The sequence below is a fragment of the Ancylobacter sp. TW_SC_1 genome (genome assembly GCF_056836805.1).
Genome location: NZ_CM166365.1, coordinates 1,250,001 through 1,307,671 on the forward strand (window position 1 = coordinate 1,250,001; position 57,671 = coordinate 1,307,671).

Genomic DNA, 57,671 nt, shown 5'->3' on the forward strand with positions numbered 1-57,671 from the left:
TCGGGCAATCGACTGGCTGAGCGGGGGCTGCGCCATGCCGAGCCGCTGGGCGGCGCGACCCATGTGCAGTTCGTCGGCAACGGCGAGGAAATGGCGCAGGTGACGAAGTTCCATATCGTGACGATATCAAAGATCATCAGAGGCATCATGGATTCGGGCGTTTCCTCCACGCATTTTGCTCCGCACGAAGGCCGATGGAGGCATTATGAGCCACCTACCTTTCCTCGCATTCGCGGGCGCCATGCTGGTTGCAACCGGCGCGGCGTTCGCCGCGGAAACCGACGTCGTCAGGACGGATCGCTTGATCGGGCTTCCGTCCGGGGAGCATCTCTTCGTCCGGGAAGTGCGCGCCCCGGGCCCGCCGGCCGGAATCAATTCGGCCGTTCTTCTTGTTCACGGCGCGCGCGTTCCCGGCGTTGCTTCCTTTGATCTGCTGGTTCCGGGCGGTTCTCTTGCCGCCGATCTCGCGGCGGCGGGGCATCTCGTCTATCTCCTCGATCTACGCGGCTATGGGGCGTCGAGCCGGCCGGGCGCGATGGAGCGGAGCCCATCCGATGCGGCTCCCTTGATGCGAACCGAGGATGCCGTGGCCGATATCGCGGCCGTGGTGAACGCGATCCTCGCCTGGAGCGGCGACACGCAGGTCAGCATCATCGGCTGGGCAACCGGTGGCCATTGGGCGGGGGCATATGCGGCGAAGCACCCGCAGGCGGTCGGGCGGCTTGTCCTTTACAACACCCTCTATGGCGGCGCGCGCGAGCACGGAACGCTCGGCCACGGCTCCCCGCTCGAGGACCCGCGCGCGCCGGGAAGCTTCAACGCCGCCGCTTTCGGCGCCTACAGGCTGAACACGGGCGCGAGCCTCTTCCCGGCATGGGACAACTCCATTCCCGTCGCCGACAAGGCATCATGGCGGGACCCGCGTGTTGCGCAGGCCTACGCCGAGGCGGCACTGGCCTCCGATGCGACGGCGACGGCTCGCCAGCCACCAAGCTTCCGGGCGCCGAGCGGCGCGATGGCCGACAGCTTCGAGCTGGCGATCGGCAAACGGCAGTGGTCGGCAGCGGCACTCGCCATGCCGGTGCTGGTCGTCCGCTCCGGCCGGGATTTCTGGAGCCGTCCGCAGGACGCCCAGGCCATTGCCGAGGAGGCGCCGCACGCCGAACTCGCGACGATCCCCGAGGCCACGCATTTCGTGCATCTCGACCGCGACCATGCCGGCCGGGCGGCGTTTCTCACCACCGCGACGCGCTTTCTCGGATCATCGGCAATCCCGCCGCAGGGAGAATGAGCGCGATCGGCTCCGCGGCTCTCGGCGGTTTTCCCTGATCCGATGGTCGATGGCCGGCCGAGCCGAACCCAGCTCCCGGAACGCCGCCGAGTCCAATCGAGGGGCGCGCCGGCGGCAGCGCGATCGCCAGGTGGGCGGCCTTGCCCTCCAGCCGGTTCTGTAAACCGCGTTGGAGCGGGCCTCTTGATGACCGTGCAAAGGGGGCTCTGACTCATTTTTGATGGAGTTAAGGGCCTCGCTGGCAATGGTTCACATGGAGAACCAATGCCATGGGTCGGCATGGGCGGCTTTCAAAACTGGTGCCGCGCGGTTCTGTCGTTGATGAGGTGATCGACGAGGATGTCGGCATCCAGGTCTGCATCCGGGCAGCCAGCGCGACAAGTTGTTGTCCGGGACGCGGGGTTACCCCGACGCCCGTTCACAGCCGCTATTGCCGGCAACGGGCGGAGGCACGTCTCCTCATCCCAGCACAAGGTCTCACCACCAGATACGCGTCGGAGCTCTTATTCCACGCCGATTCATGGACGATCTCGTCAATGCGGATCTTCGGGCGAGAAAAGGCCGCCCGCTCAGGCGGCGGATATGTCGTTGCGGCTGCGCGAGGCGGCGTGCTTAATATGCTTTTCTTCTAGGATCGCGGGCTTCGGGACATGTTGAACAAGACGCCAGAAGGGCAGGCGGATGAGCGGGCTATAGCGTCTGGCGATGGCACTAAGATCTATGTGGACTTGACCACCACCTACCACCTGACAGGAAATCCCACCGGCATCGCGCGGGTGGAACAACGAGCGTTCCAGGCTCTCTTGGACCAATACAAAGAGCGTATAGTTCCTGTAACATGGGTGTCTAGCAAAGGTAAATATCTGAAGCTGCGACCGAATGATACGATATATCATCCGACAATTCGTGACGTTACCTCATTGTATGATGCCGGAGAGATTGAGGGACTTTCAGAAGCAACAATTCAACCTGGTAGCAATATTGTTGTTTTCGGTGGGGCGTGGATACGCAACAAGAGATACATAAATGATCTCGTCAGGCTCAAAAAGTCGACGGACTTGCGTCTAACTATACTTGTACACGACCTAATTCAGATGAAATTTTCCTACCTCTACCCTCCGGGGGCGGGTGATGAGTTTACCGCCAACGCCAGGCGAATAGTGGCGTTAGCCGACAATTTTCTCTGCTACTCGAAATCATCCAGGAATGATCTTGAGGCGCTGATGCGTGCTGAGGCGGTTATTCCGAAGCCCATATCCCTGTTCAAGATCGGTGACATGACCGATGGCATCAAAAGCCCTTCGAGTTTGGTGGATGGAAGCGCAATCACACAAAGCTTCAACGGAAAAAAGTTCTTTCTCTTTGTGAGTTCCATTGATCCGCGCAAGAATCACATCCTGCTCCTGAACGTTTGGCGCCGCCTCATTGAAATGCGCGGAAGTAGTGCTCCGCACCTTGTGCTTGTCGGCCGGCCGATTTGGAAGGCCGAGGACGTGCTCGCAATCGGCGAGGGCGACAAGACGCTATCCTCACACGTCCACTTCCTAACGGACGTTTGCGATGCTGACTTGCACTGGTTCTATAGCAACTGCGTTCTAACCCTCTATCCATCGATTTATGAGGGTTGGGGACTGCCGGTGTCGGAAAGCCTCGCATATGGGAAGCTGTGCATAACAGCGAATACATCAGCGACGGCCGAAATCGCTCCTAATCTTACGGACCTGCTGCACCCTCACGACTTCAAGGCATGGCTGGACCGTGTGTGCCACTACCTAGATGACCCTGAGGAGCTTGCCCGACGCGAACGCCGTATCAGGAGAAGCTACAAGCGTCATCCATGGGACCAATCCGTCCGCCAGATTGTCAGCGCGATCGACCCTCTGCCTCGTGTCGTCCGCGGGCACGACGTCCCCATTGTCGAGGCAGACCCGCCCAAGAAAGCGCCAGAGCCTAAGCCGCTGTCGGAAAATCTCCAGATTGCGCTAGCCCAAACACAGCCTCCGTCCCGGCTTCCACGTACCCGGCGGCTGTTTCGAATTTTGCGCTTCCTTCGTCTGGACAGGGTAATCATCAAAATTCACCGACAGCTCACATGGCAAACAAATGATAGTATCCGACGCGTGATCGAAGAGATCCACCGGATGCAACAGAAGTAGAACGTAAACGAGTTATGAATATCGCGACCGCCTCGCGCCGGCCCGCAATGGTGCGGCGAGTGGTGGTTGTGTGTCGACATCTACGTCCATGGTGGTGCGTCGCGAGCGGCGGCAATGGGAATGGCGACTATGCGAAATATGCTGGCGGCACCATGATCTGCTGGCGGACTATCTCAGGCGTTTCGCTCGCCGCGGCGTCGTCATCCGGCCCAACGAAGATACGAGATCGACGCTGCTTTTGTTCAGGTCCTTTCGCCCGAGCACAAGGATCCGGGCCTTTGTGAGAGACTGCAGATGGGCAATCGTCCCAGCGACGTAGGGGATGGAGTGACGCGCCCACAAATTGGAGATGACGACAGCAAGGCGGATTGGCCGTCGTTGCAGGCAGATCAATCCGCCACAGCCGACCTCGCCGCCCGGCTGGCGGTGCCGTTTGGCCCAGGAGCCGCCGCGCACGCGGCCTGTTTCACAATCATGGAAAGCGCGGCCCCGAATTTCAGAAGCGACCGGGGGGCACGGATGTTTGTGAATAAGCATGAATGGCGCGCGCCATGCGACCAGCTCCTTGGCGACATGGCGATGACAGGGGCCGCGTAAAGGTTCACCCCGCGCTTGACTCTTTCATGAAAATGAAAAACTCTGTCCCTGTTTCATATTAATGGGGCGGTGATGGCCGAGTGCTGCACTTCTGAACGGGTCCGGCCGACTGGCTCGGCCTTCCGGCTGGCGTTGATGCTCCCGGGAGCTGCCGTCGCGCTGGGGCTGATCCTTTTCGCTCTGGGTCTGCTCTGCATCCTCGCCTTCCGCTTCAATGACGGGTCACTGTTCGGCGCCGGCTTCACCTTCGGGAATTTCTGGATTCTCGCCACCGAGCCGCTCTACGGAATTGTCATCCTGCGCTCGCTGGCGATAGCCGGCCTGGTAACCGCCGCCACCGTCGTTACGGCCTATCCCGTGGCGTTCTACTTGTCGTTCCATTCCCGTTCGCGGGCGCTGATCCTGTTCCTGGTGACGCTACCGTTCTGGACGAGCTATCTGCTGCGGGTCTTCGCGTGGAAGATCGTGCTGGCCTATAATGGCGTGCTCAATTCCGGCCTTATCGCGGCCGGCATCTGGAGCGAGCCGTCGACCGCGCTGCTCAATACGCCCGCGGCGGTTGTGCTCACGCTGGCGCATGCCTATGCGCCCTTTGCCATCCTGCCGATCCTGGTGTCGCTCGACGCCATTCCGCGTTCGCTGATCGAGGCGGCGGCGGATCTGGGCGCCAAACCGTTCACCGTGTTCCGGCGGGTCATCCTACCGAACTCGATGCCGGGCGTGCTGGCCGGCGCCGTCGTCGTCTTCGTGCCGACCGTCGGCGACTATGTAACCCCGGCGCTGGTCGGTGGCCCCAGCAGCACCATGATCGGCAGCCTGATCCAGGCCCAGTTCGGCAAGGCGCAGGATTGGCCATTCGGCGCCGCCATCGCCCTTGTCGTCATGCTGGTGATCCTCGCCGTGATCCTCGTCGTCCGCCGGGTCGACCGCCGTTTCGGGAGCCGCGCGTGAGCCAGGACACCCTACTTTCCGGACCCGGTCGGCCGCGCTGGCTCGGCATCTATATCGTCGGCTATCTCATCTTCCTCTATCTGCCGATCGTGCTGATTCCGCTGTTCTCGTTCAACGATTCCGTGCAGGCGGCGTTTCCGCTGAAGGGCTTCACACTCGACTGGTATCGCGGCCTTGCCGGCAACGAGGCGCTGCGGGCCGCGCTTTTCACCAGCATCGGCGTCGGCGTGAGCGCGGCATTGCTGGCCACGCTGTGCGGCATGACCATCGCCTATGCGGAACTGACCGTGGGGTCACGGCTGTCCCGGGTGATCGCGGGACTCGCGCGGATGCCGATCCTCATCCCGGGCGTGGTGATTGGCATTGCTTTGCTTATCGCGGTCAATCTGATGGGCTTGGGGCCGTCGCGGCTGGCGATCGTGCTGGGTCATGTCCTGGTTGCGCTGCCCACCACCGTCATCATCATCCGCGGCAGCCTTGCCGCCGTGCCGCGCAGCATTCCCGAAGTGGCGCAGGATCTGGGGGCGAGCGACGCCGTCGTGTTCCGCCGCATCATGCTGCCGCTGGCGCTGCCGGCGGCCGTCTCCGCCTTCATGCTGGCCTTCCTGACCAGCTTCGACGAATTCATCGTCGCCTTTTTCCTGGCGGGCACACAACCGACCCTGCCGCTCTACATCTGGAGCCAGCTCCGTTTTCCGAAATCCCTGCCGACGGTCATGGCGCTCGGCACTGCGATCCTCGTGACCTCGATCGTCATTGCCGGCGCCGCCGAACTGCTGCGTCGGCGCGGCCTACGACGCCTGCCAAACTGAACCCTTCCAGAAGGACGCCACAGAGCGTCGACCAAAGGAGAACCGACATGTCCCAGACACCGCCGAGAACGATCCTCTCGAGCCTCCTTGCCGCCACCCTTGCCTGCGCGACGGCACTGTCGCCGCTCGCTGCCACGGCGGGCGACAAGCTGACCTACTTCACCTGGTCCGGCTACGAGCTGCCCGAATTCGACGCCGCCTTCCTCAAGGCTCACGCCGACGGCGTCGACACCTCGACCTTCGGCGACGACGACGATGCCTTCACCAAGGTCAAGGCCGGCTTCCGGCCGGATCTGGCGCATCCCTGCTACGACAAGGTCGCGCGCTGGAGCAGGGAAGGGCTCATCGAGCCGATCGAAATCGCCAAGATCAAGAACTGGGACAAGATCTTCCCGGTGTTCCGCGACCTGCCGGACCTCCAGGCCGGACCGGGAAAAGTGTGGATGGTGCCGTGGGACTGGGGCAACACCTCGATCCTCTACCGCACCGATCTGGTGAAGGATCCGCAGACCAGCTGGAACCTGTTGTGGGACAAGGCCTATAGCGGGCGCCTTGCCACTATTGACGCGGTACACGACACCCCGCTCGTCGCCGCCCTGCTGGCCGGTGTGAGCCCCTTCGACATGACGCCGGCCGAGATGGACAAGGTGGCGGAGAAGCTGCGCGAGCAGCGTCCCCTGCTGTCGAACTACACCACCGACATGACCTCGGTGGAGCAGGCGCTGGCCAGCGGGCAGCTCGTTGCCGCGATGACGTGGAATGCCTCGGCGGTGGCGCTGCGCAAGCAGAATGTGCCGGTGACGTTCATGAAGCCGAAGGAAGGCATGCTCACCTGGGCCTGCGGCTTCGTGATGCTCAAGGGGACGCCGCACGCGGACCTCGCCTACGACTTCATCAACAGCCGGCTGGAGGCCGGCTCCGGTCAGAAGCTGATCGAGGACTATGGCTACGGGGCGTCCACCACGAGCGCCTTCGACGCCGTGCCGAAGGAAACGCTGGAGAGCCTGGAGCTTCCCGCCGACCCGAATGTCGCGCTGAAGACCACGATCTTCACCGGACCGATGAAACAGGCCGATGACCTCGCCAAGATGTTCGAGAAGGTGAAGGCTGGCGGCTGATGTCGCCTTATCGCCCCCGGCGGCAGTCGCTGCCGGGGGCGAACATCACGGACAGGGACCGACGGATGAGTGACGCTGCAGATGTGACCGACAAGGCCGGCCGGGATGCCGGCGAAGCCGATATCCGCGTGGGGCGGCGCGTGCGCGCGCTGCGGCTTGCCCGTAATCTCTCGCTCGCCGAACTGGCCGCCAGGGCCGGTATTTCCATCGGTGCGCTCAGCCAGATCGAACGCGGCATGACCTCCCTGCGGGTGCGGGTGATCTGGCCGCTGGCCGCGGCACTCGACGTCGAGCCTTCGGCGTTGATCGTCGCCGACGACGAGGCCGAGAACGATCTCTACTGCGTGCGTTCCGGCAAACGGCGCCCGCTCCCCGTTCAGTCGGAGGGGATCACCAAGGATTTGCTGTCACCTCCCGGCGCCGTGTTGACCGGGATGATGGTGATCGTCGAACCCGGTGGGGGAACGGATGCCTATTCCCATTCCGGCCATGAGTTCGGATTCATTACCGAAGGCGAAATCGAGCTGACGGTGGATTCGACGCGCTATGTGCTGCGCGCCGGCGACAGCTTCGCCTTCAAGAGCACGCTGTTGCACGCCTTCAGGAATACGAAAGACGAGCGGTGCGGCATCGTCTGGGTCAATAGTCAAAGGGCAAAGGAGCCGCGCGATGGCGAATGACGCACTGCTGCGGCTGGAACGGGTCAGCAAGCGCTTTGTCGGCGGCGCCGTCGGGATCGACGACATCAGCCTGGACATCGCCGAGGGCGAGTTCCTCAGCCTGCTGGGCCCGTCCGGCTGCGGCAAGACGACCACGCTGCGCGTCATCGCCGGCTTCGAGAGCCCGACCGCCGGCCGGCTGCTGATCGACGGCCGCGACATTACCGCGCTTCGCCCCTTCGCCCGGCCGGTCAACACCGTGTTTCAGGACTACGCGCTGTTTCCGCATATGAACGTGTCCGAGAACGTCGACTTCGGCCTGTCGCTGCGCGCCATGGCGGGCGCCGAGCGGAAGCGGCGGGTGGGCGATGCGCTCGCCCGGGTCGGCCTGTCGGACAAGGCCGGGCAGCGTGTGCAGGCGCTGTCGGGCGGGCAGAAGCAGCGCGTCGCCCTGGCGCGCGCACTGGTCTGCGAGCCGCGGCTGCTGCTTCTCGACGAACCGCTGTCCGCACTCGACGCCAATCTGCGCGAACAGATGCAGCTCGAACTGAAACGGTTGCAGCGCGATCTCGGAACCACCTTCGTGATGGTTACCCATGACCAGACCGAGGCCCTGTCGATCTCCGATCGCATCGTGGTGATGAATCGCGGCCGCATCGAGCAGGTCGCATCGCCGGCCATGCTCTACGACCGTCCTTCCACCCGCTTCGTCGCCGGCTTCATCGGCGCGATGAACCTGCTGCCGGCACGGATCGCGGGAGAGGACGCCGCCGCTACGACCGTCGCCGCCGGGGGGATGACCTTTCAGGTGGCTTCCGGCGCAGGCATGCCCGCGCCGGCGGCTGCGGAAATCGTCGTCGGCATCCGGCCGGAGGATGTGGTGCTCGCGGCCGAACAGGGGCCCGCCGGCTCCGCGACCGGCGTCGTCGAGGGCACCTCTTTCCACGGGCGCAGCCTGCGCGTCCATCTGCGCCTCGCCGGCGGCTCGGACCTCATGGCCGACGTCGCCCGCGGCACGCTGCCGCCATCGGTCGGCCAGGGCGACCGCCTGTCCGTCTCGGTACGCACCGGAGCGGCGTGCGCCTTGCTGCCGGCCGCCGATTGACCATGCGCCGCTCGCCGTGCACCGAGGGACACCGCTCCATGGACCATCTCCGGCGTGTCGTCATCGAGGGGAGGCGGGCGGATGCGCTCGAGTCCCGCCTGCTCGCGTCGGCCGTGGTCTTCCATCGCGCCGTCCTGCGCCACCGCGCCCTTGCGCAGCTTCAGCCGGAGATGTCCTGAGATGAGCCCGGATGCCCCGAACGCGGCCAATCGTGCCGGCCGTCCCGAGGATGCCGCCACCGTCTATGCCCTCACCGCCGGGGCCGAACCTCCGGCCCCGGCGCTGCGGGGCGACTGGCGGGGCGATGTCGCGGTGGTGGGCGGGGGCATCACCGGGCTGTCGACGGCCTATCACCTTGCCAGAGCGGGCGTGAGCGTTGCGCTGGTGGACGCCAACAGCTTCGGCTGGGGCGCCTCCGGTCGCAACGGTGGACAGGTCAATCCGGGGCTGAAGCACGAGCCGGCCGACATCGAGAAGGCGTTCGGGCCGGAATTCGGTGCCCGCATGATCGCCTTTTCCGGTTCCGCCCCGGACAAGGTGTTCCGGCTGGTGAGCGAGGCCGGCATCGCCTGCGAGGCGCGGCGGACAGGCACCATCCGCGCGGCGTTCAGCTCGGGTTCGGTGGCGTTTCTCGAACGGGCGAGTGCCGATCTCCAGCGGCGCGGCGCGCCGGTGGAATGGCTGGACCGCGAGGCCGTCGCCCGCGCCACGGGCACCGATCGCTACGTTGCCGCCGCCCTCGACCGACGCGGGGGCTCGCTTAATCCCCTCGCATACAGCCGCGGGCTCGCTGACGCCGCCACGGCCGCGGGTGCGCGGTTGTTCGCGCACACGCCGGTGAGCGGACTGACGCGCGACGCCGACGGGTGGACGCTGACCGGCACGCATGGCCGGCTGCGCGCGGGGCGGGTGATCCTCGCCAGCAATGGCTATACGGACGATCTGTTCCCGGGGTTGAGGCGCTCGGTCGTGCCGGTCTATGGCGGCATCATTGCCTCCGCTCCGTTGCCGGCGGCGATGGCGGAGCGGATCCTGCCTGGTCGGCATGTGCTCTACGAGCACGAATCCATCACCGTCTATTACCGGCTCGACGCCGCCGGCCGGCTGCTGATGGGCGGGCGCAGCCGTTTGCGGCCGCTGCACGGTCCCGATCGCTTCCCCGATCTCAAGCGCTACACCCGGCGGCTGTGGCCTTTCCTCGGCGACATGGAATGGACGCATGGCTGGAACGGCCAGCTCGCCATCACCGTCGATCACTACCCCAATCTCACCAGCCCGGCCCCCGGCCTCATGGCCTGCATCGGCTATAATGGCCGGGGCGTCGCCATGGCGACGGCGATCGGCGGCGAGCTGTCCCGCTGGGCGACCGGCACGGACGCGCATGCGCTCGACATGCCGGTCCGACCCTTCAAGACCTTTCCGTTTCACCGCTTCTGGCCGATCGGCGCGGCCATCCGCATTGCCTATGGCCGCGCGCGCAACGCGCTGAGCATCTGACCCCTGTTTTCCTCGCGATGAGAGACGAGCCCTCATGAGCCCCAACACTCAAAAGTTCTACATCGACGGCGCCTTCGTCGACCCGGTCGAAACCCGGCCGCTCGGCGTGATCGACCCGGCGACCGAACAGGTATTCGCCACCATCTCGCTGGGCACCCAGGCCGATGTCGACCGCGCAGTGGCGGCGGCGCGGGCGGCGTTCGCCAGCTTCCAGTTCACCTCCAAGGAGGAGCGTCTCGCGCTTCTCGAGCGCCTGCTGGACGTCTATGAACGCCGCTACGAGGACGTCGCCCAGGCAATCAGCCGCGAGATGGGCTCGCCCATCGCCCGCGCCCGCGACTCGCAGGCCTATGCCGGCCTGGGACACCTCAAGGCCACCATCGAGGCCTTCCGGCGGTTCGAGTTCGACGAAACCCGCGGCACCACCCGCGTCACCCACGAACCGATCGGCGTCGTCGGGCTCATTACCCCGTGGAACTGGCCGCTCAACCAGATCATGTGCAAGGTGGCGCCCGCCATCGCCGCCGGCTGCACGATGGTGCTGAAGCCCTCCGAGATCGCCCCGATCTCCGGCATGGTCTTCGCCGAGATCGTCCACGAGGCCGGGCTCCCGAAGGGCGTGTTCAACCTCGTCAACGGCACCGGGCCGGACGTCGGTGCCGCGCTCGCCTCGCATCCCGACATCGACATGGTGTCGTTTACCGGCTCGACCCGCGCCGGCGTCGACGTCGCACGCAACGCCGCGGCGACCGTGAAGCGCGTGGCGCAGGAACTGGGCGGCAAGTCGGCCAACATCGTGCTGCCGGATGCCGATCTCGAAGCGGCGGTGTCGAAGGGCGTGGACGCCTGCTTCTCCAACACCGGCCAGTCCTGCGACGCGCCGACCCGCATGCTGGTGCCGGCCGAACGCCACGCGGAGGCGCTCGCCATCGCCCGCCGCGCGGCCGAGGCGGTCCGCGTCGGCTCGCCCACCGACACGGATACGCAGATCGGCCCGCTGGTCAGCGACGTGCAGTTCGCCAAGGTGCAGGCGCTGATCCAGGCCGGCATCGACGAGGGCGCAACTCTCGTGATCGGCGGCACCGGCAAGCCCGAGGGGCTGGAGACCGGCTATTATGTGAAGCCGACGGTGTTTGGCGACGTGAAGCCCGGCATGCGCATCGAGCGCGAGGAGATCTTCGGGCCGGTCTTGGCGATCATCCCCTATGAAACGGTCGAGCGGGCCATCGCCATCGCCAATGACACGCCCTACGGCCTCGCCGCCTATGTCCAGGGTGCCGACATGGCCGAGGCCCGCGGCGTCGCGGGACGGCTGCGCGCCGGCTCGGTCTATCTGAACTATCCCGACTGGGACCTGTTCGCGCCCTTCGGCGGCTACAAGCAGTCCGGCAACGGGCGCGAATATGCCGATTTCGGCCTGCGCGACTTCCTGGAGATCAAGGGGATCGTCGGCTACGGCGACTGATGGCAATTTCCACGATAGTCGGCAGCAGGCCATATCTCGGAGTGGAAACGTTAATCAGCCGACAGGGAGGCCGCCGCTTGTCGTCCGGTCAAGGCGTGACCTGACGGCAGCGGTGCGGGCGCCGCGCATGATTTTCGCGCGGCCGACCCATTGAAGTTCTGTTTGGTTTCACTTAACGTTTGTTAAGTCGTGCCGAACGAAGGACGAGATGGACCACTCGATGCGCCCCGTTCCCGATGAGACCGACACGCTTCGCCTGGTGGCGGAGCGGCTGCGGCGGGCCAATGGTCTGTCGCTGCGCCAGCTGGCGGAGGCGACGGGCACGTCGGCGAGTTTTCTCAGCCAGCTGGAGCGCGGGCTCACGGGGGCCAGCGCCTCGACGCTGATCCGCATCGCCAACTGCTTCGGCACCAGCATTTCCGAACTGTTCTCGACGCCGGAGATCACCCGCGATCCGGTTCTGCGCCGCGCACAACGCCCGGCGCTGCCGGTGGCGGACGGCCAGCGCAAGATGCTGCTGTCGCGCCGCCCGCTGACCCATTTCGAAACCTATGTCTCGGAATTCGATGTCGGCGGCTCGACCGGCCCCGAGCAATACACCCATGGCGACTCGCACGAGATGTTCATCGTGCTGAGGGGGTCCGTGCGGCTGGAGCTGGGCCCCGTTCACCATGAAATGCATGCGGGCGACAGCGTCGAATATGCGTCCTCGGTCCCGCACCGGGTCGCGAACATCGGAGAGGTGCCGGCCGAGGTGCTGTTCATCATCTCGCCGCCCACCTCGACGGCAACTTACCTCGATACCTACCGTTCGAAAGGAGGGTAGCGCAGGCAAGCTGCGGGACGGGCGCTGTCCCCCCGTGGCGAGCGGAATTCACAAGTCAAAAACATAAGCCCCAGAGGCATAATCCAGAGGAGAGAAAGATGAAGCGGAGCACATTCACCGGCATCGCCACGCTCGCTGCCGTCGGCATGGCGCTGGCCGGCGCGGCACGGGCCGAAAGCCCGGTCGCCGGCGCGGTCGCCGAAGGCTCGCTCAAGGACAAGACGCTGACCTTCGTGTCCTATGGCGGCGTCTATCAGGACGGCCAGATCAAGGCGCTGGAGGATTTCGTCAAGAAGTCCGGCGTCACTCTTCTGTCGGACGGGCCGACCGAGAACGCCAAGATTCAGGCGCAGGTTGAGTCGAAGAACGTCTCATGGGACGTGGTGGATACTGGCGACTACACGCCCTTCGTCCATTGTGGCACGCTGTTCCAGAAGCTGGATGTCAGCAAGATCGACACCTCCAAGATCCCGCCCGGCCAGGTGGGTCCGTGCAGCGTCCCGGCGATGAACTATGCCGTCATGTTCCTGTATAACAAGGACAAGTACGGCAACAATCCGCCCAAGAGCTGGGCTGATTTCTTCGATGTCGAGAAGTTTCCCGGCTCACGCGGCATTCCCGGCTATGCCGATGCCGAAGGCTACATGGTGGAGCTCGGCCTGCTCGCTGATGGTGTGCCGAAGGACAAGCTGTTTCCCGCCGACATCGACCGCGGCCTGAACAAGTGGCGCTCGATCCGCGCGAATCTGGTGCCGTGGACGACCGGCGCCGAAAGCCAGCAGATGATGGAGTCGGGCGAGGCCGACATGGTCATGGTCTGGTCGGGCCGCGGCAAGGCGGCGCTGGCGAACGGGGCGAAATACGCGCCGGTCTGGAAGGACTGGATTGTCGTCAAGGACCAGATCGCCATCCCGGTCGGCGTGAAGGACACGGATGCCGCCTACGCGCTGATCAATGCCTATCTGGGCAAGCACGCGCAGGAAGTGATGGCCGAGACGACCTCGTACTCCCCGATCAACATTGATGCCAAGCCCAAGGTTGACGAACTGACGGCCTCGTTCATGACCAACACGCCGGAAAAGCAGGCGATGGCCTACAACCAGAACGTCGACTACTGGGTCAAGAACTACGACGCGCTCAGCGCAAAATGGGCGGAGTTCATCGCCGGGAACTGATTTGGCGGTTGCAGCGGGCGGGGCGGCTTTGTCGCCCCGCTCCACCGCGCAGTGCGCCCGCAACGCTGCGCTCCGGGTCCGCGAGGGGGGGCTGAACCATGTCTGTGCTGACCGGCCGCGCCCGGCGCGGGGCGTTCCTGCTGACACTGCCGGCCATCGCGGTGCTGCTCCTGGTGATGGCGGTGCCGTTCGGCGTCATCGTGCTGCGCAGCTTTGCCGAGCCTGAGCCGGGGCTGGCGAATTATGTGTGGTTCTTTCAAACGCCGGTGAACCTCACCGTGCTGGCGCGCACCTTCACCATCGCCTTCTGGGTGACGGCGTGCTGTGTGCTGGTGGCCTATCCCTATGCCTTCGCCATGTCGGTGGCGGGGCCGCGCGTGCGGCTGGCGTTGGTGATGTGCGTGCTGGTGCCCTTCTGGGTGTCGGGGGTGGTGCGCACGCTGGCCTGGGTGATCCTGCTGCAGGATTCCGGCGTCATCAACCGCATCCTGCTCGCGCTAGGTTTCGAGAAGGTGCGGCTGATCCGCACCCAGCTCGGCGTCACCATCGGCATGACCCAGGTGCTGCTGCCCTTCATGATCATGCCGCTTTATGCGGTGATGCGCGGCATCGATCTGCGGCTGCTGCAGGCCGCGCGCAGCCTCGGGGCGCATCCGGTGAAGACCTTCTTCCAGATTTATCTGCCGCTGTCGCTGCCCGGCGTGTTCGCCGGGGCGACCATCGTGTTCATCCTGTCGCTCGGCTTCTACATCACGCCGCTACTGCTGGGCGGGCCGCAATCGACCATGCTCTCCACCCTGATCCAGCAGCAGGTACTGTCGCTGCTGAGCTGGGGACGCGGCGGCGCCATGGGCGTGGTGCTGCTGGTGGCGACCTTCGGCGTGCTGGCGCTGGCGGGCCCCTTCATGCGGCGCAAATACCAGATCAGCGGAGGCAGCCGATGACAGGCTTCCGTCCCGGCCGGCTGCTGCTGCAGCTCACCTGCCTGCTGATCGCCATCTGGCTGGTGGCGCCGACGCTGGTGGTGATCCCGATGTCCTTCGCGGACCGGAAGTCGCTGGCCTTCCCGCCGCGGGGCTTCTCCACCCAGTGGTACGAGAACTTCTTTTCCAATCCGCAGTGGTTTGGCAGCCTGATCGTCTCGGTGAAGATCGCGGCGATGGTGGCGGTCGTGGCCACCGTCATCGGCACCATGGCGGCCATCGGCATCGAGCGGCTGAAGACCCGGGCCGGCGGCGTCATCCGCGTGGTCCTGCTCACCCCGATGATCGTGCCCGGCGTGGTGCTGGCGGTGGGCATCTATGCCGTTTATCTCGACACGCGGCTGGTCGGCACATGGACCGGCTATGTGCTGGCGCACACGCTGCTCGCCATCCCCTTCGTGGTGATCGCGGTGGGGGCCAACCTCGCCGTGTTCGATGCGCGGCTGGAGACGGCGGCAGCGAGTCTGGGCGCCACGCGGCTCACCACCTTCTTCACCGTCACCCTGCCGCTCATCCTGCCGGGCATCCTGTCGGGAGCGCTGTTCGCCTTCGTCACCTCCTTCGACGAGGTGATCGTGTCCCTGTTCATCACGAGCCCGCAGCTCAAGACGCTGCCGGTGCAGATCTTCTCCTCCATGACCCGCGATGCCGACCCCACCGTGGCGGCGGTGGGGTCGCTCATCTTCCTGGCGACCACGCTGATCATCGGGCTGGGGCTCATCTTCGGACTGCGGAGGCGCGGGGCATGACCGCTGTGAGCAACGTGGCGGCCTGCAAAGGTGCGGCCATCGACATTGACGGCATCAGCAAATTCTATGGCAGCTTCACCGCGCTGGACGATGTGAGCCTGCGGGTGGAGCCGGGCGAGTTCATGTCGTTTCTCGGACCTTCCGGCTCGGGCAAGACCACGACGCTCAACCTGATTGCCGGCTTCACCGATCTCAGCCGCGGCGACATCCGGCTGGGCGAGCGCGCCATCGGCCATGTGCCGGCGCACAAGCGCAATATCGGCGTGGTATTTCAGCATTACGCGCTGTTCCCGCATATGAGCGTGGCGCAGAACGTCGCCTATCCGCTCAAGCAGCGCCGCGTCGGCAAGGCCGAGCAGGCCCGCGCGGTGGAGGAGGCGCTGCGCAAGGTGCAGCTGGAGCGTTTCGCCCATCGCTACCCTTCCGAGCTGTCGGGCGGCCAGCAGCAGCGAGTGGCCCTGGCGCGGGCGATGGTGTTCAACCCCTCGCTGCTGCTGATGGACGAGCCGCTCGGCGCTCTCGACAAGAAGCTGCGCGAGGTGCTGCAGCTCGAGATCAAGCGCATCCACCGCGAGCTCGGCTCCATCTTCGTCTATGTCACCCACGACCAGGAGGAGGCGCTGGTGCTCTCCGACCGGATCGCGGTGTTCAACAGGGGGCGGATTGAGCAGGTCGGCACCGGGCAGGAGCTCTACACCGCGCCGCAGACCCTGTTCGTCGGCCAGTTCATCGGCGAGAGCTCGGTGCTGCGCGGCCCGCACCGCTCGGCCGGCAGCGAGACGGCGCTGGCCGTCGCCGGCGCGACCCTCGCCGCACCGGGCGCGGCAAAGGGGGAGGGCGCGCAGGTCATCCTCTTGCGGCCCGAGGCCGTGATGGTGCAGGCGCCCGGCACCGGCCCGCAGGAGGGGCGCACCAACCTCCTCTCAGGCATGGTGCGCGAGATGCTCTATCTCGGCTCGGCGATGAAATACGAGGTGACGCTGGCCGATGGCAGCCACGTCACCGCCCGAACCCCCACGCAGGGCGCGCCCTTCGCTCTCGGCAGCACGGTCGAGCTGGCGTGGCGACCGCAGGACAGCGTGCTCTTGGCAGACGACGGATCGACCGCCGGTCATTGAAGGAACGATGGCGATGGACGTGAAGAAGAATGGCGACGTGTCCTTCTGGTATGCCGACATCGGCGGCGTACCCGGCTGTCGCCCGCCCTTGCCGGGCGACATCGAGGTCGATGTCTGCATCGTCGGCGCCGGCTTCACCGGCCTGTGGACGGCCTATTATCTGCAGGAGGCCGAGCCGGGCCTCTCCATTGCCGTGGTCGAGAAGGAGTTCGCCGGCTTCGGCGCCTCCGGCCGCAATGGCGGCTGGTGCTCGGGCGAATTCGGCTGGAGCCGGGAGAAATACCTGTCCTCCGGCACGCGCGAGGGCATCATTGAATGGGAGCGGCAATTGCGCACCACCGTCGCGGAGGTGCGCCGCGTCACCGAGAAGGAAGGCATCGACTGCGACTACCTGCTCACCGAGTGCCTGACCTTCGCCCAGAGCCCGGCGCAGATGGAGCGCCTGCGCGAGGCCTATGACGAAGCCATGGCCTGGGAGGTGCCCACCACCCGTCTGGAACTGATCGACGGGTCGGAAGCCGCCTCGCGTATCCGCGTCGACAAAGCGCAGGGCGCGCTGGTGCGGCACAATGTGGCGCGGGTGCAGCCGGCCAAGCTGGTGCGCGGCCTCGCCGAGGCGGTGGAGCGGCGCGGCGCTGTCATCTATGAACAGACCACCGTCACCGGCATCGAGAAGGGCCGCGTCACCACCAATCGCGGCACCGTGAAAGCCAGGCGCATCGTGCGCGCCACGGAAGGTTTCACCCACGGCATTCCCGGTAATGAGCGGGAGTGGATCCCGATGAACAGCGCCATCGTCGTGACCGAGCCGGTGCCGGAGGATCTGTGGCGCGAGATCGGCTGGGAGGGTAGCCAGCTCCTTGCCGATGCCTCCCACGCCTATTGCTATGCCCAGCGCACCCGCGAAGGGCGCATCGCCATGGGTGGGCGCGGCGTGCCCTATCGCTTCGGCTCCAAGACCGATGTGTTCGGCCAGACCCAGCCCGAGACCATCGAGAAGCTGAAGGGCATTCTCTACCGCATGCTGCCGCAGACCCGCGGGCTGAAGCTGGACCATGCCTGGTGCGGCGTGCTCGGCGTCCCGCGCGACTGGTGCGCGACGGCGGGGCTGGATCCGCAGACCGGCATTGGCTGGGCGGGCGGCTATGTCGGTCTCGGCGTCTCCACCTCGAATTTCTCCGGGCAGACGCTGGCCGATCTGGTGCTGGACAAGCACACCGAACGCACCGGCCTGCCCTGGGTGAACCGCAGGCCGCGCAAATGGGAAGTGGAGCCATTCCGCTGGCTGGGCGTGCACAGCATGTACTGGCTCTATCACAAGGCCGACCGCAACGAGGCCGCCACCGGCGGGCGTGTGACCTCGCGCCTTGCCACGCTGGCCAACGCGATCACCGGGCGCTGATTGCGCCGCGCGCCGCCATCACCCGCGCCAACGACCCGAGACGGCACCTCCGCTGCCGCCTTCCGCAGGAGACGACATGATCGACCTTTCCGTATTCGCCCAATTGTCCGGCATCGACCTTGGCGCAATGGCCGACAAGCCCACCACCCTGAACCCCGGACAGCAGGAGGTGACCTCCTCGCTCTGGGTCGCCCCCGACGGGACGCTGGACATCGGCATCTGGGAATGCACGCCGGGCCGTTTCACCGCCGATCGGACCGAGGCGGCGGAGTTCTGTTATTTCCTGCAGGGCAAGATCATCATGACCCATCTGGACGGTACCCGCCGCGATCTCGGGCCAGGCGATGCGATCATGTTGCCGCGCGGCTGGAAGGGCACGTGGGAGATCGTCGAGCGTACCCGCAAGATCTACGTCTTCCTATCGGACGCGGCGAAGAGCTGACCCTCATGTGCGGCATACCCGGGCGCTGAGCGACTTCGGGACATGATCGGCAGGCGCAAACGCTGGTTTGGCGCGGCTGATGCGCTCGACCGGATCGTCGGCCCCGGGCCGCGCGACCTGCCGGATGACCGATATGCAGCCGGTGCCGCCGCAGCGCCGGCTGCCGCGCCGATCTCCCGCGCGACCGCTTCCACTCCCATCCGTGGCGCCGCCGAGCTCCGTAGCACGCCTGCAGGAGTTGTCCGGTGACCGGCAAGAGAACATTCGCCGAAGCCGTCAGGGCCGAGGGCTATGAGGTGCTCCCCGAAATGGGGCCTGCGGGAGCTGGAAATTCCGGGTCCTGAGCCTGCCCCCGATGCTGGACCGGCCTGCTGGCCGTTTCCAGGAAACCGGAGGCAGGTCATCGCTTTGGTCTGATTTCAAAAGCTATCTACCAAAGTGCCGGAGCCTGATCTTACTCATGGCTACGTTGTTTCAACGACAAGCTCCGTGGCCGTCACGGCTCGCATCAGAGCCCGCAGCTCCGAATCTTGATGGCTACCGAAGGCCGTATCGAAACCGGCTTGGGCCGCGGCCCAGTATGCCCACGCCTTGTCCAGTCGCTCCCGACCAAGGTCCGTCAGGCGAAGCTCCTTGCTCCTGCGGTCCGCAGCCCCTTGCACGATCGCGATGAGACCATCGCGCTGCAGCGGGAGGACATTCCGGCCAAGGGTCGTCCGGTCCATGACCATGGCGTCGGCAAGACCATTGATGGTCAACGGGCCGTGAGCCTTCAACTTGGCGAGGACCGAGAACTGCGTGATGTGCAGCCCCGATGGAGCCAAGTGCTGGTCATAATACTGGCTGACGTGCCTTGCCGCTTGGCGGATGGCCAGGCAGGTGCAGAACTCGGGTGAGGTGGGCTTCATAGCAACCTTGACAGTCTTGAGCATATAGGCGTAACTGCGCATATATCGGCGTATATACGCTCATGCCGGACTAGGGAAGCCGGTAGTTTCCGTACGGTCGGGGAATTTGTCCGCGACACTGAGCAGGCCGCCATGATCGAGAGCTTCACCGTTCAGCATTGCGAGCATATCAGCCCGCGCTCCTTTGAAGATGTCGTCACCTGTTTCGAGGCCGAGCTCGGAAATCTCGCGGATCCCGCCATCATTCCGCGCGAGGTCGCCGCGGCGACGGGGCCGGAGGATTTCGGAGCGCGCATGAAGGCCTATGAGGGCCGGAGTGGATTCATGCGCTTCCTGACCAACGACCATGGAGCCTGGATGACCCGCATGGGCGTGGAAGCCAAGATCCGGTCGTACATCATCGGCAATCCGCTGGTGGCCAGAACCATGATCACTCACGACCCTGGTGTCGGCCTGAACGTTCCAATCAGAGTCCTGATCTTCCAGACGGCGTCCGGCGACGTGCGTCTGGCCTATGACCTGCCGTCATCTCTGATGAGTCGTCTCAACAATGACGAAGTCTCCGCGTCCGCTCTCAGACTGGATGCGAAGCTTCGCGACCTGGCGGAACTCGCAACCGGAGTGCCCGCTTGATGGTGGCGGAGGAGCCGCGCCGTGCGGGCCGCGCATGGAACGATCAATCGGACGGCGATTCTGCAGGGGCGCGGTGTCTCGCACTCCTCAACGGGTATTGTGTCAACGCTCCATGGCTGCTGGCGACGTCATCTCGTTCGGACCCTACTGGCTGATCCCGGAGGAGCGCCTGCTGCTGAGGGACGGCACGGCCGTCGATGTCGGCAGTCGAGCGCTCGATGTCCTCATCGCGCTTGTCGAAGCGGCCGGCGAGGTCGTCAGTCAACGCGACTTGATCGCCCGGGCGTGGCCCGGCGTGGTGGTCGGCGATGGCAGCTTGAGAGTGACGATCGCCAGTCTGCGCAGAGCGCTCGGTAATGGCGAGGATGGAGCGAGATACATCGCCAACGTGACGGGGCGAGGATATTGTTTCGTCGCTCATCTCGATCGCTTGAGAGATCCGTCACGGGCATCGGCGTCGCTGCCTGTCCCCTCTGAGGCTCTTCCCGTTCCGAAGCATGGGCTTCCGCCGCGTCTAGCACGCATGGTCGGCCGTGAAGACGCCGTCGGGGCGCTGTCTACGCTGCTCGCCTCCTGGCGCTTCGTCAGCGTGGTGGGTCCGGGCGGCATGGGCAAGACGACGGTGGCCGTCTCCGTTGCCCACGCCCTGCTCGATGAGTTCAGCACTGCCGTCTACTTTGTCGACCTCGGTGCCGTCACCGACGCGGCCGTCGTCTCGAGCGCTGTCGCAACTGCGGTGGGCAGCTTCGTACAGGCGCATGATCCCCTTCCCGGTCTCATGGCATTCCTGGCGGATCGTCGGGTTTTGCTGGTCCTCGACAACTGCGAGCATGTCATCGACGCCGTGGCTTCGCTGACGGAGCGTCTCTACAACGAGGCGCCGGAGGTGCATATCCTTGCCACAAGCCGGGAGGCGCTACGCGCGGAGGGCGAGCACGTCCACCTCCTGGCGCCGTTGGATTACCCCGCCGTGCGAGAGGACCTGACTGCGGCCGAAGCCTTGGCTACGTCTGCGGTGCAGTTGTTCATGGAGCGTGCTTTTGCCAGCGGCCACACCGGGGCGCTGACAGACGCCGATGCGCCAACCGTAGCGGCGATCTGCAGCCGACTGGACGGCATCGCGCTCGCGATCGAACTGGCGGGCAGCCGAGTCGGTGCCTATGGGCTGCAGGGCACGGCCGACCTGCTCAGCAATCGATTCAAGCTCCTGTGGCAGGGACGCCGAAGCGCCCCGCCTCGTCATAAGACACTGGCCGCGATGCTGGACTGGAGCTTCAATCTCTTGTCCGATTGGGACCGGCGTGTGCTCAGCCGCCTCTCGATCTTCGTTGGCGTGTTCACGCTCGAAGCAGCTCAGTTCGTGGCGGCCGACGACCAGGCCGATGCGATTGATGTTGCCGAAGCGATTTCCAGCTTGATCGACAAATCGCTCGTTTGGGTCGCGCCGGGCGAGGGGATCGCACACCATCGGCTGCTCGATTCAACGCTGGCCTTCGCGGCCGAAAAACTCGCACAGACCGATGAGGTGAACGGTGTCGCCAGACGACATGCCCTCTATTACGCCAATCGGCTTTCGAGCGGTGCGGGCGAAGGGGTCTCGATCACCATCGAAGACGTGCGCTTCGCCGCCCCGTATCTGGGCAATATTCGTGCGGCCCTGGAATGGAGCTTTTCCGCCGCTGGCGAAGCGGCGACCGGCGTACGGCTGGCCGCCGCCGCGGCCCCATTGTTCTTTGATCTCGACTTGTTCATCGAATGCATTTGCTGGTGCGAGCGAGGCCTGGCTGCGTTGCCCAAAAGCGACGAAGGGAGCTCAGTCCACCTGACGCTGCGGGCGTTCCTTCCCGCTTCGGCGATGTTTACCCGAGGCAACAGCGACGATGTGCGCAGAGCCATCGAGGACGCGCTGAGCTTGGCCGAGGCGCGTGGCGATCATGTATATCAAATGCACCTCCTGGTCGGCCTGAGCATCTTCCTGACCCGCATCGGCGACTTCCAGGGTGCGCTGAAGGTCGCCCAACACAATATGACGGTCGCCGAGACGGCAGGCTCGCCCGGCGTTGTCGCCACGGCAGAATCGGTGCTTGGGGTTGCTTACCACTTGATCGGCGATCAGATGGGCGCACGGCGTCACTGCGAACGCGGCCTGACAAAAGCCGAGGCTGCGGGCGCCGCGCAGGTGGCCTTCTTCGGCTACGATCATGAAATTCGCGCCCTGATCGCGCTTGCGCGCTGCTACTGGCTGCTCGGGCTTCCGGACCGTGCCGCCAAGACCGCAAGGCAAGTGATCGACTTGGCGACCGAGCGCGATCACCCGGTCAATCTGTGTATGACCTTGATCTTCACGACAACTGTATTCCTCTGGCGCGGCGACCTCGATGAGGCGGAGCAGCTTGTCCGACGCCTTATGGGTCACGCCGCGCGACATTCACTTGGCCCCTACCACGCACTCGGTATGGCATTGGACGGCGAGTTGGCCATTGCGCGCGGGAATGCGACGGAGGGCGTAGCGCTCCTGCGCCATTCTCTCGAAGTCTTGCAGGCGCAGAATCATCACACCCCGACGCCAGCTCTTCATATGGCTCTTGCTGGAGGACTGATGAAAGCGGGCGAACTCGAAGAGGCCGCCGCAGTCGTCGACGCGGGCTTGAATCTAAGCAAAGCTTTCAACGAAACGCTAACGTTGCCGGAACTGCTGAGAATACATGCGGAGATATTGCTCCAGACAACGCCCGCCGACGCAGTGGAGGCGGAGCGGGCTTTCCAGATCTCCCTGCAGCAAGCTAGAGAGCGATCGGCCCTCAGCCTCGAATTGCGATCGGCCATGGGACTTGCGCGGCAGTGGTCCAGCCGCGACCGATCGGGCGAGGCTACCGATTTGCTGGAAGGTATCTATCGGAAATTTGCGGAGGGGCACCAGACAAAGGATCTGAAATCCGCGCGTCAATTGCTAGAGGAGCTTCGACGGAATAACGATGTTTAACATCAGATAATGTGCGTATCAACATTTTCCACGACAATATTCGTTTGGGTGAATACAGAACGGGCATTTGTTGGTATGGCTCATTTCGATAAACAGCGAGAGTCCGGGGCGCCGGATCCGTCTCCGAGTGCGTTGATTGCCGAGTTGCCATCAGCGGTAGCTGCTTACGTCCGTGCGACGAACACAGGCGATCTCAACGCGTTGCTGGAGACATTCGCCGACGACGCCCTCGTCAATGACCAGCTTGTCGACTACTGGGGCAAGGGGGCCATCGCGGCTTGGGCGGCCCACGATATCATCGGCGAACGATTGACGCTCGAGGTTGTAAAAATAGTCCCGCACTATGGGCATTCGATCGTGACCGCCCATGTGGATGGATTGTTCGACAAGCGCGGGCTGCCGGACCCACTCGTGCTTGCGTTTTATTTTTCGTCTCATGACGAAAAGATCGTTCAGCTCATTATCTTGCGCAATCAATCCGGCATCTAGTCAATGTGCCCGAGCCGGGGCAACAAACGTTGCCAGACGCAACCTACGGCCCACCTCGAAGCGCATGTGTGGCGGTCTGCCGACCTGAGCTTTCGGATCTGACGCCGGGTCGCCGGGACTGTTCTGGCGCCTCATTGCACAGCTACGATCATCCACGCCTGGGTACACTGCAGACGCTTTGAGCGTGACGCACGAGCGGAGTGCACGCAAAGCTCTGTGCGGGCCGCGCTCGGCACGTTCTTTTTTCCTGAAAATGGCATTCTACCGGCAGGGTTTAATCAATAACGCGATGTCCGCTGAAGCGGATCGCCACCACAAGCTGTTGTTAGAATGCACGCCGCGTAAGTGTTATATTTGTGTAAACTCATCAAATTTGCTTGATGACCAAACGTTGCATCGGCTTGCATCTCATAACACTTCATCCGGACATCGCCATGTCATCCTCCGCCACGTCGCTCTGAACAGCGATCTACGTGGAGAACCCGGAGGACGACATGACCAAATCCAACACCATAGCCCGTGAGGGTGCCACGCTGGAAACCGCGCCCACCCTTTACATCGAAGGCGGCGGTATCCGCTTCGCTTATCGCCAGCTCGGTCCATCGACCGGAACGCCGCTCCTTCTGCTTCAGCACTTCTCGGGCAACATCGACGCCTGGGACCCCGCCGTCGTGAACGCTCTGGCTGCCGATCGTCCCGTGATCGCCTTCGACAATGCCGGCGTCGGCCGCTCCACTGGCCAAACCCCTGACAATATTGCAGCTATGGCCCGCGACGCCGTCACCTTCATCGAGTTGCTCGGCCTCCCCAAGGTCGACCTGCTCGGCTATTCTCTCGGCGGCTGCGTCGCCCAGCAGATGGCGTCTGAGTACGGCCCGCTGGTCCGCAAGGTTATCCTCGTCGGCACTGCGCCGCAGGGCGGTGAAGAGCACCTGCTGGCGGTTCTGCAGCAGGCGTTCTCCGACACCGACGCGCCCGATGTGCGCCTGCCGCTCTTTTTCACGAAGTCGTCCGCCAGCCAGGCCGCCGGCCGGGCATTTCTCGATCGAGTCTATGCCCGCAAGGAAGATCGCGACACCGATGGCGGCAGCGCCGTGACCGATCCGCAGGCGAAGGCCCTGATCACATGGTGCGCCACGCCTGACCCCGAGCGTGCCATCCTGAGCGCCATCACGCAGCCCGCCCTCGTGGTCAGCGGCAGCCACGACACCATGCTCCCGGCGAGCAACGCCTACGCGATGTTCAATGCCATGAGCGACGCCCAGCTGCACCTGTACCCGGACTCCGGTCACGGTGCGCTCTTTCAGCACCACGCGCTCTTCGTGAACCACGTCCGGACCTTCCTGGACGCCTAGCCGCGGCGGTGATGGCTTTGGCTCGGGCATCTGGCGACACACGTGCGCCGTCTACCCCAACCCAGAATCTCCCTTTTTGAGGTGCGAGATGAGTGGAACATCAACTCTCGAAGGTCTCGACACGGAGTTCGCCCGCGAGGCGGAAGAAAACCAGCATCGACTTCGCACAGCACTTCGCGCGACTTACGACTTCATTGTGTGCGGATCCGGTTCTTCCGGCGCGGTGGTGGCGCGGCGCCTGGCCGAAAATCCCGCCGTCTCCGTGCTGCTGATCGAAGTCGGCGGGGGTGACACCGCACCTGAGGTGGAAATGGCGGCGGCGTGGCCGCTGAATCTGGGCAGCGCGCGCGACTGGGGTTACACGGCCCTGCCCAATCCGCACCTCAACGGGCGCGCCATCCCGATGAGCATGGGCAAGGTGCTGGGGGGAGGATCGAGCATCAACGTCATGCTCTGGGCGCGGGGCCACAAGAGCGACTGGGATTATTTCGCCGCTCAGGCCGGCGATCCCGCCTGGAGCTATGAATCGGTTCTGGGCATCTTCCGCGAGATCGAAGACTGGCAAGGAACGCCCGATCCCGCCCGCCGCGGACGTGATGGCCTGCTCTACATCTCACCGCCGATCGAGCCGCACCCTGTCGCGAGGGCGATGCTCGACGCCGCCGTCGAGCTGGATGTCCCTGTCTTCGACGATGTGAACGGCGCCATGATGGAAGGCCCCGGCGGCGCGGCCTACTTCAACCTGCGCATTCGCGACGGCCGGCGGCAGTCGATTTTCCGCTCCTACACCTTTCCGCTGATGAACCAGCCGAACCTGACGGTGCTGCCCGGGACCCTGGTCACGCGTGTGATCATCGAACGGGGAGCCGCGATCGGCGTGGAGTGCATCCTCGACGGCCGGAGCCGCCGCTTCCTCGCGTCGCAGGAAGTGATCCTGTCCCTGGGGGCCATCCAGACCCCCAAGGTCCTGATGCAGTCCGGCGTTGGCGATGCCGAAACGCTGACGGCCCTGGGGATCCCGGTGGCCCAACATCTCCCCGGAGTGGGGGCCAACTTCCAGGACCACATCATGGTCTCGAGTTGCATCTGGGAATACCCGGAGCCGATGCCTCCTCACGGCAATGGTGGCGAGGCGACCATCTTCGCCAGGAGCTCGCCGGAGTTGGACAGTCCCGATATCCAATTGCTCCAGATCCAGTTCCCCGTCCCAACCCCCGAACTCGCCGCACGCAACTCCATACCAGCCGGATCCTGGGGCATTTTCCCGGCCCTGCTGCGTCCGCACAGCGTGGGCCGTCTCCGGCTGACCGGGGCCAAACCCGAAGATCCGATCCTGATCGACTCGCAGATCCTCTCCGATCCGGCCGACCTGACGGCATTGCGGCGGTGTGTGGAGCTCGCGCGGGAAGTCGGCGACTCTCAGGCGCTTCAGGGCTTCGTGAAGCGGGAGGTCATGCCGACTGCGCTCGACGCTGCCGCCATGGACAACTTCATCCGCGACGGTGTGACCACGATTTGGCACCAGAGCTGCACCGCCAAGATGGGGCAGGACGACATGTCCGTCGTGGACAGCCGTCTCAAGGTCTACGGCGTCGACCGCCTGCGTATCGCCGACGCCTCTGTAATGCCGCGGGTTCCCCTGGCCAATACTATGGCCCCCTGCGTCATCATCGGCGAGCAGGCGAGCAGGGCAATCACCCGCGAACGTCATCTTTGATCGCCCTTCAAACTAGCAGAGAGAGATACGTCGATGAAACTTACGACATACATGAAACGTGCGGCATCGACCGCGCTCCTGGCGCTCAGCACCGCTGGCATGTTCAACATGGCAGTCGATGTTGCTTCGGCAGCCACGTCGGAAACGGCGAAGCCCACCATTGTTCTGGTCCACGGAGCGTTCGCAGACGCATCGAGCTGGGACGGTGTCATCTCCAGGCTTCAGGCTGACGGATATCACGTCATCGCCGCTCCCGATCCGCTTCGCGGCCTCAAGAGCGATACGGACTATGTGTCCGGCATTGTCAAAAGCGTCAAAGGGCCGGTGGTCCTGGTCGGCCACTCCTATGGAGGTTCGATCATCACGAACGCTGCGACCGGCGCCGACAATGTCAAGGCTCTGGTCTATGTCGCGGCCTACGCTCCGGAAGCTGGCGAGAACGCCTTCGATCTCACCGGCAAGTTCCCGGGAAGCATCCTGCCTGACGCGCTGGCCCCGCCGATTGCCCTCGCGGACGGCGCTCATGACCTCTATGTCCAACAGGGCAAGTTCCGGTCCGTATTCGCGGCTGATATCCCCGAGAAGAAGGCCGAGCTTATGGCGGCCACCCAGCGCCCCGTGACGGATGTGGCGCTTAAGGGAGCTTCCGGCGCGCCGGCCTGGCAAACCATTCCGTCGTGGTTTGTCTACGGTAGTGCCGACAAGGTCATCCCGCCGGCCGCACACGCCTTCATGGCGCAGCGCGCGGGCGCAAAGGAGACGATGGTCGTCAAGGGCGCACCTCATCTCGTCATGGTCGCTCATCCGACAGTCGTCGCCGATCTCATCGAAAAGGCGGCGGCAGAAACCATGAAGTTGGACTGATATCCGCGCCCGGGGCGGACCTCTCTTCAAGGGCCCGCCCGGGAACGGAAGATCTCATCCCGACGCGATCGTGGATCGCTGCGCAATCTGCGCTGCATTGGCGCGACGGCGATAAATCAACTGCCGAGGTGCGTCGGCATGTCGTCATTTTGCGCCTCACCACCGCGCGTGCGCCGACTATCCACCGCAATAGTGGAAGGCATATCAAGATGATGAACAGACGCAACTTCTCGACCGCCGTTGTGGTAGGTGCTGCCGCGTCGTTGATCGCCGCGCGCGGGATGGCCGCCGTTCCCGCACCCATCAAGGCACGCAACATCATTTTGGTGCACGGGCTCTTTGTCGACGGCTCGTGCTGGTCCGAGGTGATCGCGCGGCTCCAGGCGGCGGGCCTCAATGTCACGGCTGTGCAGAACCCGCTGACGACGTTGCCGGAAGCGGTCGCCTCGGCACGGCGTGTGCTCCACCGACAGGACGGCCCGACGGTCCTCGTCGGACATTCCTTCGCCGGCATGATCGTCACCGAGTTGGGAGGGCATCCCAAGGTGTCCGCTCTGGTTTATGTCGCCGCGCGGGCGCCGGAGGCCGGCGAGGACTACACCGCGCTGGCCAAACACTATCCCACGCCACCGGCATCCACCGGCATCGTCTTCGACGGCGATGAAGGGTGCCTGACCGAGGCAGCCTTCCTGCGCGATTTCGCGGGCGACCTGCCAGAGGCGAGGGCGAAGGTCCTCTACGCTGTGCAGGAGCCATTTCACAAGGCGCTGCTCGACGGCAAGACCACGCAGGAGGCCTGGCGCTCGAAGCCGAGCTTCTATGCGGTCTCGACGGAGGATCGCACGATCAACCCGGATCTGGAGCGCTTCATGGCGAAGCGAATGGGCGCAAAAACGATCGAGTTAAAATCAAGCCATCTCTCGCTGATCTCTCATCCCGACGAGATCGCTCGGTTAATTCTGGAGGCTGCCGGGCAATCCGGCTAGTCGATTGGCGCGCTTGGGGATGTCATTGTCGCAATTGCGCATAGTGCGATCCAACGCACCCGGAAAGTCGAGTAGCAACAGAATTGATATGACGGTCTCCGCCAAGCTTCCAGGACCGCTGAAATTATTCGGTGCGGATATATCAATCAGCAGGAACTCGCTGACAATCTGACTTCCCGGTACGATTTATTGTTTTCCGATCCGGCTCTTCGGGTTCGGTTTTGGCGCAGCTGCCGGCCGGGAATCTCGAGATCGGTGTTCTGTTAACCGAGGCAGGCGGTTGTGGCGACATACCCAGCGTAATGGAGGCGGCCCAATGGGCGTCTAACCTCGGGAGCGAACGCGATTTCGATTTTCATTCCTGGAGAAATCCAAACCAGAACAGTCGCATCCTTCGAATGGTCATGGGCGGAAAAATGACTGAAACTTCTTGAACGATGAAATCGTCTATAGCTTGAAGGCACCTATTATCGTCATCAAGCGATGGCGCGATCATTAAAACATGGTCCGACCGCACTTCTCGCTGAACTACCGACTACCTGCACCGCAGCCATCGTTCCCTGACACCCGCCCTCTATTAGAGTGGGGTGATTTTGCAGCCTCTACCCCGCCCGCTCCAAATATCCGGTAGGTAATTCGAATCCAATTACCTGATCGTCAAGTAATGGGAGAGTTTTAATGCCCTCACCAGATTTTTCTATGGTCACGAAACAACCTCGAACCACCGGAAGGCCGGTCGCCCTGATTACAGGAGCATCAAGTGGGATAGGACTGGAATTCGCCCGACAGTTAGCGCCAGAGCACGATCTAATACTTGTGGCTCGGCGCAAAGATATTCTTGAATCCACGGCCTCCGAACTGGATAAAAAGTTCGGTAGCCAGGTGACGATACTGTCAGCGGATCTAACCCGCGAGGCGGAGTTGTCCATGGTTGCCGAGTGGATCGTTAACGAGAAAAATTTATCTCTTCTCGTGAATTGTGCTGGGTTCGGGCTTGATGGATATTTTTGGAAAGCTGGGCTTGCTGAGCAAGAAAAAATGCACCGACTACACATAATGGCAACAGTAAAATTGAGTCACGCAGCATTACGAGTTCTTGTGGAAAATAACTCAGGAGGCGTTATAAATGTAAGTTCTGTCGCTGGATTTGTTTGGTTCGGAAACGTCAGCTATGGAGCAACAAAGGCATGGATGACGGCATTTGGCGACGGGGTGTGTATTGACTTACACGCCGCCGGCTCGAAAGTGACGATGCAGACTCTCTGTCCGGGCTACACGCATACTGAGTTTCAGCAGGCGATGGGCTTAGACCCTACGAAGGTGGCTCCACCCAAATCTTGGTCGACAGCCAGCGAGGTCGTCAGCGCTTCACTTGCTGGGTTGAAAAGGGCGAAGCATCTTGTGGTGCCTGGATGGCGCAATAGGGCACTTATAAGACTCTTTTCTTTGCTACCTTGGTGGTTGCGAAAGAGCTTGTTGGCTCGCAAGGCGAGAGAGGGTCGTGGCGCTGCGTTCCCGGGGTCCTAATGCGTTATCAATTGGCGTCCAGTTTTGACACGATGGCCTGCTGCCGGTTCTGTGGACGCTCAGTTAAGCTAATCCGACCTTCTTTTCGAACTCGACCGGGCTGATGTAGCCGATGGTCGAGTGCCTGCGAACGGTGTTACGGTGTTGTAGAATCGCTCAATGTAATCGAACACGTCGGTGCGAGCGTCGTCGCGTGTCCGGTAGACCCTGCCTCTGATCCGCTCGGTCTTCAGCGAGGAGAAGAAGCTCTCCATCGCGGCATTGTCCCAGACATTACCCGAGCGGCTCATCGAGCAGGTGACGCCGTTGTCGGTCATGAGCTTCTGGAACGGCTCGCTGGCATACTGGCTGCCCTGGTCCGAATGGTGCAGCAGGGCATCCGGCTTTCCCCGGCGCCAGATCGCCATCATCAGTGCATCGGTCACGAGCCCGGCGGTCATCTCGGCCTTCATCGACCACCCCACCACCCGGCGGGAGAAGAGGTCGATGACGGCTGCAACGTAAAGCCAACCCTCCGCGGTCCATATGTAGGTGAAGTCGGCGATCCAGCGCTGGTTGAGCCGTTCGGCGTGGAACTCCCGGTCGAGCGTATTCGGGGCGATGGCCGATCGCCGGCCCTCATCCCTGGGCAGGCTGCGCCGACGCGGCCTGGCACGCAGAGCTTGTGCGCGCATCAGCCGTTCGATGCGATGCAGGCCGCAATCGATGCCTTCCGCCAGCACGTCCCGCCAGACGCGCCTGGCACCATAAGTGCGATCAGAACCGAGGAGGCTTGCCCGGACCCTCGCGCCAATCTCCTCGTCGTCGCACGCACGCCGGCTCGGCGATCGGTTGAGCCAGGCACGGAAGCCTGAGCGCGACACATCCAGCGCTTCGCAAAGCCACCGGCCAGATTCCCCCGGTGCTTCGCAATGAACGTGAACCTCATGTCACGTCCTTCGCGAAGTAGGCTGCGGCCTTTTTTAGGATGTCGCGCTCCGCCTCGAGCTTGGCCACCTCCCGCCTTAGCTTCTCGATCTCAAGCTGCTCCGGCTTCATCTGGCCGTGGCCGGGAAACGCCTGTGCAGGATCGGCAGAAAAGAGCTTCACCCATTTGCGCAGCTGGTGCTCATGGACATCGAGGTCCCGAGACGCCTGCGCCACACTCACACCGCGATCCTTGACCAGGCGCACCGCCTCGATCTTGAACTCACGCCCAAACTGTCTTCGCTGCATACGCCACCTCCGGCTTCATGAAACACCCAATCTCGGTGTCCACGAAACCGGCAGCAGGCCATTGTCGACTTTGAGCGCGGCGTTCGCGTTCCGCACGCGGGCAATCTGGCTTCCATCATCGCAGCGATTGAGCAAGCCGGCATTGAGTTTACCCCCGAGAACGGTGGCGGCGCCGGTGTGCGCCTTCGGAAGCCATCGACGTCCGGATAGTCCCACATCCGCTGCGGCAGGCGCGCAAGAAACAGCGACCTCTGCGCAGCGCGACTGCGGTTCGGCCGCAGTTCCTTTGCAGCTTCTCTGCATCGCGACCGCCGATTTGCAGCGACTCGGTTGCGCGTCACCGACAGCAGTTTCACGTTAAGCATGGCGATGAATGGCTATGTCGCTGCTCACGCGGCGGCCTGTGAAACACTGAGGCCGCGCATTTTCAGCGAGCTTGAGATAAATTTGATAGCGCTCGGCACCTGCGGCGCGTTTTCTGCTGCTCTGTCATAGTATCGCAGCGATGTGACGTGATCTCATTTGGGCTCGGGGAAGCGGGTCAGCTTGATGGCAGGATAAAAGCGCGCACATTGCGCGGCGGTCGGATCGTTGATTTCGTATAATATTTTCTAGACCTCGACACATTGCGCCGCTTGATAGAAATGTGCGTGCTTCTCGGGAAACTTGTTGGCTGAACGCTTAGCCGCACATTGTTGCCGTCTGATGCCGGCCTGAGGACCATCACCCCTTGGTTTCGGATCGCGAGGCCTGCCACTTCTGGATCGTGGCCGAGCGAACGGCCTCTCGGCAGAAACGCCGCCCCTGACCGAGGCGAGTCGCCTCTCAACAACGTGCCTGCACTGACCGCCGATGCCCCGTACGAGCTTCGCGCGCATGTTGGTGAAGTTTTGCCAGCAGCGTGCCCCGACCGTCCTGTCGCCTCGCGACGCCGACCTGTTCCAGAACTGGCTGCTCGATCTCCTCGCCGCGCGCATGCCACCGCCCCTGGCGGAGCGCGATTACGACTGGCACGCAATCGCTCATGCCTGTGACGTGGATCACGCCGATCTGCAGCGCGCCGGCCCCGTGCTGGCGCCCGGACTTGATGCGCTGCGCCGTGAACTGGCGCGCCGCGGCCACGTCACGGTGAAGCGTGCCGCGGCGCGCCGGCAACCGTCCGGCTTGGAGCGGGGCGCGCTCCATCGTGATGCCGACCGCTTAGACGCTGCGCCGCGTCGACGCGGTCCGCGGGCGAAGCCCGTTGTCGAGTTCCCCAAGAGCGACGGGCGGCCCTGGACGGACCCGTCGTCATTCGCCGATGCCCTCGATCTTCACATGCGGCGCCATGGCGACACCGCCAAGCATCTCGCTCGTGCCGTTGAGGCGAGTGCGGCCGAGGTCGATGAGATCCTTGAGTGGGTACAGCGCGTGGTGATCACGGGGACGACCGACTATCGGCGCTTCCAGGCCGCTGCAATGAAGCAGCGCTACTCGATCCGCTTTCCCGGCCTGCTCGACCAATCCTCCCGGCCGCGCGGGCTCCACCGGTTTTGCCGGGAAGAGGATGGATCGCTGCCGGATCCGGACCTCGCGAGTGCGGAGCTCGATGCGCCGCCCCAGCTGGCCGAGGAGATGGCCGATCTCGTCCGATTCAAGACGGCGACGCTGACGGCCTTCGGTTATCAGCGCAACGGTGTCTGGGGTGAGGAGACGGCGTCCCAGAAGGTCGAGCATCTCGGTCTGATGTTCGGTGCGTTGGCAGCCTCAGCCAGCGGCGCGGTCCATGGCTTCGGCGTGCCGCTGGAGAAGCTTAGCTTCGGCCTCCTGGTCTTCCCGATCGTGTGGGACTGGTACATCCAATGGCGCGAGCGTCGGCGCGGCTTCTACACCGCATGGGAAGTCGACATGCTGCGCATTGCCGTGGCCCTCACCCGCGCCGAGACGGGTTGGCTGCGCCAGAACCCGCAACTGGCCGAGCGCATCCGCCCCATTCCCAATCTGATCACGGAGCGCGACGTTGCCGCCGCGCGCGCGGACTGGGACGCGGCCTGTGAGCAGATGCACCGCCATGGCCTCGCCCGCGCGCGGGAGGTGCTGAGCGTGCGATGGCGAAACTCTGCGTGGCCCACGCGACACGATGGCACGTTCCCGCATGCGCAACCCGCTCCCGCAGCAAGGTAGAGGCGGACAGCGCCGAGTGGAGCGGAATGATAAGCCGCTCATTCGGGACAGAAACGGCGGATCCGACGCCCTTGCTCTGGCTACGGCGCTTGTAACCTCTCAGACAAGGCATCCTATTTGTACGCGATGGCGTCCTTTTCGCCGCACGACCGTCGTTTGAGGCTTTCCCATGCGCTCCGATAGGTCTTCGGTCATTCCCGGACCTTTCCGGCACCGGTTTCTCGGACGCAATGACGCTCAAGCGGCACAGGAACAGCATCAAGGCACTCGGACCGTCAGCCGGACCGGAGACGGCGCTGACCCACGCCAAACGTGCCGAGGAGGCGGTTCTGAGTCTCGCCCGGATCCTCGGTCGCCAGATCGCCCGCGAGCAGTTTGATCAGCACATCGCGTCGGAGCGGAAGCTTTGTAGGAAACGTTCGACGGGCGAGGAAGTGTAATTCCAGCTTTGCTTATAGACAAATTATACGTATAATTCTGGCATTCGATCTGAAAGGATGCCCGCCATGGCGAGAGTCGGCTCCCTCGAATTCCAGCGCAAGTTCGGCGAGTTCCAGCACCAGGCCCAGCGCGAGCCGGTTGAGATCACGCGGCACGGACGCCGCGAGTTCGTGCTGATGTCCGCTGACCATTATGACTGGCTCCGGGCCGCCGCGCAGCGGACCCACCACACGGCCGACGCCGTCGATGTGGTAATCGACGCGGTGGAGCGCGCGGAGATGGACGTCGAGCACGCGCGCTTGAACGACCTGTTGAAGTAAGGCGCTCGCCGTGGCGATCCCTGAGCCAAAGCCCGGCCTCATCCTCCGCTACGATTACCTCTGGACGCACGAGGCAGCTGCCGGCCGCGATCAAGGCAAGGATCGCCCGACCTGCCTCGTCGCAGCGACCGATTCCCTTGTGCGCCCTCGCTATGTAGTGTTGCTGCCGATCACCCATACGCCGCCGTCCGGCGATACGGTGGGGATCGAGATTCCGGCGAAGGTTAAAGAGGCTATCGGCCTCGACAGCGAGCCGAGTTGGGTGATCGTATCGGAGCACAATATCGACGAATGGCCGAATGGCGGGCTGTCGCCGGTTCCTGGCAAGCCGGGTGAGTTCAGCTACGGTTTCATCCCCCCAGAGCTGTTCGCGAAAATCAGGGCCAGATTCCTCGAACTGGCACGAGCGAAGAAGAGTGGTGCAGTCCGCCGCTGACCATGGAGACACGAAAGGAAGGTCGATGACCCGCGTCGCGCTCTATGCCCGCTATTCCTCCGATCATCAGCGGGAAGCCTCAATCGAAGATCAGCTTCGCCTCTGCCGTGAGCAGGCGAGGCGCGACACGTGGAACGTGGTCGCCACCTATAAGGACGCAGGGATTTCTGGTTCGAGCATGATCCTGCGACCTGGCATCCAGATGCTGTTGCAGGACGCGCAGGCGGGACAATTCGATGTGGTGATGGCCGAGGCGCTGGACCGCATCAGCCGCGACCAGGCTGACATTGCGACGCTGTTCAAGCACCTCAAGTTCGCCGGCGTGCCGATCGTCACATTGGCCGAAGGCGAGATCAGCGAATTGCACGTCGGTCTGAAGGGCACGATGAACGCGCTTTTCCTCAAGGACCTTGCCGCCAAGACGCATCGCGGCCTCCGTGGTCGTATCGAGGACGGCAAGTCGGGCGGCGGACTCTGCTACGGCTATAGGGTGGTGAAGAAGCTCGACACATACGGCAATCCCGTTCGGGGAGACCGTGAGATCGACGAGGTCGAAGCCAACATTGTTCGACGTGTGTTTCGCGAGTTCGCGGATGGTGTCGGTCCGCGCACAATTGCGCGGCGACTGAACGAGGAGGGCATTCCCGGCCCGAGCGGCAAACTGTGGAACGACACAACGATCCGCGGTCACGTCAAGCGCGGAACCGGCCTCGTGAACAATGAGCTTTATATCGGCCGCTTGCTCTGGAACCGGCTTCGATATGTCAAAGACCCGTCAACCGGGAAACGCGTCTCGCGGATGAATCCGTCGTCGGAATGGATCGTCAAGGACGTCCCCGAACTCCGGATCGTCGACGACGAGCTGTGGCAATCCGTGCGCGAGCGGCAAGGCGAGATCACCGAGAAGTACGTGAATGTCACCGAGGCCATCCGTGATCACCACACCAAGAATCGACTGAACGGGGGCCGCCGGCCGAAGTCGCTGCTCTCGGGGCTGATATTCTGCGGCTGCTGTGGTGGCCCGTACTCTCTGCGCGGATCCGACCGCTTCGCCTGCTCAAACCACATCAGCAAGGGTAGCTGCTCCAACAGCCGGACTATCCCGCGCGAGGACTTGGAGCGCCGCGTGCTGGCCGGTCTCAAGGGCCAGATGATGGCACCTGAGGTCGCGGCAGAGGCGATGCGTGCTTATGCCGAAGAGACGAACCGGCTCAATCGGGAACGCCGCTCGAATGGCGACGCCTGGAAAGCGGAGCTGGTCAAGGTGGAGAAGCAGATCAGGGGCATCATCGAGGCCATCAAGGCTGGAATGTTCCATGAGAGCATGAAGGTCGAAATGGACGCGTTGGAGGCCCGAAAGAAGGAGCTTTCGGAGCTACTCGTCGATGCTCCCCACGACGTGCCGGACATGCTGGCAAGGGCCGCGGCCATCTATGCGAGCAAGGTCGCAACTCTGACCCATGCGCTGAACCGGCCAGAGGAAAGGCCTCAGGCAGCGGAAGCTTTGCGGATGCTGATCGAGCGGATCGTGCTGACGCCCGGTAATGAACGAGGCGAGATGTTCGCGGCATTGCACGGCGAACTGCGCACCATCCTCGAATGGACCGAGCGCCAAGCAATCGGAAAGACCGGTAGAAAAACAAAACCCGCAGCCGAGGCTGCGGGTTTGTCGGTATCAGTGGTTGCGGGGGCAGGATTTGAACCTGCGGCCTTCAGGTTATGAGCCTGACGAGCTACCGGGCTGCTCCACCCCGCGTCAGAGCCGGCTAGAAGGGCCATCGCGGCCCGCCGACGCCGGGTATCTAGCAATCCGGGTGGCCAAATGAAAGGGGGGCGGGGTACTTTTTGTCACCCGATCGTCGCGCCATCGCCTATAATGCCTACTAACCAACTGGACGAAAAGAGATTTTCTCATGACGGAAAACACTCGTCGGCTCCAGCCCGAACCGGTGGATAGCGCCTCCGGCACTGTCCATCCGATTCCCGGACCGCTCGAAGCCGCCTTTCTTCGCGCGGTTCACGATGCGTCCGTCGCGCTCGACCTCGCCGATCCAGTGGGCGCCGTGCATGACCTGCGCAAGGCCTTCAAGCGATTGCGGGCCCTGCTGCGGCTCGTTCAGGCGTCGCGTCACCGCAAGACGGCCACGCTGGCCCGCGAGTTGCGCCGCGCGCTGGCGGAGGCGGCTCGCCTTGTGGCCGGCGCCCGCGACGTTGCCGCCCGGCGCGACGCGCTGGACGATCTCGCGGACAAGGCGGGGCTTTCGCCGGCGATCCGTCGCGCGGCGGGCCGCGCACTCGCCACGGCCGCCGGGACGGACGGGGAGGGCGGCCTGAGCGCCCATCGCGGCGAGATAGGGCCGCTTGTCGCACGGCTGAGCGAGATGGCTCCGCAGCTCGGCGCCGCCCTCGAGGGGAAGGACCTCGTCGTCGCGCTGGCCCGCGAATTCGCCAGGACGCGGCGGACCGGGCGTGCCGTCGATCCGCATGACGACGAGAGCCTGCACGAGCTGCGCAAGGCGGTGGTGGCGCAGCGCTACCAGATGGAGCTCGCGATCCCGGCCTGGCCGGTGCTCGGCGAAGCATGGGTGGACGAGCTGCAGCGCCTTCGCGACAAGCTCGGCAAGCATCACGACCTTTCCGTGCTGCGGGCGCTGATCGAGGCCCGCTCCGTGCGCGCCGCCGGCCCGCCGGAATGGCGCGCGCCGCTGCTCGAGTCCATCGAGGCGCGCCAGTCCAGGCTCGCCCATTCCGCTCTTCGCATGCACGCGCGCCTTTTCGCCGAGACGCCAAAGGCCTTTCGCCGACGCCTTGCGGCCTATATGTCTGCTGTATCCGAGGGAAAATAACGCAAGGATTGCCGCACCCGCGGCATGGCGGCGGATTCGGGAAGCCCATGTTCGTCCGGCAGATGCATTATCTGGTCGCGCTGGCGCGCGAAAAGCATTTCGGGCGGGCGGCCGAGGCCTGCCACGTCACGCAACCCACCCTGTCGGCCGGCATCCGCAAGCTCGAACAGGAGCTCGGCGTGCCCATTGTCGTGCGCGGCCACCGTTTCCTTGGCTTTACGGCGGAAGGCGAGCGGGTGCTTGGCTGGGCCCGCCAGATCGCCGCCGATTATGAAAGCCTCCGGCAGGAGAAGGTCGAGACCACCGGCCGGATCACCGGCACGCTGCGCGTCGGTGCCATCCCCGCCGCAACGGCCGCCGCGCCCGCCCTGCTGGCGCCCTTCCGCCTCCGGAACCCGGAGGTGAAAGTGCAGATGCTCACGCTCAGCTCGGCGGCGATCCAGCGCGGCCTCGACGAGATGGAGCTCGATGCCGGCATAACCTATCTCGAGAACGAGCCGCTCAACCGGGTGCGCCGCGTACCGCTCTATCGCGAGCACTATGTCTACATCACCCGCCCCGACGAGCCGCTGGCGCGGCGTCGCAGCCTGCGCTGGGCGGAGGCGGCGGCGCAGCCTCTGTGCCTGCTCACGCCGGACATGCAGAACCGCCGTATCATCGACCATGTGATGGCCGAGGCCGGCCTCGTCTCGCAGCCGGCGATCGAGACCAACTCCTTCATGGGCGTGTGGTCCTTCGTGCGGCGCGGGCCATGGAGCAGCATCGTGCCGGAATCGAGCTTCCGCGGCCTGGGCGACGCCGCCGACCTCGTCGGCGTGCCGCTGGTCGAGCCGGTGCATATTCAGCCGATCGGCCTCGTCCTGTCGGATCGGGATCCGCTGAGCCCGGTCGCCGGAGCGCTTCTGAAGCTCGCGCAGGCCCTTGGGCGCGAAAACTCGATTGAGAACATCTTCAAATAGCGGAAACTTCATTTCCGCCATCTATCAATTGTTCACCCCTTTCAATTTGAAGCCCCCTCGCTCCCGGTCCACAGTCGCATGGTCGGCGGCGAAGCGGGAAGGAACAGCCCGCGCGCCGGACCGGCATGGAGGACGCCTGCCGCGCCGCCTATCGCCAGGATGGCGGCATCACAGGACAAAAAGATGCGCCGGCTAAACGCCTTGGCGCTCGCGGTCTGCCGTGTGACACGGCGGAAGCGTCCCCGCTCACCCTGACGAGAGGAGATGCCCCCATGGCGAAGGTTCTTTGCGTTCTTTACGACGATCCGATCGACGGCTACCCGAAGACCTATGCCCGCGACGATCTGCCGAAGATCGACCACTATCCGGGTGGCCAGACGCTGCCGACGCCCAAGGCGATCGACTTCACGCCCGGCACGCTGCTGGGCAGCGTCTCCGGCGAGCTCGGCCTGCGCAAATATCTCGAATCGAACGGCCACACGCTGGTGGTGACCTCCGACAAGGACGGTCCGAATTCGGTGTTCGAGAAGGAGCTGGTGGACGCCGACGTGGTGATCTCCCAGCCGTTCTGGCCGGCCTATCTCACGCCCGAGCGCATCGCCAAGGCGAAGAACCTCAAGCTTGCGCTGACCGCCGGCATCGGCTCCGACCATGTCGATCTTCAGTCGGCCATCGACCGCAACATCACGGTCGCCGAGGTCACCTACTGCAACTCGATCAGCGTCGCCGAGCATGTGGTGATGATGATCCTAGGCCTCGTGCGCAACTACATCCCCTCGCATGACTGGGCGCGCAAGGGCGGCTGGAACATCGCCGACTGCGTGGCGCATTCCTACGACCTGGAGGCGATGAGCGTCGGCACCGTCGCCGCCGGCCGTATCGGCCTCGCCGTGCTGCGCCGCCTCGCGCCGTTCGACGTGAAGCTGCACTACACCGATCGTCACCGCCTGCCGGAAGCGGTGGAGAAGGAACTGAACCTCACCTTCCACGCCACGCGCGAGGACATGTACCCGCATTGCGACATCGTCACGCTGAACTGCCCGCTCCACCCGGAGACGGAGCACATGATCAATGACGAGACGCTGAAGCTGTTCAAGCGCGGCGCCTACATCGTCAACACCGCCCGCGGCAAGCTCTGCGACCGCGACGCGATCGTGCGTGCCACCGAGAGCGGCCAGCTGGCGGGTTACGCGGGCGATGTGTGGTTCCCGCAGCCGGCGCCGCAGGACCACCCCTGGCGCACCATGAAGTGGGAAGGCATGACCCCCCACATCTCCGGCACCTCGCTGACCGCCCAGACCCGCTATGCGGCCGGCACCCGGGAGATCCTGGAGTGCTTCTTCGAAGGGCGCCCGATCCGCGACGAGTACCTGATCGTGCAGGGCGGCGCGCTCGCCGGCACGGGTGCGCATTCCTACTCCAAGGGCAATGCCACCGGCGGTTCCGAAGAGGCCGCGAAGTTCAAGAAGGCCGTCTGAGCGCTTCCAATTTCTTCCAGGCGTGCCGGCATCCGACCGCGAAAAAGGATGCCGGACTTTCCGAAGCCTGAACTGGGCGTCCCGCGAATGGCGGGGCGCCCTTCTTCTTGAAACGGGCGCCGGTGCTCTACCGGGCGGCCAGCACATCGTAGTGACGGCCGGTCCCAATCCGATCGAACCGCCGGAAGCCGACGTCCCGCAGGAGGGCTTCCAGGGCCTCGGGATCTATCCAGTCCTCGCCACACTCGTAGAATATCTGCTCGACATTCTCGATCCGTTTCGACTTCACGAGTTCGGACAAGACGACGAGTTCATGGCCCTCAACGTCGATCTTCACCAGTATCGGCACGCCGTCCCGGCAGTCCAGAGCATCGAGCCCGGATACGTCTGTCGACATTATCTGCAATGCGCGCCGATCCGCATCCTCGCCGTCGTTCGCCCGCAAGGTCGCGGCGCCCGAGTGCTGCTCCGGAATTTGGATCGTTACCGGTCCGACATCCGCCGAAATGGCGACGCGATGGACTTCCACCTTGTCGCTCGCCGAATTGAGCTTGATGTTGCTGTCAAGAAAATCGGCCGTGGTCGGCACCGGCTCGAATGCAAACGCCCGGATGCAGTTCGGATTCCTTGCCGCGATGATCGAATACAATCCCTGGTTTGCGCCTATGTCGATAAAATAGAACGGAGCGCCGTGCTTCGACAGCAAATCAAACAAGAAAAATCCATATGCACCGTTGACATAAAACTGAAAGGTTCTGTCGTTTTTATTTTCAGTCAATAAAATTCCATACACGGATCGCCTGAACGAGCTGCCCCGCACGTGTTCCAGTCGATAATTCTCGATCCTGACGAGCATACGATTCCATCGCCTTTTCAGGCGCAAAAGAACACCCGCATAACCTTCGGATCGAGCTACCCCGGCCGCTCTCGCCAAGACACCCATGATGTTCTCCCTGCGCCGGCTCTCTACACGGTATCCTTCCTGCCGTCTCCGGAGCAATGTTCGGAAAGAAACGCCGCATGCGCCGGGCGGCGGCTTGCCGGTCGAGGCCGGCATTCGCGGTCCGGGGGCGGCGGCGATCCGTATCGCGGCCGACGGATGACCTGCGAACCGCCGGTCGTCGTGAACGGTCGAGGAAGCGGCGGCGGGCGCCCGGGCGGATGCCGGCCTGCAAGCCGCAGCGCAATCCGGGTTGCATATGCAAAAAGCAACTTATGGTTGACTATTGCGGCGAATGGACATCACAATCAATGTCGCTGGAAATCGAATTAAAAGATTAAGCGGTGCTGCTGTTTTGGCAACGACACCGTTCGTGGCGCATGTCGGCGCATTATGTATCGTTGTTTTCATATGTATCTGCGATACATAATGTAAATGCTAAATGCGAGATGCCATGTTCTGCCGGTAGTGACAAAAATAAAGCCAGACTGTCATGCCGTGATCCGGCGAATTGAACGGATGTCGGGGCTGTCGGGCGCGGGCGCTCGATATCAATTGTGGTCGAGCGTATTACTGTAAAACAATCGTTGGTTGCGGGGGGGCGACGTGCCAGGTCTCAGCAGTGCCCTCGCCCGGTGCCTGTTCCTGAGCGCGCTGTTCGCGGTGGTGGCGTGTACCCCCACCGAACGGAATTATCTGCGCAACGGCATCGGCGCCTCGCTCGCGCCGTCGGACATCCAGGCGTCAACGCAGTTGCTCGACGATTATTTCGTGTCCCTGTGCGAGCAGTCGGGCCTGCTGTCCTATGCCTCCGCAGCAGCGTGCCCGCCGCCGCCGGGAAGCGACGCCTGGACGCTGATCGTGCTGCAGGGCATGAACGACATCGACCGACGGTGCGACGCCTATCTCGAATGGCTCGACGACAAGCGGCGCTCGCGCGCGCCGATGCTTGCCCAGATCAACGATATGCAGACGGCGACGACGAGCATCATCGGTCTCGCCAACCCCGCCTCCGTCGCGGCCATTTCGATCGTCGGCCTCGCTTTCGGCCTGCTGTCCAGCTCGGTCGAGAACTACCACTCCCGGCTCTTGCTGTTGGTCGACTCCTCGACCGTCAATTCGATCGTCATCGAGGGGCGCTTCCGCTTCCGCCGCGAGACGCTGGACCTGACCTATGCCAATAGGCCGGCGGCCGAATATGCGCTCCGGTCCTATCTGCGCATCTGCCTGCCCTTCGCCATCGAGACGCAGGTCAACGACCTCTCCATCCTGGGCTCGCGCCGTCAGGTGCCCGGTCGAGGCGAAACCATCATCCAGTCGCCCGCCGAGGTGCCGATCCGCGGCATGGGCGTCCTGAGAGCCGGGGCCCCGGTGACGACGCGATCCGTTCGGCCGGCGTCCGTTCCCGCCGCTGGCTGGGACAGGATCTCGTCCATAAAGATCGATGTTCCGACGGCGCAGGCGATCCAGAGCGGTCTCTGTCTGACGCCCCGCAGCGACGGACGTTTCGATGCGCAAACCGAGTTCGGCCTGAAAATCTATCTGTCCGTCTCGAAGCAGAACCCTCGCGATGCGGACTGGCGTGCCAATGCCGTCGCGCTGAAGCAGCCCAACATCAACGATCTTCGCAAGGCGAAATGTGCGCCAGGCGCGAGGAATTACCTCGAAAGCCATCTGTTCACCGACGACGTGACACGATCGCAGATCCTGAAGAAGCTCCGCGAACACACCAGCGACAACACCAGCGACAACACCATCGACATCGCGACGCTGCGACGCGCCGTTGCCGAGTGGCGGCTTGGTCCTCCGCCCACCCTCGACAATGGGCCGGACGGCATGTTCGCCGATCAGATCACCCCGGACCTCTACCGAAAAATGACACCCGCGCAGCAATGAGGCTCCACTGGCCGGAGACACGCGATGTTCTACATGGCACTCGATACGCTGAACATGCGGGATGCGCCGCGTATGGACGGCGCCATCGTCGGCGAGATGAGCGCCGCGCAGATTGGACGCCATCTCGACACGAGCGCCGACGGTGCCTTCGTCGAGCTCCTGATCGTGGGAGCCGTTCCCGACCGGCGGGGCTGGGTCAGGCTTGGCGCCCTGCTGAAGCCGATCGAGGCGCCGCAGCGGACCGATTTCAGCATGTTCGCCTTTCTCAAGGCCTGCATCGACGCCGAACGCCTGCTGGCCGATCCCCGGATCAACACCAGTGGCTTCTTCGTCGTCGCCGATTTCCTCATCGCCCTTGCCGACATTGAATCGGGCATCAGCAACACGGCCGGGACGCACCCGCTGACCGGCGGCGTCGGGCCATTCCGCATCGCCGTGGCGGACTGGGAGGATTTCCTCGCCTCGCCCCTGGGGGCGGACTACGCGCTGCCCGATCACGAGGATGGTCTCGACCAGATCGCCGGGGCTGCGTTCCTCGCCCTTCGGGCGATGAAGGCCATCAGTCAGGGTGTCATCGGCCACGACAGGAGCAAGGGCGATCTGCAGACCTCCGGTCCGGCCGGTCCCTATGTCCCAAGCTATGTCGACGTGCTTCTCGCCTTCATGCTCGGCGCCGACGCGGCCATCGCCATCCGCCTTGCGAAGCTCGACAATCATGGCGGGCGCACGGTGGATTCCGTCCTGCCCCCTCGTTTCGCGCCAAGCGATGTCGCCACGCTCAAATCCTTCCGCTCGGCCATCCTGCAAGGCGCGGGCGGCGGCATCGAGACCGTGGACGGGCTCCTGCTGAAGGCGGAGGCTCTGCTGACCGAGCGACTGAGGAAGGCCCTCGACCTGATCCGCCAGCACATACCGGAAGACCTGCCCAAGCTCGATGGGCCGGCGTCCTGGATGCCGGTCGCCGACGCCGAGAAAGAGGCATGGGAGGCCACGCACAAGGACGAGACGACCCCCTCCGGCCGGCAGCGCGTGCTCGACTATTTTCACGCGATCCATTTTCCGACGACCACCGTGGAGCCATGGTGCGGCGCCTTCGTCGGCTTCTGCCTGGCGCAAAGTGGCGCCGACGGGGCCGGGACCCTCGTCAAGAACCCTGCGGGAGCCGCCAACTGGGCGCAGTGGGGCAACGTCGCCATCGCACTCGGCGAGCCCGATCCGCCCTATGGGGCGGTCGTCGTGCTCGCGCCGGATCGCGGCTCCGGCAGTTCCGGCCATGTCGGCTTCTTTCGCGAATATCTCGACCAGAACACCGTGCACGTCCTCGGCGGCAACCAGAGCGACAAGGTCACCCTGGGCAAATTCGCCCGCTCGAAGATCGTCGCCCTGCGCTGGTTCAGCCCCGGCGAGCGGGAACATGCCGACCGGGCCGACGTCGCTCTTGGCGAAATGGCCGGGGGCCGGCTCGCCGGGCTGCTCGACTTTATCGGAAAGCTGGAGAGCAACGGCAACTACAATGCCCATTTCGGCCGGCCGGCCAATATGAACGCCCCCGCCTTCACCGCCATGACCGTGCGCGAGGTGCTGGACTGGCAGCGGGACTTCGTCATCCGCCGGGGGGCGAAATCGTCGGCCGTCGGCAAGTACCAGTTTCTGCGCAAGACACTGGGCGGCCTGCGCGACGCCGGGGTCGTCTCGAACGGCACGCTGCTGGACGAGCAGGTTCAGGACGGTCTCGCCATTGCCCTGATGAAGGGCCAGGGACTCGGCAGGTTCCTCGCCGGATTGCTGTCCGTCGAGGATTTCGGGGTCGGTCTCGCCAAGGAGTGGGCATCTCTCCCCGTGCCGAAGGACGTGAATCGCGGAACGCGTCTCGTCCGCAAGGGGCAGAGCTACTATGCCGGCGACGGCCTCAACAAATCGCTCGCTTCCGCAACCGACTTCATCAAGGTTCTCCGGTCCGTCGCAGGCTAGGCCCGGGCGCCGACGAACGGCGCGCACCGGCGGCCGTTCACTGGAACCTGGCGCGCAGCCGGTCGGTCATGAATTCCATCGCCAGCACGATGATGAAGATGGCGAGGATGATGGCGGAGGCGTTGCGGTACTGGAACAGGTCGAACGCCACCTTCAGCTCCTGACCGATGCCGCCGGCGCCGACGAGGCCGAGCACGACGGAGGAGCGCACCGCCTTTTCCAGCGCGAAGAGCGAGGAGTTGATCAGCGTCGGCATGACGTCGGGCAGGATGGCGCCGCACAGCACCGTGACCCGGTTGGCGCCGATGGCGTGCAGCGCCTCCTGCGGCTTCTTGTCGGCCTCCTCCATCGCCTCGGCGAAGAAGCGGCCGCAGAAGCCGATCGTGTCGACGACGATGGTCATGGTGCCGGCGACGGCGCCGAGACCGAGGGTGGAGACGAAGAGCAGCGCCCAGACGAGATCGGGCACGGTGCGGAACAGCGAGACCAGCGCGCGCGGAAAATGGCGCAGCGCGCCGAGCGGGGAGATGCCGCGCGCCGCCAGCCAGCCCATCGGCAGGCTGAAGACGACGCCGAATACCGTGCCGACCAGCGCGATCTGCAGCGTCTCCAGGATGCGCCAGCCCATGCGCTGGAGAAAGCCGGGATCGGTGTTGGGCGGCAGCATGCGCCCCACCAGCTCGGCCATGCGCGGCAGGCCGGCTGCGAGCTTTTCCGGCGAGGGCGCGACCTGGCCCATCGAGACGAGGAACAGCGCGCCGACCACGACGAGCATGGTGAAGGACAGCGGCGAGATCGACGGGAGCCGCGACGGGGGAAGCGCGGGCGCGGTGGTGCGCGCGGTGGTGCTAGCCATGAAACACGCCATCCATGTCGCGCCGGGAGACCCGCGCGGTGGGCCGGTCGAAATGCACCTTGCCGTCCTTCAGGGCGACGATGCGGTCGGAATAGTCGAGCGCGTGCTGCATGTCGTGGGTGGTGTAGACGAGGGTGATGCCGTGCTCGCCGGCGAGCTCGGAGAAGATGCGCATGATGTCGCGCCCGACCGCCGGATCGAGGCTCGCGGCCGGCTCGTCGGCGATGAGGAGCTTGGGCCGGCGGATCAGCGCGCGGGCGATGGCGACGCGCTGGGCCTGGCCGCCGGAGAGCTGGTCGGCGCGGGCGCTCGCCCGGTCGGCAAGACGCACCTCGGCGAGCGCCTGCATCGCCTCCTCGCGCCATTCGCGGCGGGCGAGGGCATGGTGCCAGGCGCGCCAGCTGCCCTTCAGGCCGAGCTTGCCCTGGATGACGTTGGTGAGCACCGACTGACGCCCAACCAGCCCGTGATTCTGGAACACGAAGCCGATCTGTCGGCGCAGGCGCGTCAGCTGCGCGGTGGTGGGCGCCGCCATGAAGCGCTCGCCCAGCGTGGTGATCTCGCCGCCGCTCGAGGGCAGAAGGCCGATGAGGCATTTGAGCAGCGTCGACTTGCCGGCGCCGTTGGAACCGATCAGCGCGACGCGCTGGTCGGCGCGAATGTCGAGCTCGACGCCGGCGAACACCGCCTGTCCGTTCGGATAGGTCTTGGCGAGGCCGCGCGTGCGGATGATCAGCGGGGTGGGCGCCGGCGTCGGCGCTCTCACCAGCGGGCCGATCTGCGGACTGTCGGGGCCGGCGCTGGCAGGGCCTGGCCCGGCGAGCGTCTGCACGGGAACGTGCTCCATGGCGGCCTCCATCGGTCGGGAAAATTGTCGTCGAGCCGCCTAATCGCGGTCGTGCAAAAAGCCGAAACGCCGGACCGGTCCGTGGACCGGTCCGGCGCCTTGGGAAGCGATCACTCGACGAAGGAGGTGAAGCTCTCGATGCCGATGGTGCGGTACATCGAGCGGACATAGTCGTAGTCGCTGTCCTTCACGTCGGTGATGAAGATGCCGCCCTTGAACTTCTGGTTGTCGTCGCCCTGCAGCACCGCGCCCATCAGCTCGTTGCCGTGCTTGAGGAAGGCGTCGCGCACCTTCACGAAGATCTCCTCGGGAATGTCCTTGCGGGCGACGAGGATGTCGTTGGGCAGGTCGCGGCCACGGGCGACGACGGCGAAGGCGGCGTTGGGGAACGCCTTGCGGATCGAGTTGAGGTGGCCGTAATTCAGGCCGATGGCGGCGATGTCGCCGCGGATGAGGGCTTCCGCCGCCACATTGCGGGAGATGATCACGCCCTCATAATCCTTGCCGTACATGATGCCGAAATCGGCGAGCACCTGGGCCGGCCCGAGATGCTGCGAGGTCGAGCCGACCGAGCCGAACGACACCTTCTTGCCCTTGAGATCGTCGATGGAGCGGATCGGTCCGTTGGCCAGCACCGCGATCTGCGCGAAATAGTCGGGGCGCTGCCAGGCCACGACGATGCGCGGCTGGCTCAGCTCCTTCATCACGACATATTCGGCCGGGCCGGTGAGCACCAGCTCGACATGGCCGGAATTCATCGCCTCGACGGCGGCGGTGCGGGAGCTGACCGGGATGAGCTCGATGTCGAGGCCGGTCACCTTCTCCAGCTCCTTCTGGAAGCCGCCGAACTCCTGCTGCAGGGCCTCCAGGCCCTCAATGTCGGTCACGGCGAAGCGCACCGGCTCGGCCGTGGCCGCGAAGGCCGTCGCCAGGGTGATGGCGAGGGCGGAAACGAGGCTGCGAAACATTTTGTGGCCCTTGCTGTATAGACAGGAACTGCGTTGCGGGGTTATCTGTATAGACAGCGTATGACGCGTACGTGACAGCCGCGTAACAGGTGCCGAGGCGGATTATGAGTTGGCTAATAGAAAATGGACTGGCGTTGGTTGACGGCGAATGGAGCGAGCGTCCCCTCGGGGTGAACGGCGCGATGCTGGCGCCGGAGACCGGCAATGCGCCGCGCCTCGACGCCGGCGGCCTGCTGGTGCTGCCGGGCATCGTCGATATCCACGGCGATGCTTTCGAGCGGCAGATCATGCCGCGCCCGGGCGTGCGCTTCGACATGAAGCTGGCGCTGCGCGACACCGATCGGCAGCTCGTCGCCAACGGCATCACCACCGCCTTTCACGGCGTCACCATCTCCTGGGAGCCGGGCCTGCGCTCGGTGGAGGCGGCGCGCGCCTTCGTGCGGAGCTTCCTCGATCTGCGCGACGAGCTGAGCTGCGACACCCGCCTGCATCTGCGCTGGGAGACCTTCGCGCTCGACGCCATGGCGGAGGTGGCGCAATGGCTCGCCCTCTCGCCGCCGCCGGTCCTCGCCTTCAACGACCACACCACCGGCTCGGTGCTGAAGGGCACCATCGCCCGCAAGATCGGCCAGATGGCGGAGCGCTCGGGCCTCGGCCGCGAGGACTACATGGCGCTGCTCGACCGCGTCTGGGCGCGGCGCGAGGACGTGCCGGCCGCCATTGCCGCGCTCGCGGCGGCGGCGCGCGCCAGCGGCAATGTGCTGCTCGCCCATGACGAGGCCTCGCCCGAGGAGCGCGTTCGCTTCCGCGCGCTCGGCGCCGTCTCCTCGGAGTTCCCGCTCACCCAGGAAACCGCGCAGGCCGCCCGCGCCGCCGGCGAGGACGTCATTCTCGGCGCGCCCAACGTGGTGCGCGGCGGCAGCCATAACGGCGCGCTCGACGCCACCCAGGCGATCCGCGAGGGACGCTGCACGGTGCTGACGAGCGACTATCACTACCCGTCCCCGCTCTATGCCGCGTTCACGCTGGCGGCGGGCGATCTGGCGGCACTGGCGCGCTACTGGCCGCTCGTCTCGCACAATCCCGCCCGTGTCGCCCGGCTCGCCGACAGGGGCAGCCTGCGCGCCGGCAATCGCGCCGACCTCATCCTTGTCGATGCGTCGGACATGGCGCATCCGCAGGTCGTCGCGACCATGGTTGCGGGGCGCATCGTCCATGCCCGCCGGGCGATCGGAACCTCTCCGGCGCCGGCACTGGCGAGCGCGGCGGAGTGAGCGCGTGAACAGGAGCATCCGGTCTCAACCCCACCAGCAGGGCGGCGTCTCCGGCTTCGACGGGCTGGTCTTCCGCCCGCGCAGCGACAGCCCGATCTGGCAGCAGATCTATGATTATGTGCTTTCGCTGATCGACAGCGGCTGCCTTCTGCCCGGCAGTCAGTTGCCGGGCGAGGTGCATCTGGCGGAGAAGCTCGGCGTCACCCGTGTCACCCTGCGCCGGGCGCTGCAGCAACTGCAGCAGGAAGGCCATCTCACCTCACGCAAGGGGGTCGGCGTCTTCGTGCGCAGCCTGCCTTCGGCGCTGGTGGTGCGCGACGGCAGCCGCTTTTCCGAGAGCCTGCGGGCGGACGGCAAGACGGTCACCACCCGCAGTCTGATCCTCGAGGAGGAGTTCGCCGACGCGGCCGATGCCGAGCACCTCCGCCTGCCCCTGGGCGCGCCGGTGATCCGGCTGCGCCGGGTGCGGAGCGCCGACGGACAGCCGATCTACATCAGTACCAAGGTCTTCCCCGCCGCCCTGCTGCCGGACTTCGCCGTGGTCTATGCGCGGCGGCAGTCGGTCACGGACGTCTTCGTCGCGCATGGGATCCAGCGCTACCGGCGCGTCGAGACGCGCATCAGCGGTGGCTTCGCCACGCTCGACGAGGCGACCCTGCTGGAACTCACGCCGGGTACGCCGGTCTTCCGCACGAGTTCGATCAACGAGGATGCGGCGGGCAACCGGATCGAATGGGCGCGCGGCAGCTGGCTGCTGACCTCGGTCGACTTCGTCTTCTGAGGCGGCGTTGCCGCCGCGCGGACGCCGCCAACGGGTGGGCTCTAGGGGCCGTCGGGCAGCGCGAAGACGGTGAGCTGGCCGCCCAGCGCGGTATAGCTGGAGAGCGCCGCATAGGCGTCCTTCGCCCCCGAGCCGGCATTGGGGTCGGCAAGGCCGGCGGCGAGGCCGATGCCGGCCCAGCCGCCGATGCCCGACAGCACGGCGACATATTGCCGGCCGCGATGCGCATAGGTCATCACATTGCCGACGATGCCGGACGGCGTCTTGAAGCGGTAGAGCTCCTTGCCCGTGCGCGCATCGACCGCCTTCAGATAGCCTTCCAGCGTGCCGTAGAACACCACGCCGCCGGCGGTGGCGAGCGCGCCGGACCACACCGAGAAGCGTTCGGGAACGCTCCACACGACCCGCCCCTTCACATTGTCCCAGGCGATGAAGCGGCCGGTCCGCCCCTCGCCGCCGGAGGCCGGATACATGTTCAGCGTCGCGCCGACATAGGGCTGGCCGACCGCGTAGTCGATGTGGAACGGCTCATAGTCCATGCACATGGAGCTGGTCGGCACGTAGAAGAGCTGCGTCTGCGGCGAGTAGGCCGCCGGCTGCTGGTTCTTCGCGCCGATCGCCGCCGGGCAGATACCGGTATAGGTGACGTCCTCGCCCTCCGCCTCCGTGCCGTATGTCGGATCGAGGAGCGGTCGGCCATAGGTCGGACTGGTCCGGTCCACGTCGATGCCGCTGGCCCAGTTCACCGCCGGGTCGAATTTTTCGGCGACCAGCAGTTCGCCGCTCGCACGGTCGAGCGTGTAGGCGAAGCCGTTGCGGTCGAAATGGGTGAGCAGAGGGCGGGTGCGTCCATCCACCACCTGATCGGTCAGGATCATCTCGTTGACGCCGTCATAGTCCCACTGGTCGTGCGGCGTCATCTGGTAGACCCAGCGCGCCACGCCGGTGTCGGCGTCGCGGGCGAAGATGGTGTCCGACCATTTGTTGTCGCCCGGGCGCTGGCTGGGGTTCCAGGTGCCGGGATTGGCGCTGCCGTAATAGATGAGGTTCAGCGCCGGGTCGTAGGCGAACCAGCCCCAGGGCGCGCCGCCGCCGATCTTCCACTGGTCGCCTTCCCAGCTTCGCAGCGAGGAATCCTTGCCGACCGGCTTGCCCAGCGCGGTGGTCTTTTCCGGGTCGAGGAGCATTTCCCCGTCCGGCCCGGTCGAGTAGGCGCGCCAGGCCAGCGTGCCGTCCGCGATATTGTAGGCGCTGATGTGCCCGCGCGCGCCGAACTCGGCGCCGGCGATGCCGACGATCAGCTTGTCCTTCACCGGCATCACGGAGGCGGTGTTGGTCTCGCCCTTCCTCGGGTCGCCGTTCACGGCCGTCCAGCGCACCGCGCCGGTCCTGGCATCGAGCGCGACGACGGTGGTGTCGGCCTGGGCCAGGAACACCATGCCCTGCGCATAGGCGAGGCCGCGATAGACGAGGTCGCAGCACATGACGGCAGCGGTGTCCGCACTCTGCCGGGGCTCGTATTTCCACAGGATGCGGCCGTCATGGTCGAGGTCGAGCGCGTAGACGATGTTGGGGAACGGCGTGTGGACATACATCACCCCGTCGACGACGAGCGGGCTACCCTCATGCCCCCGCAGAACGCCGGTGGAGAACGTCCAGGCCACCTGCAATCCACTGACGTTGTTTATGTTTATCCGGTCGAGGCGGGAATAACGCGTATTGGCGTAATCCAGCGTCTGGATCACCTGCCCGGCCGGGTCGCCGAGCCGCTTCAGCACGTCGTCATTCGCCTGCGCGCCGGCCGCCGCAAAGCCCAGTGTGGCGGCGAGCGCCACGGCGAGAGATCTTGCTGTCACGATCGCCCTCATCTGCATCGCCGACTGGATAGCATGGGCAACGGGCGAGAGCGCAACCGGCCGGCGGAACGCTCAGCCCCGCCAGCCGCGGCTCTTGTCGACGGCGGCCGCGAAGCGCTGGCGGTCGTCGTGCGTCACCGTGCCGTCCGGCTCGAAGCGCCGGGCGGCGGCGCGTGCCGCGCCGATGTCGGCCCCACACAGTTCGGCGAGGCCGAGCGAGGTCATCTCGTGCATGGCGGGGACGCGGACGGGGCGGATGGCGGCGGCGGCGAGGAAACGGGCGAAGTAGGCGCTCTGCGACAGGCCGCCATCGATGGAGATCTCGCGGATCGGCCCGACGCTGGCCTCGGCCGCGTCGATCAGCCCGACGGTCAGCAGGGCGATGCCCTCCAGCGCGGCGCGGACCATGTCGCGCCGGCCGGTCGCCGCGTCCATGCCGATGAACAGCGGCGCTGCCCGCCGGTCCCAATAGGGCGCGGCGAGGCCCGACAGCGCCGGCACGAAGACGAGGCCGCGGCTGAGCGCCGAGGGTCCCTCGAAGCCGTCGAGCTCCTGCGTGTCGGCGTAGAGACCGATCCGGCGCAGCCATTCGAGCGCGGCGCCGGCGTCGTAGACGCCGCCCTCGACGGCGAAGACCGTCGCGTCTTCCCCGCGACGCCAGGCGACGGTCGGCAGCAGGCCGGATTGCGTCGGGCGCCCGGCGCCGGTGACGGCGAGCAGGAAGGCGCCGGTGCCGAAGGTGATCTTGGCATCGCCCGGCCGGCGGCAGCCATGACCGAAGAGCGCCGCCTGCTGGTCGACGATGGAGACCCTGACCGGCACGCCGTCGATGGCGCCGAAGCCGGCATCGACGGAAGCGATGGCGGGCAGGCAGGCGCGGGGAACGCCGTGCAGCGCGCACAGCTCGTCGCTCCACGCGCCGCTGTCGAGATCGAGCAGGCCGGTGCGCGAGGCGGTGGCGATGTCGGTGGCGAAGGTGCCGCACAGCCGGTCGAGGAAGAAGGCGTCGGTGGTGCCGAGGCGCAGCCGCCCCGCGGCCTGCGCCGCCGCGACAGAAGGCAGGTTGGCCAGCAGCCAGGCGAGCTTGCTGGCGGAGAAATAGGGATCGAGCGGCAGCCCGCTGAGGGCCTTGGAGCGCACCTGCGCGGCGGGGCCGAGCGCGGCGAGCGCCTCGGCCGTGCGCGCGTCCTGCCAGACGACGACCGGCGAGAGCGCCTCGCCCGTCACCGCGTCCCAGGCGAGGCAGCTCTCGCCCTGATTGGCGATGGCGATGGCGTCGATCGGCCCCGCCGCCGCGAGCGCCGCGCGGATGTTGCGCAGCAGCTCTTCCGGGTCCTGCTCCACCCAGCCCGGCGCGGGAAAATGCTGCGCATGGCCGAGGCTGCCGGCCAGCCGGGCCTGCCCGCCGCTCTCGACCACGAGGCAGCGCGTCGAGGTCGTTCCCTGATCGATGGCGGCGACGCGCATCAAGCCGTCTCCTCGAAGCGGAAGGCGACCGACCGCGCCTGCAAGGCGGCGGGGGGGATCGGCACGAGGATGCGCCGCTCCGGCATCCATGTCTTCTCCGCCGCCCAGACCTCGCGCCCGTCGATCTCCAGCCAGAGCCGTCCGCGCGCCCGCCGGGTGACGCGGAGCTGGAAGTCGCGCAAGGCCGGCGTCGTGCCGGCCGGGCGGCGCAGCAGGCTCGGCACCACCAGCTTGACCGGCGCGTCGAAGCCGACCGTCAGTGGCGCGCCGGCCTCCGCCTCGCGCGCCAGATCCTCGCGCGCCAGATCCTCGGCGATGGCCCGGCCGACGGCGCGGCCCTCGCGAAACGCCCAGCCGCCGGTCTCGACCGCGCGCAGCACATTGCCGCTGGCGAACACCCGCGGATCGGCGGTGCGCCCGAACTGGTCGATGGCGGGGCCGGCGCTGCCGGGATCGACGCCGATCTCCGACTGCCGGAACAGCGCCGATTCCGGGGTGAAGCGGCCGGTCAGCAGCACGCCGTCGCAGGCGAGCCGGTGCAAGGTGCCGTCCGGCTGGCGCAGGGTGACGTCCTCCACCCGCGCCGTGCCATGGATGTCCACGAGTTCGGTGCCGCACTGAAGCGGAACGCCGGTGAGCGCGGGAAACCAGGTGAGCGGCGCCGGAGTGCGGGGCTGCGGCTCGGGCTCGATCATGGCCACGGGCCGCGCGCCGTGGGTCAGGCAGGTGAGGACCGCCGACAGGCTGACCAGTTCCGAGCCGACGATCAGCGGCCGGCGGAACGGCATCAGGCCGTGGAAGGCGACATAGGATTGCAGCGTCCCGGTGGTGACGACGCCGATCGGGCGGTCGCCGGAGATCAGCCGGGCGGAGCGCGGTGCCTCGCGCGCGCCGGTGGCGATCATGATCCGGCGGGCGGACAGCGTCTCGATGCCGCGAGGGGAGGTGATGTCGAGGCGGCCGGCACCGTCGAACCCGACCACGGTATGGCCGGTGCGTACATCCACTCCGGCGCGGGCGGCCTCCGCTTCCAGCCGTCGTCCATAGGCCGCGCCGAAATAGACGCGGCCGAATTCGCGCATGCCGAAGGGCGAATGGCTGCAATGGCGGGTGGCGCCGCCGAGATGCGGTTCGCGGTCGAGCAGCACGACGCGCTCCACGCCGCGCGTCCGCAGCTCCACCGCCGCCGCGACCCCCGCGGGGCCACCGCCGATGACGACGACATCCGCCATGATGACATTCTTGGCCGCGTTCATGAGGGCTCGCGCTCCCCGACGGCGAGCGGGGTGGCGAGCCGGCCCTCGGTCATCTCGGCAAGGCGGGCGTTGCAGTAGAAGCCCTGGCAGCGCCCCATGCCGGCGCGGGTGCGGCGCCGCAGGCCGCCGAAATCGCCGGGCGGCACGGCGCTGTCGAAGGTGGCCTCGATCTCGCGCCGCGTCACCAGCTCACAATGGCAGACGATCTCGCCATGGTCGGGGCGCTGCCAGTCGCGCTCGCGGCACTCCGTCAGATTGGGGAGGCTGACGCGGGGGGCGGCGACCGGCGCGGGGGCGGGAAGGCCGAAGCTCTCGTGTAGCTTCAGCGCATGCTGCGCCAGCCCGAGCGCCGCGCTCAATCCCGTCGAGCGGATGCCGCCGAGCGTCACGGCGCGCTGCTCCGGCCGGCAGAAGACACGGTAGGCCTTGGATTGAGTGGCCGGACGAAGGCCGGCATAGACCGCCGTCACCGGCATGTTCGCCAGCGCCGGGACGATCTCGGCGCCGCGCGCCAGCAGCATCTCCAGCGCCTCCTTCTCCACCGTGGCGCGCACGCGATCGTCCTGTTCCTCCGCCGTGGGGCCGACGAGCACATTGCCGAAGGCGGTGGGGCAGACGACGACGCCCTTGGTGATCTCGGTCGGCACCGGCAGGACGATGCGCGGCACATGGCGGCAGGCCGCCTTGTCGAGCACGACGAACTGGCCCTTGCGGGGACGGATCTCGAATTCCGGGGCGAAGCCGAGCCGGCGGTCGACGATGTCGCCATAGAGGCCGGCGGTATTGACGACCGCGCGGGCCTTCACCGTGCCGGCAGTGGTGGCCAGCGTCCAGTCGCCGTCGAAGCGGCCCTCGATCAGCTCGGCATTGCGCAGCAGCCTGGCGCCGAGCGCCACGGCCTGGGTGAGATAGGCCAGCGGCGCCGACCAGGGGTCGATGATGTGCTCGCCCTCGACCTCGATGGCGGCGACCAGCCGATCCGACAGGTCCGGCATGGTGGCGCGGGCCTCGGCCCCGGACAGCAGCCGCAATTGGGCGATGCCGTTGTCGCGTCCCTGCGCGGCGATGGCGTCGAGCTTGTCGGCCTCCGGCGCGTTCCAGGCGCAGACCAGCGCGCCGGTGGTCACCAGCGACAGGCCGAGGCTCTCACGGATGGCGAGATATTCCGCCCGTCCGGCCTTCACCAGCTCCAGTTCCAGGCTGCCCGGCGGGGCGTCGAAGCCGGTGTGCAGGATGGCGCTGTTGGCCTTTGAGGCGCCGGAGAGGATGTCGCTGCCCTTCTCCACCAGCACGGCCTTGGCGCCGGCCAGCGCGAAGCGGCGCACGACCGCGCAGCCGACGACGCCGGCACCGATGACGGCGACGTCGAAAGTCTCATCGAAGGGTGGGGTGGGTGTGTGGAGCATGATGCTCCTTTCCATGTCGTCAACGCGCGGCCGGCAGGGGCGGTCGCGTCACATCATTCCGGCCGCGGCGATCGCCGGACGGTCAACGATCCCGCCGCCGCGAGGCGGCGGGATCGGCAGGGCGGAGGAAACGATCAGCGATAGGGGTAGCCGGCCTTCTGCATCGTCTCGTCATACTTCTTGAAGGCGGCGACGACCCGGCCCGCGCGCGGGCTGGAGGCGGCGACCTCGTCCCAGAAGCCCTTGGAGTCGGCCACCACCTGCGCCCATTCGGCCGGCGGCAGCGAGGTGAGCTCCATCTTCTGGCCTTCCACGCGCAGCTTGGCCTCGCCGCCCCAGTACCAGACGTCGCGGTAATAATGCGACTGGTCGATGCTCATCAGGAACAGTTCCTTGAGGTGCGGCGGCACCTTGGCCCAGCTCGGCGAGTTGGCGAAATAGCTGCCGAACCAGGCGCCGGTGACCGAGTTGGTCAGCGCGTAGTTGCACACATCGGCCCAGCCCACCTCATAGGCCTCGGTGAAGCCGCACCAGGCGACGCCGTCGAGCTCGCCGGTCTGCATGGCGACTTCCACGTTGTCCCACGGGATCGTCACCGGCACGAGGCCGTATTTCGACAGGAACTTGCCGGCGGTCGGCACGCCGAACACGCGCAGGCCGGCCATGTCGGCAAGGCTCTTGATCGGCTTGTTGACGGTGAAGATGTGCAGCGGGTCCCAGGCGCCGGTGGACAGCCAGGTGACGTTGGGCACGTCGGCGTAGGCTTCTTCCCAGATTTCCTTCAGGCCGTAATAGCGGAACAGCGCCGGCACATCGAGGCTGTAGCGGGTGGCGAAGGGGAAGTAGCCGCCGAACACGGCGATGTCGACCGGCGAGGCCATGGTCGCCTCGTCGGACTGCACCGCGTCAAGCGTGCCGGACTGCAGGGCGCGGAACAGGTCCGAGGTCGGCACCAGCTGGTCGGCATAATAGAGCTCGATCACCATCTCGCCATTGGCCGCCGCGTTGAAGGCGTCGATCTGCGGCTTGATGACGTGGGCGCCGAGCGGGGCGCCGGAATAGGTCTGCAGGCGCCACTTGATCGGGCCGGTCTGGGCGATGACGGCCGGCGCGGCCAGCGTCGTGCTGGCCAGCGCGGCGCCGGTGCCCAGCGCCGCCTTGCCGAGGAAGTTGCGGCGGGTGGAAAGGATCCTGTCGGCGGCGGCGTCCGTCTTCTTCGGGACGGGCTTCTTGGTGTCGTCGGTCATCGGTTGCTCCTCTGGTTTTCTTGGAAGGCGAGACTGCAGGAAGTCCGTTCAGCCCTTCACGCTCATATGCTCGGGAAGCCAGAGCGCGAGCTGCGGGAAGATCATGACCAGGGCGATGGTGATCGCCATGATCAGCGCGAACGGCCAGATCGACTTGTAGATGTCGACCAGGGTGATTTCCTTCGGCGCCAGCGAGCGCATCAGGAACAGGTTGTAGCCGAAGGGCGGGGTGATGTAGGCGATCTGGCAGGTAATCGTGTACAGTACACCGAACCAGATGAGCTGGTTGTTGAAGCCGAGATCGAGCGTCTTCACCAGCGGGATGTAGAGCGGCGCCACGATGACCAGCATCGCCGTGTCATCCAGGAACATCCCCATGATGAGGAAGCTGACCTGCATCATGATGACGATGGTCCAGGGGTCGAGATCCCACTGGCGGATGAACAGGTTCTCGACCGCCTTGACCGCGCCGAGGCCGTCGAACACCGCGCCGAAGGCCAGCGCCGCGAGGATCAGCCACAGGAACATGCAGGAGACGGCCAGCGTCTTCATCGACGTCTCACGCACCAGCCGCCAGGAGAAGCGGCCCTTGAGGGCCGCCGCCAGCGTGGCGGCGGTGGCGCCGACCGCCGAGCTTTCGACCAGGCTCGTGTAGCCGAAGACGAACAGGCCGGTCATGAAGAAGAAGATGGCGAAGGGAATGATGCCCGCCCGCGCCAGCGCCAGCTTCTCGCGAAGCGGCATGTGCAGTTCGGCCTCGTCGACGATCGGCGCGAGCTTGGGGTTCATCCGCGCCCGGATGACGATGTAAAGCACGAACAGCGCGGCCATGATCAGGCCCGGCACCAGCCCGGCGAACCAGAGCTTGGAGACCGGCTGGCGGGCGATCATGCCGTACAGCACCATCACCACCGACGGCGGGATGAGGATGCCGAGCGAGGAGCCGCCCTGGATGACGCCGGAGATCAGCACCTTGTCGTAGCCGCGGCGCAGCATCTCCGGCAGCGCGATGGTGGCGCCGATCGCCATGCCGGCGACGGACAGGCCGTTCATGGCGGAGATGATGACCATCAGGAAGATGGTGCCGATGGCGAGGCCGCCGCGCACGCGCCCGAACCAGACATGCAGCATCTTGTAGAGATCTTCGGCGATGCCGGACTCCGACAGGATGTAGCCCATGTAGATGAACATGGGCAGGGTCAGCATCGCGTACCAGTTGAACAGCTTGAACACCTGGTTG

The 57,671-nt window shown here is 65.2% G+C and carries 49 protein-coding genes, 1 tRNA gene and 1 pseudogene (2 of these 51 cut by a window edge); 37 read left to right on the plus strand and 14 right to left on the minus strand.

Annotated features, from left to right (window positions below):
- On the minus strand, positions 1-114 hold the beginning of the coding sequence (locus AC1PZ7_RS05810; protein ID WP_482358550.1) for a LysR family transcriptional regulator. Its footprint begins 774 nt before the window's first position; 114 of the gene's 888 nt are visible here — the first part of the coding sequence; the start codon lies at positions 112-114; its stop codon lies beyond the left edge, outside the window.
- 91 nt (positions 115-205) lie between these two features.
- Here AC1PZ7_RS05810 and AC1PZ7_RS05815 point away from each other — a divergent pair, with 91 nt between their 5' ends.
- The 17 genes from AC1PZ7_RS05815 (at position 206) to AC1PZ7_RS05895 (ending at position 18,346) form a co-directional block, all read left to right on the plus strand.
- Positions 206-1,291, plus strand: coding sequence for an alpha/beta fold hydrolase (locus tag AC1PZ7_RS05815; protein WP_482358551.1), 1,086 nt, complete (start codon positions 206-208; stop codon positions 1,289-1,291).
- A gap of 650 nt (positions 1,292-1,941) precedes the next feature.
- Entirely contained in the window at positions 1,942-3,447 is a 1,506-nt protein-coding gene (locus tag AC1PZ7_RS05820) for a glycosyltransferase family 4 protein (protein WP_482358552.1), read from the plus strand.
- Positions 3,448-4,116: 669 nt separating this feature from the next.
- Entirely contained in the window at positions 4,117-4,995 is an 879-nt protein-coding gene (locus AC1PZ7_RS05825) for an ABC transporter permease (RefSeq protein ID WP_482358553.1), read from the plus strand.
- Positions 4,992-5,807 (plus strand): ABC transporter permease, encoded by an 816-nt coding sequence (locus tag AC1PZ7_RS05830; RefSeq protein ID WP_482358554.1) that lies wholly within the window; start codon positions 4,992-4,994, stop codon positions 5,805-5,807. Before AC1PZ7_RS05825 ends, AC1PZ7_RS05830 begins: the two co-directional genes overlap by 4 nt.
- 47 nt (positions 5,808-5,854) lie before the next feature.
- Positions 5,855-6,925 carry an ABC transporter substrate-binding protein gene (locus AC1PZ7_RS05835; RefSeq protein ID WP_482358555.1) on the plus strand — a complete coding sequence of 357 codons (1,071 nt, stop codon included), beginning with the start codon at positions 5,855-5,857 and terminating at the stop codon, positions 6,923-6,925.
- A 65-nt stretch (positions 6,926-6,990) separates the two neighbouring features.
- Positions 6,991-7,605: a helix-turn-helix domain-containing protein gene (locus tag AC1PZ7_RS05840; RefSeq protein WP_482358556.1), complete on the plus strand. Its 615-nt coding sequence runs from the start codon at positions 6,991-6,993 to the stop codon at positions 7,603-7,605.
- The gene (locus AC1PZ7_RS05845; RefSeq protein WP_482358557.1) at positions 7,595-8,689 is read left to right on the plus strand and encodes an ABC transporter ATP-binding protein; all 1,095 of its coding nucleotides are present in this window, start codon (positions 7,595-7,597) and stop codon (positions 8,687-8,689) included. The genes AC1PZ7_RS05840 and AC1PZ7_RS05845 overlap by 11 nt, the downstream gene beginning before the upstream one ends.
- Before the next feature lie 38 nt (positions 8,690-8,727).
- On the plus strand, positions 8,728-8,868 hold the full coding sequence (locus AC1PZ7_RS05850; protein ID WP_482358558.1) for a hypothetical protein: 141 nt from the start codon (positions 8,728-8,730) through the stop codon (positions 8,866-8,868).
- Position 8,869: 1 nt separating this feature from the next.
- Positions 8,870-10,186, plus strand: coding sequence for an NAD(P)/FAD-dependent oxidoreductase (locus AC1PZ7_RS05855; protein ID WP_482358559.1), 1,317 nt, complete (start codon positions 8,870-8,872; stop codon positions 10,184-10,186).
- Between the two features lie 34 nt (positions 10,187-10,220).
- Positions 10,221-11,651, plus strand: coding sequence for an aldehyde dehydrogenase family protein (locus AC1PZ7_RS05860; RefSeq protein WP_482358560.1), 1,431 nt, complete (start codon positions 10,221-10,223; stop codon positions 11,649-11,651).
- Positions 11,652-11,859: 208 nt separating this feature from the next.
- A complete protein-coding gene (locus AC1PZ7_RS05865) occupies positions 11,860-12,477 on the plus strand; it encodes a helix-turn-helix domain-containing protein (RefSeq protein WP_482358561.1) in 618 nt (205 codons plus the stop codon).
- A gap of 98 nt (positions 12,478-12,575) precedes the next feature.
- Positions 12,576-13,652: an extracellular solute-binding protein gene (locus tag AC1PZ7_RS05870; protein WP_482358562.1), complete on the plus strand. Its 1,077-nt coding sequence runs from the start codon at positions 12,576-12,578 to the stop codon at positions 13,650-13,652.
- Between the two features lie 98 nt (positions 13,653-13,750).
- Positions 13,751-14,596: an ABC transporter permease gene (locus AC1PZ7_RS05875; RefSeq protein ID WP_482358563.1), complete on the plus strand. Its 846-nt coding sequence runs from the start codon at positions 13,751-13,753 to the stop codon at positions 14,594-14,596.
- A complete protein-coding gene (locus AC1PZ7_RS05880) occupies positions 14,593-15,384 on the plus strand; it encodes an ABC transporter permease (protein ID WP_482358564.1) in 792 nt (263 codons plus the stop codon). Before AC1PZ7_RS05875 ends, AC1PZ7_RS05880 begins: the two co-directional genes overlap by 4 nt.
- Positions 15,381-16,502 carry an ABC transporter ATP-binding protein gene (locus AC1PZ7_RS05885; protein WP_482358565.1) on the plus strand — a complete coding sequence of 374 codons (1,122 nt, stop codon included), beginning with the start codon at positions 15,381-15,383 and terminating at the stop codon, positions 16,500-16,502. The genes AC1PZ7_RS05880 and AC1PZ7_RS05885 overlap by 4 nt, the downstream gene beginning before the upstream one ends.
- A 13-nt stretch (positions 16,503-16,515) precedes the next feature.
- Positions 16,516-17,904 carry an NAD(P)/FAD-dependent oxidoreductase gene (locus AC1PZ7_RS05890; RefSeq protein WP_482358566.1) on the plus strand — a complete coding sequence of 463 codons (1,389 nt, stop codon included), beginning with the start codon at positions 16,516-16,518 and terminating at the stop codon, positions 17,902-17,904.
- Positions 17,905-17,980: 76 nt separating this feature from the next.
- Complete coding sequence (locus tag AC1PZ7_RS05895) at positions 17,981-18,346, plus strand: cupin domain-containing protein (protein ID WP_482358567.1); 366 nt, start codon at positions 17,981-17,983, stop codon at positions 18,344-18,346.
- 464 nt (positions 18,347-18,810) lie between these two features.
- On the opposite strand, the gene AC1PZ7_RS05900 is transcribed toward AC1PZ7_RS05895, so the two are convergent.
- Positions 18,811-19,278, minus strand: coding sequence for a MarR family winged helix-turn-helix transcriptional regulator (locus AC1PZ7_RS05900; protein ID WP_482358568.1), 468 nt, complete (start codon positions 19,276-19,278; stop codon positions 18,811-18,813).
- A 108-nt stretch (positions 19,279-19,386) separates the two neighbouring features.
- Here AC1PZ7_RS05900 and AC1PZ7_RS05905 point away from each other — a divergent pair, with 108 nt between their 5' ends.
- The 8 genes from AC1PZ7_RS05905 to AC1PZ7_RS05940 all read left to right on the plus strand — a co-directional run bounded on the left by AC1PZ7_RS05905 (position 19,387) and on the right by AC1PZ7_RS05940 (position 29,808).
- On the plus strand, positions 19,387-19,887 hold the full coding sequence (locus AC1PZ7_RS05905) for a DUF302 domain-containing protein (RefSeq protein WP_482358569.1): 501 nt from the start codon (positions 19,387-19,389) through the stop codon (positions 19,885-19,887).
- Positions 19,888-19,999: 112 nt separating this feature from the next.
- On the plus strand, positions 20,000-22,870 hold the full coding sequence (locus tag AC1PZ7_RS05910; RefSeq protein ID WP_482358570.1) for an ATP-binding protein: 2,871 nt from the start codon (positions 20,000-20,002) through the stop codon (positions 22,868-22,870).
- 75 nt (positions 22,871-22,945) lie between these two features.
- Positions 22,946-23,359, plus strand: a complete 414-nt coding sequence (locus AC1PZ7_RS05915; protein ID WP_482358571.1) for a nuclear transport factor 2 family protein — start codon at positions 22,946-22,948, stop codon at positions 23,357-23,359.
- 494 nt (positions 23,360-23,853) lie between these two features.
- Positions 23,854-24,714 carry an alpha/beta fold hydrolase gene (locus tag AC1PZ7_RS05920; protein WP_482358572.1) on the plus strand — a complete coding sequence of 287 codons (861 nt, stop codon included), beginning with the start codon at positions 23,854-23,856 and terminating at the stop codon, positions 24,712-24,714.
- Positions 24,715-24,802: 88 nt separating this feature from the next.
- A complete protein-coding gene (locus AC1PZ7_RS05925) occupies positions 24,803-26,431 on the plus strand; it encodes a GMC family oxidoreductase (protein ID WP_482358573.1) in 1,629 nt (542 codons plus the stop codon).
- Between the two features lie 99 nt (positions 26,432-26,530).
- Positions 26,531-27,295, plus strand: coding sequence for an alpha/beta fold hydrolase (locus AC1PZ7_RS05930; protein WP_482359576.1), 765 nt, complete (start codon positions 26,531-26,533; stop codon positions 27,293-27,295).
- A gap of 209 nt (positions 27,296-27,504) precedes the next feature.
- A complete protein-coding gene (locus tag AC1PZ7_RS05935; RefSeq protein ID WP_482358574.1) occupies positions 27,505-28,281 on the plus strand; it encodes an alpha/beta fold hydrolase in 777 nt (258 codons plus the stop codon).
- A gap of 678 nt (positions 28,282-28,959) precedes the next feature.
- A complete protein-coding gene (locus AC1PZ7_RS05940) occupies positions 28,960-29,808 on the plus strand; it encodes an SDR family NAD(P)-dependent oxidoreductase (RefSeq protein ID WP_482358575.1) in 849 nt (282 codons plus the stop codon).
- Between the two features lie 63 nt (positions 29,809-29,871).
- Here the strand turns inward: AC1PZ7_RS05940 and AC1PZ7_RS05945 are convergent.
- Positions 29,872-31,023: pseudogene (locus AC1PZ7_RS05945) on the minus strand (IS3 family transposase).
- An 876-nt stretch (positions 31,024-31,899) separates the two neighbouring features.
- Here AC1PZ7_RS05945 and AC1PZ7_RS05950 point away from each other — a divergent pair.
- The 5 genes from AC1PZ7_RS05950 (at position 31,900) to AC1PZ7_RS05970 (ending at position 36,106) form a co-directional block, all read left to right on the plus strand.
- On the plus strand, positions 31,900-33,186 hold the full coding sequence (locus AC1PZ7_RS05950) for a hypothetical protein (protein ID WP_482358576.1): 1,287 nt from the start codon (positions 31,900-31,902) through the stop codon (positions 33,184-33,186).
- 230 nt (positions 33,187-33,416) lie between these two features.
- On the plus strand, positions 33,417-33,626 hold the full coding sequence (locus AC1PZ7_RS05955) for a hypothetical protein (RefSeq protein WP_482358577.1): 210 nt from the start codon (positions 33,417-33,419) through the stop codon (positions 33,624-33,626).
- 66 nt (positions 33,627-33,692) lie between these two features.
- Positions 33,693-33,947, plus strand: a complete 255-nt coding sequence (locus AC1PZ7_RS05960; RefSeq protein ID WP_482358578.1) for a type II toxin-antitoxin system prevent-host-death family antitoxin — start codon at positions 33,693-33,695, stop codon at positions 33,945-33,947.
- A gap of 10 nt (positions 33,948-33,957) precedes the next feature.
- Entirely contained in the window at positions 33,958-34,383 is a 426-nt protein-coding gene (locus AC1PZ7_RS05965) for a hypothetical protein (RefSeq protein ID WP_482358579.1), read from the plus strand.
- 25 nt (positions 34,384-34,408) lie between these two features.
- Entirely contained in the window at positions 34,409-36,106 is a 1,698-nt protein-coding gene (locus AC1PZ7_RS05970) for a recombinase family protein (RefSeq protein WP_482359577.1), read from the plus strand.
- On the opposite strand, the gene AC1PZ7_RS05975 is transcribed toward AC1PZ7_RS05970, so the two are convergent.
- A tRNA-Met gene (locus AC1PZ7_RS05975) sits at positions 36,063-36,139 on the minus strand. The two genes, AC1PZ7_RS05970 and AC1PZ7_RS05975, sit on opposite strands and share 44 nt — an antisense overlap.
- 157 nt (positions 36,140-36,296) lie before the next feature.
- On the opposite strand from AC1PZ7_RS05975, the gene AC1PZ7_RS05980 reads away from it, so the two are divergent.
- From AC1PZ7_RS05980 to AC1PZ7_RS05990, 3 genes are all read left to right on the plus strand, one after another.
- Entirely contained in the window at positions 36,297-37,229 is a 933-nt protein-coding gene (locus tag AC1PZ7_RS05980; protein ID WP_482358580.1) for a CHAD domain-containing protein, read from the plus strand.
- Positions 37,230-37,276: 47 nt separating this feature from the next.
- Positions 37,277-38,188, plus strand: coding sequence for a LysR family transcriptional regulator (locus AC1PZ7_RS05985; protein ID WP_482358581.1), 912 nt, complete (start codon positions 37,277-37,279; stop codon positions 38,186-38,188).
- 272 nt (positions 38,189-38,460) lie between these two features.
- Positions 38,461-39,666 carry an NAD-dependent formate dehydrogenase gene (locus AC1PZ7_RS05990; protein ID WP_482358582.1) on the plus strand — a complete coding sequence of 402 codons (1,206 nt, stop codon included), beginning with the start codon at positions 38,461-38,463 and terminating at the stop codon, positions 39,664-39,666.
- A 127-nt stretch (positions 39,667-39,793) separates the two neighbouring features.
- Here the strand turns inward: AC1PZ7_RS05990 and AC1PZ7_RS05995 are convergent, their stop codons facing one another.
- Entirely contained in the window at positions 39,794-40,609 is an 816-nt protein-coding gene (locus tag AC1PZ7_RS05995; RefSeq protein ID WP_482358583.1) for an FkbM family methyltransferase, read from the minus strand.
- A gap of 588 nt (positions 40,610-41,197) precedes the next feature.
- Between AC1PZ7_RS05995 and AC1PZ7_RS06000 the strand changes: the two genes are divergently transcribed.
- Positions 41,198-42,502 (plus strand): hypothetical protein, encoded by a 1,305-nt coding sequence (locus AC1PZ7_RS06000; RefSeq protein WP_482358584.1) that lies wholly within the window; start codon positions 41,198-41,200, stop codon positions 42,500-42,502.
- 24 nt (positions 42,503-42,526) lie between these two features.
- Positions 42,527-44,473, plus strand: a complete 1,947-nt coding sequence (locus tag AC1PZ7_RS06005; RefSeq protein ID WP_482358585.1) for a TIGR02594 family protein — start codon at positions 42,527-42,529, stop codon at positions 44,471-44,473.
- A gap of 37 nt (positions 44,474-44,510) precedes the next feature.
- Here AC1PZ7_RS06005 and phnE read toward each other — a convergent pair whose 3' ends face one another.
- The 3 genes from phnE to AC1PZ7_RS06020 all read right to left on the minus strand — a co-directional run bounded on the left by phnE (position 44,511) and on the right by AC1PZ7_RS06020 (position 47,144).
- Positions 44,511-45,329: a phosphonate ABC transporter, permease protein PhnE gene (phnE, locus tag AC1PZ7_RS06010; RefSeq protein WP_482358586.1), complete on the minus strand. Its 819-nt coding sequence runs from the start codon at positions 45,327-45,329 to the stop codon at positions 44,511-44,513.
- Positions 45,322-46,176, minus strand: a complete 855-nt coding sequence (locus tag AC1PZ7_RS06015; RefSeq protein ID WP_482358587.1) for a phosphonate ABC transporter ATP-binding protein — start codon at positions 46,174-46,176, stop codon at positions 45,322-45,324. Before AC1PZ7_RS06015 ends, phnE begins: the two co-directional genes overlap by 8 nt.
- Before the next feature lie 110 nt (positions 46,177-46,286).
- Positions 46,287-47,144 (minus strand): PhnD/SsuA/transferrin family substrate-binding protein, encoded by an 858-nt coding sequence (locus AC1PZ7_RS06020; protein ID WP_482358588.1) that lies wholly within the window; start codon positions 47,142-47,144, stop codon positions 46,287-46,289.
- 134 nt (positions 47,145-47,278) lie between these two features.
- Here AC1PZ7_RS06020 and AC1PZ7_RS06025 point away from each other — a divergent pair, with 134 nt between their 5' ends.
- Positions 47,279-48,418: an alpha-D-ribose 1-methylphosphonate 5-triphosphate diphosphatase gene (locus tag AC1PZ7_RS06025; RefSeq protein ID WP_482358589.1), complete on the plus strand. Its 1,140-nt coding sequence runs from the start codon at positions 47,279-47,281 to the stop codon at positions 48,416-48,418.
- 4 nt (positions 48,419-48,422) lie between these two features.
- Entirely contained in the window at positions 48,423-49,199 is a 777-nt protein-coding gene (gene phnF / locus AC1PZ7_RS06030; RefSeq protein ID WP_482358590.1) for a phosphonate metabolism transcriptional regulator PhnF, read from the plus strand.
- 41 nt (positions 49,200-49,240) lie between these two features.
- On the opposite strand, the gene AC1PZ7_RS06035 is transcribed toward phnF, so the two are convergent.
- From AC1PZ7_RS06035 to AC1PZ7_RS06060, 6 genes are all read right to left on the minus strand, one after another.
- The gene (locus AC1PZ7_RS06035; protein ID WP_482358591.1) at positions 49,241-51,067 is read right to left on the minus strand and encodes a methanol/ethanol family PQQ-dependent dehydrogenase; all 1,827 of its coding nucleotides are present in this window, start codon (positions 51,065-51,067) and stop codon (positions 49,241-49,243) included.
- 60 nt (positions 51,068-51,127) lie between these two features.
- Positions 51,128-52,522: an FGGY family carbohydrate kinase gene (locus AC1PZ7_RS06040; RefSeq protein WP_482358592.1), complete on the minus strand. Its 1,395-nt coding sequence runs from the start codon at positions 52,520-52,522 to the stop codon at positions 51,128-51,130.
- The gene (locus AC1PZ7_RS06045) at positions 52,522-53,778 is read right to left on the minus strand and encodes an NAD(P)/FAD-dependent oxidoreductase (RefSeq protein ID WP_482358593.1); all 1,257 of its coding nucleotides are present in this window, start codon (positions 53,776-53,778) and stop codon (positions 52,522-52,524) included. The genes AC1PZ7_RS06040 and AC1PZ7_RS06045 overlap by 1 nt, the downstream gene beginning before the upstream one ends.
- On the minus strand, positions 53,775-55,184 hold the full coding sequence (locus AC1PZ7_RS06050; RefSeq protein ID WP_482358594.1) for an FAD-dependent oxidoreductase: 1,410 nt from the start codon (positions 55,182-55,184) through the stop codon (positions 53,775-53,777). Before AC1PZ7_RS06050 ends, AC1PZ7_RS06045 begins: the two co-directional genes overlap by 4 nt.
- 134 nt (positions 55,185-55,318) lie before the next feature.
- Complete coding sequence (locus tag AC1PZ7_RS06055) at positions 55,319-56,431, minus strand: type 2 periplasmic-binding domain-containing protein (protein WP_482358595.1); 1,113 nt, start codon at positions 56,429-56,431, stop codon at positions 55,319-55,321.
- Positions 56,432-56,479: 48 nt separating this feature from the next.
- On the minus strand, positions 56,480-57,671 hold the 3' portion of the coding sequence (locus AC1PZ7_RS06060; protein ID WP_482358596.1) for a TRAP transporter large permease. The gene runs 146 nt beyond the window's last position; the window shows 1,192 of its 1,338 coding nt (coding positions 147-1,338); its start codon lies beyond the right edge, outside the window; it ends in the stop codon at positions 56,480-56,482.

Bases quoted from the DNA above. Each gene is read 5' to 3' on its own strand.
- AC1PZ7_RS05815 (WP_482358551.1), top strand. From the start codon at position 206: ATGAGCCACCTACCTTTCCTCGCATTCGCGGGCGCCATGCTGGTTGCA.
- AC1PZ7_RS05820 (WP_482358552.1), top strand. From the start codon at position 1,942: ATGTTGAACAAGACGCCAGAAGGGCAGGCGGATGAGCGGGCTATAGCG.
- AC1PZ7_RS05825 (WP_482358553.1), top strand. From the start codon at position 4,117: ATGGCCGAGTGCTGCACTTCTGAACGGGTCCGGCCGACTGGCTCGGCC.
- AC1PZ7_RS05835 (WP_482358555.1), top strand. From the start codon at position 5,855: ATGTCCCAGACACCGCCGAGAACGATCCTCTCGAGCCTCCTTGCCGCC.
- AC1PZ7_RS05840 (WP_482358556.1), top strand. From the start codon at position 6,991: ATGAGTGACGCTGCAGATGTGACCGACAAGGCCGGCCGGGATGCCGGC.
- AC1PZ7_RS05845 (WP_482358557.1), top strand. From the start codon at position 7,595: ATGGCGAATGACGCACTGCTGCGGCTGGAACGGGTCAGCAAGCGCTTT.
- AC1PZ7_RS05850 (WP_482358558.1), top strand. From the start codon at position 8,728: ATGGACCATCTCCGGCGTGTCGTCATCGAGGGGAGGCGGGCGGATGCG.
- AC1PZ7_RS05855 (WP_482358559.1), top strand. From the start codon at position 8,870: ATGAGCCCGGATGCCCCGAACGCGGCCAATCGTGCCGGCCGTCCCGAG.
- AC1PZ7_RS05860 (WP_482358560.1), top strand. From the start codon at position 10,221: ATGAGCCCCAACACTCAAAAGTTCTACATCGACGGCGCCTTCGTCGAC.
- AC1PZ7_RS05865 (WP_482358561.1), top strand. From the start codon at position 11,860: ATGGACCACTCGATGCGCCCCGTTCCCGATGAGACCGACACGCTTCGC.
- AC1PZ7_RS05870 (WP_482358562.1), top strand. From the start codon at position 12,576: ATGAAGCGGAGCACATTCACCGGCATCGCCACGCTCGCTGCCGTCGGC.
- AC1PZ7_RS05875 (WP_482358563.1), top strand. From the start codon at position 13,751: ATGTCTGTGCTGACCGGCCGCGCCCGGCGCGGGGCGTTCCTGCTGACA.
- AC1PZ7_RS05880 (WP_482358564.1), top strand. From the start codon at position 14,593: ATGACAGGCTTCCGTCCCGGCCGGCTGCTGCTGCAGCTCACCTGCCTG.
- AC1PZ7_RS05885 (WP_482358565.1), top strand. From the start codon at position 15,381: ATGACCGCTGTGAGCAACGTGGCGGCCTGCAAAGGTGCGGCCATCGAC.
- AC1PZ7_RS05890 (WP_482358566.1), top strand. From the start codon at position 16,516: ATGGACGTGAAGAAGAATGGCGACGTGTCCTTCTGGTATGCCGACATC.
- AC1PZ7_RS05895 (WP_482358567.1), top strand. From the start codon at position 17,981: ATGATCGACCTTTCCGTATTCGCCCAATTGTCCGGCATCGACCTTGGC.
- AC1PZ7_RS05900 (WP_482358568.1), bottom strand. From the start codon at position 19,278: ATGCTCAAGACTGTCAAGGTTGCTATGAAGCCCACCTCACCCGAGTTC.
- AC1PZ7_RS05905 (WP_482358569.1), top strand. From the start codon at position 19,387: ATGATCGAGAGCTTCACCGTTCAGCATTGCGAGCATATCAGCCCGCGC.
- AC1PZ7_RS05910 (WP_482358570.1), top strand. From the start codon at position 20,000: ATGGCTGCTGGCGACGTCATCTCGTTCGGACCCTACTGGCTGATCCCG.
- AC1PZ7_RS05915 (WP_482358571.1), top strand. From the start codon at position 22,946: ATGGCTCATTTCGATAAACAGCGAGAGTCCGGGGCGCCGGATCCGTCT.
- AC1PZ7_RS05920 (WP_482358572.1), top strand. From the start codon at position 23,854: ATGACCAAATCCAACACCATAGCCCGTGAGGGTGCCACGCTGGAAACC.
- AC1PZ7_RS05925 (WP_482358573.1), top strand. From the start codon at position 24,803: ATGAGTGGAACATCAACTCTCGAAGGTCTCGACACGGAGTTCGCCCGC.
- AC1PZ7_RS05930 (WP_482359576.1), top strand. From the start codon at position 26,531: ATGTTCAACATGGCAGTCGATGTTGCTTCGGCAGCCACGTCGGAAACG.
- AC1PZ7_RS05935 (WP_482358574.1), top strand. From the start codon at position 27,505: ATGATGAACAGACGCAACTTCTCGACCGCCGTTGTGGTAGGTGCTGCC.
- AC1PZ7_RS05940 (WP_482358575.1), top strand. From the start codon at position 28,960: ATGCCCTCACCAGATTTTTCTATGGTCACGAAACAACCTCGAACCACC.
- AC1PZ7_RS05950 (WP_482358576.1), top strand. From the start codon at position 31,900: ATGTTGGTGAAGTTTTGCCAGCAGCGTGCCCCGACCGTCCTGTCGCCT.
- AC1PZ7_RS05955 (WP_482358577.1), top strand. From the start codon at position 33,417: ATGACGCTCAAGCGGCACAGGAACAGCATCAAGGCACTCGGACCGTCA.
- AC1PZ7_RS05960 (WP_482358578.1), top strand. From the start codon at position 33,693: ATGGCGAGAGTCGGCTCCCTCGAATTCCAGCGCAAGTTCGGCGAGTTC.
- AC1PZ7_RS05970 (WP_482359577.1), top strand. From the start codon at position 34,409: ATGACCCGCGTCGCGCTCTATGCCCGCTATTCCTCCGATCATCAGCGG.
- AC1PZ7_RS05980 (WP_482358580.1), top strand. From the start codon at position 36,297: ATGACGGAAAACACTCGTCGGCTCCAGCCCGAACCGGTGGATAGCGCC.
- AC1PZ7_RS05985 (WP_482358581.1), top strand. From the start codon at position 37,277: ATGTTCGTCCGGCAGATGCATTATCTGGTCGCGCTGGCGCGCGAAAAG.
- AC1PZ7_RS05990 (WP_482358582.1), top strand. From the start codon at position 38,461: ATGGCGAAGGTTCTTTGCGTTCTTTACGACGATCCGATCGACGGCTAC.
- AC1PZ7_RS05995 (WP_482358583.1), bottom strand. From the start codon at position 40,609: ATGGGTGTCTTGGCGAGAGCGGCCGGGGTAGCTCGATCCGAAGGTTAT.
- AC1PZ7_RS06005 (WP_482358585.1), top strand. From the start codon at position 42,527: ATGTTCTACATGGCACTCGATACGCTGAACATGCGGGATGCGCCGCGT.
- phnE (WP_482358586.1), bottom strand. From the start codon at position 45,329: ATGGCTAGCACCACCGCGCGCACCACCGCGCCCGCGCTTCCCCCGTCG.
- AC1PZ7_RS06015 (WP_482358587.1), bottom strand. From the start codon at position 46,176: ATGGAGCACGTTCCCGTGCAGACGCTCGCCGGGCCAGGCCCTGCCAGC.
- AC1PZ7_RS06020 (WP_482358588.1), bottom strand. From the start codon at position 47,144: ATGTTTCGCAGCCTCGTTTCCGCCCTCGCCATCACCCTGGCGACGGCC.
- AC1PZ7_RS06035 (WP_482358591.1), bottom strand. From the start codon at position 51,067: ATGAGGGCGATCGTGACAGCAAGATCTCTCGCCGTGGCGCTCGCCGCC.
- AC1PZ7_RS06040 (WP_482358592.1), bottom strand. From the start codon at position 52,522: ATGCGCGTCGCCGCCATCGATCAGGGAACGACCTCGACGCGCTGCCTC.
- AC1PZ7_RS06045 (WP_482358593.1), bottom strand. From the start codon at position 53,778: ATGAACGCGGCCAAGAATGTCATCATGGCGGATGTCGTCGTCATCGGC.
- AC1PZ7_RS06050 (WP_482358594.1), bottom strand. From the start codon at position 55,184: ATGCTCCACACACCCACCCCACCCTTCGATGAGACTTTCGACGTCGCC.
- AC1PZ7_RS06055 (WP_482358595.1), bottom strand. From the start codon at position 56,431: ATGACCGACGACACCAAGAAGCCCGTCCCGAAGAAGACGGACGCCGCC.